The 55,094-nt window shown below is 67.2% G+C and carries 57 protein-coding genes (1 of these 57 running past the window's edge); 29 read left to right on the forward strand and 28 right to left on the reverse strand.

Annotation, left to right across the window (positions count from 1 at the left end; genetic code table 11):
• The 5 genes from AC1DFR_RS13080 to AC1DFR_RS13100 all read right to left on the reverse strand — a co-directional run.
• A partial coding sequence (locus AC1DFR_RS13080) for a DUF222 domain-containing protein (protein ID WP_476873543.1) occupies positions 1-896 on the reverse strand: 896 nt, incomplete at its 3' end.
• Positions 897-1,162: 266 nt separating this feature from the next.
• Entirely contained in the window at positions 1,163-1,852 is a 690-nt protein-coding gene (locus tag AC1DFR_RS13085) for a YqjF family protein (protein WP_476873627.1), read from the reverse strand.
• 172 nt (positions 1,853-2,024) lie between these two features.
• Positions 2,025-2,813 (reverse strand): isocitrate lyase/PEP mutase family protein, encoded by a 789-nt coding sequence (locus tag AC1DFR_RS13090; protein WP_476873544.1) that lies wholly within the window; start codon positions 2,811-2,813, stop codon positions 2,025-2,027.
• 40 nt (positions 2,814-2,853) lie between these two features.
• Positions 2,854-3,243, reverse strand: coding sequence for a DUF1622 domain-containing protein (locus tag AC1DFR_RS13095; RefSeq protein ID WP_476873545.1), 390 nt, complete (start codon positions 3,241-3,243; stop codon positions 2,854-2,856).
• Between the two features lie 37 nt (positions 3,244-3,280).
• Entirely contained in the window at positions 3,281-4,210 is a 930-nt protein-coding gene (locus AC1DFR_RS13100) for an SDR family oxidoreductase (RefSeq protein WP_476873546.1), read from the reverse strand.
• Positions 4,211-4,399: 189 nt separating this feature from the next.
• On the opposite strand from AC1DFR_RS13100, the gene AC1DFR_RS13105 reads away from it, so the two are divergent.
• The 3 genes from AC1DFR_RS13105 (at position 4,400) to AC1DFR_RS13115 (ending at position 6,226) form a co-directional block, all read left to right on the forward strand.
• On the forward strand, positions 4,400-5,026 hold the full coding sequence (locus tag AC1DFR_RS13105; RefSeq protein ID WP_476859725.1) for a TasA family protein: 627 nt from the start codon (positions 4,400-4,402) through the stop codon (positions 5,024-5,026).
• Between the two features lie 91 nt (positions 5,027-5,117).
• A complete protein-coding gene (locus AC1DFR_RS13110) occupies positions 5,118-5,873 on the forward strand; it encodes a signal peptidase I (protein ID WP_476873547.1) in 756 nt (251 codons plus the stop codon).
• Positions 5,870-6,226: a hypothetical protein gene (locus tag AC1DFR_RS13115; protein WP_476873548.1), complete on the forward strand. Its 357-nt coding sequence runs from the start codon at positions 5,870-5,872 to the stop codon at positions 6,224-6,226. The genes AC1DFR_RS13110 and AC1DFR_RS13115 overlap by 4 nt, the downstream gene beginning before the upstream one ends.
• A gap of 69 nt (positions 6,227-6,295) precedes the next feature.
• Here the strand turns inward: AC1DFR_RS13115 and AC1DFR_RS13120 are convergent, their stop codons facing one another.
• Both AC1DFR_RS13120 and AC1DFR_RS13125 read right to left on the reverse strand, forming a co-directional pair.
• Positions 6,296-7,507 (reverse strand): sensor histidine kinase, encoded by a 1,212-nt coding sequence (locus AC1DFR_RS13120; protein ID WP_476873549.1) that lies wholly within the window; start codon positions 7,505-7,507, stop codon positions 6,296-6,298.
• A gap of 42 nt (positions 7,508-7,549) precedes the next feature.
• Complete coding sequence (locus tag AC1DFR_RS13125; RefSeq protein WP_476873550.1) at positions 7,550-8,473, reverse strand: response regulator transcription factor; 924 nt, start codon at positions 8,471-8,473, stop codon at positions 7,550-7,552.
• 214 nt (positions 8,474-8,687) lie between these two features.
• On the opposite strand from AC1DFR_RS13125, the gene AC1DFR_RS13130 reads away from it, so the two are divergent.
• On the forward strand, positions 8,688-9,140 hold the full coding sequence (locus AC1DFR_RS13130; RefSeq protein WP_476873551.1) for a hypothetical protein: 453 nt from the start codon (positions 8,688-8,690) through the stop codon (positions 9,138-9,140).
• Between the two features lie 11 nt (positions 9,141-9,151).
• Here the strand turns inward: AC1DFR_RS13130 and AC1DFR_RS13135 are convergent, their stop codons facing one another.
• Positions 9,152-10,048 (reverse strand): MSMEG_6728 family protein, encoded by an 897-nt coding sequence (locus AC1DFR_RS13135; RefSeq protein ID WP_230008990.1) that lies wholly within the window; start codon positions 10,046-10,048, stop codon positions 9,152-9,154.
• Positions 10,049-10,353: 305 nt separating this feature from the next.
• Between AC1DFR_RS13135 and AC1DFR_RS13140 the strand changes: the two genes are divergently transcribed.
• The gene (locus AC1DFR_RS13140) at positions 10,354-10,881 is read left to right on the forward strand and encodes a hypothetical protein (protein WP_084476203.1); all 528 of its coding nucleotides are present in this window, start codon (positions 10,354-10,356) and stop codon (positions 10,879-10,881) included.
• Between the two features lie 119 nt (positions 10,882-11,000).
• Here the strand turns inward: AC1DFR_RS13140 and AC1DFR_RS13145 are convergent, their stop codons facing one another.
• A complete protein-coding gene (locus AC1DFR_RS13145) occupies positions 11,001-11,651 on the reverse strand; it encodes a transglycosylase family protein (RefSeq protein ID WP_476873552.1) in 651 nt (216 codons plus the stop codon).
• A gap of 332 nt (positions 11,652-11,983) precedes the next feature.
• Complete coding sequence (locus AC1DFR_RS13150) at positions 11,984-14,599, reverse strand: excinuclease ABC subunit UvrA (protein WP_476873553.1); 2,616 nt, start codon at positions 14,597-14,599, stop codon at positions 11,984-11,986.
• A 48-nt stretch (positions 14,600-14,647) separates the two neighbouring features.
• Here AC1DFR_RS13150 and AC1DFR_RS13155 point away from each other — a divergent pair, with 48 nt between their 5' ends.
• Positions 14,648-15,709 carry an adenosine deaminase gene (locus tag AC1DFR_RS13155; RefSeq protein WP_476873554.1) on the forward strand — a complete coding sequence of 354 codons (1,062 nt, stop codon included), beginning with the start codon at positions 14,648-14,650 and terminating at the stop codon, positions 15,707-15,709.
• 89 nt (positions 15,710-15,798) lie between these two features.
• Here AC1DFR_RS13155 and AC1DFR_RS13160 read toward each other — a convergent pair whose 3' ends face one another.
• Positions 15,799-16,773: an aldo/keto reductase gene (locus tag AC1DFR_RS13160; protein WP_476873555.1), complete on the reverse strand. Its 975-nt coding sequence runs from the start codon at positions 16,771-16,773 to the stop codon at positions 15,799-15,801.
• A gap of 303 nt (positions 16,774-17,076) precedes the next feature.
• Entirely contained in the window at positions 17,077-17,442 is a 366-nt protein-coding gene (trxA, locus tag AC1DFR_RS13165) for a thioredoxin (protein ID WP_230007315.1), read from the reverse strand.
• 235 nt (positions 17,443-17,677) lie between these two features.
• Between trxA and AC1DFR_RS13170 the strand changes: the two genes are divergently transcribed.
• The 4 genes from AC1DFR_RS13170 (at position 17,678) to AC1DFR_RS13185 (ending at position 20,489) form a co-directional block, all read left to right on the forward strand.
• Positions 17,678-17,980 (forward strand): rhodanese-like domain-containing protein, encoded by a 303-nt coding sequence (locus AC1DFR_RS13170; protein ID WP_230007322.1) that lies wholly within the window; start codon positions 17,678-17,680, stop codon positions 17,978-17,980.
• A gap of 156 nt (positions 17,981-18,136) precedes the next feature.
• Positions 18,137-18,745 carry a rhodanese-like domain-containing protein gene (locus AC1DFR_RS13175; RefSeq protein WP_476873556.1) on the forward strand — a complete coding sequence of 203 codons (609 nt, stop codon included), beginning with the start codon at positions 18,137-18,139 and terminating at the stop codon, positions 18,743-18,745.
• Entirely contained in the window at positions 18,742-19,506 is a 765-nt protein-coding gene (locus AC1DFR_RS13180; protein WP_476851644.1) for a sulfite exporter TauE/SafE family protein, read from the forward strand. The genes AC1DFR_RS13175 and AC1DFR_RS13180 overlap by 4 nt, the downstream gene beginning before the upstream one ends.
• Before the next feature lie 539 nt (positions 19,507-20,045).
• Complete coding sequence (locus AC1DFR_RS13185) at positions 20,046-20,489, forward strand: universal stress protein (RefSeq protein ID WP_476873557.1); 444 nt, start codon at positions 20,046-20,048, stop codon at positions 20,487-20,489.
• Here the strand turns inward: AC1DFR_RS13185 and AC1DFR_RS13190 are convergent.
• Positions 20,486-21,790, reverse strand: a complete 1,305-nt coding sequence (locus AC1DFR_RS13190) for an MFS transporter (RefSeq protein ID WP_476873558.1) — start codon at positions 21,788-21,790, stop codon at positions 20,486-20,488. The two genes, AC1DFR_RS13185 and AC1DFR_RS13190, sit on opposite strands and share 4 nt — an antisense overlap.
• A gap of 96 nt (positions 21,791-21,886) precedes the next feature.
• On the reverse strand, positions 21,887-23,296 hold the full coding sequence (locus AC1DFR_RS13195) for an MBL fold metallo-hydrolase (RefSeq protein ID WP_476873559.1): 1,410 nt from the start codon (positions 23,294-23,296) through the stop codon (positions 21,887-21,889).
• Between the two features lie 189 nt (positions 23,297-23,485).
• Between AC1DFR_RS13195 and AC1DFR_RS13200 the strand changes: the two genes are divergently transcribed.
• From AC1DFR_RS13200 to AC1DFR_RS13210, 3 genes are all read left to right on the forward strand, one after another.
• Positions 23,486-23,743 (forward strand): metal-sensitive transcriptional regulator, encoded by a 258-nt coding sequence (locus tag AC1DFR_RS13200; protein ID WP_476851641.1) that lies wholly within the window; start codon positions 23,486-23,488, stop codon positions 23,741-23,743.
• A gap of 28 nt (positions 23,744-23,771) precedes the next feature.
• The gene (locus AC1DFR_RS13205; RefSeq protein ID WP_476873560.1) at positions 23,772-24,197 is read left to right on the forward strand and encodes a DUF302 domain-containing protein; all 426 of its coding nucleotides are present in this window, start codon (positions 23,772-23,774) and stop codon (positions 24,195-24,197) included.
• 226 nt (positions 24,198-24,423) lie between these two features.
• Positions 24,424-26,154 (forward strand): SulP family inorganic anion transporter, encoded by a 1,731-nt coding sequence (locus AC1DFR_RS13210; protein ID WP_476851639.1) that lies wholly within the window; start codon positions 24,424-24,426, stop codon positions 26,152-26,154.
• A 27-nt stretch (positions 26,155-26,181) separates the two neighbouring features.
• Here the strand turns inward: AC1DFR_RS13210 and AC1DFR_RS13215 are convergent, their stop codons facing one another.
• The gene (locus tag AC1DFR_RS13215) at positions 26,182-27,009 is read right to left on the reverse strand and encodes a CPBP family glutamic-type intramembrane protease (protein WP_476873561.1); all 828 of its coding nucleotides are present in this window, start codon (positions 27,007-27,009) and stop codon (positions 26,182-26,184) included.
• Between the two features lie 345 nt (positions 27,010-27,354).
• Here AC1DFR_RS13215 and AC1DFR_RS13220 point away from each other — a divergent pair, with 345 nt between their 5' ends.
• Both AC1DFR_RS13220 and AC1DFR_RS13225 read left to right on the forward strand, forming a co-directional pair.
• Entirely contained in the window at positions 27,355-28,272 is a 918-nt protein-coding gene (locus tag AC1DFR_RS13220; protein ID WP_476857470.1) for a pullulanase X25 domain-containing protein, read from the forward strand.
• A 201-nt stretch (positions 28,273-28,473) separates the two neighbouring features.
• A complete protein-coding gene (locus tag AC1DFR_RS13225; RefSeq protein ID WP_476857469.1) occupies positions 28,474-29,271 on the forward strand; it encodes an alpha/beta fold hydrolase in 798 nt (265 codons plus the stop codon).
• 304 nt (positions 29,272-29,575) lie between these two features.
• Here the strand turns inward: AC1DFR_RS13225 and AC1DFR_RS13230 are convergent, their stop codons facing one another.
• Both AC1DFR_RS13230 and AC1DFR_RS13235 read right to left on the reverse strand, forming a co-directional pair.
• Complete coding sequence (locus AC1DFR_RS13230; protein ID WP_476873562.1) at positions 29,576-31,444, reverse strand: alpha-glucosidase; 1,869 nt, start codon at positions 31,442-31,444, stop codon at positions 29,576-29,578.
• 147 nt (positions 31,445-31,591) lie between these two features.
• Positions 31,592-32,839 (reverse strand): mechanosensitive ion channel family protein, encoded by a 1,248-nt coding sequence (locus tag AC1DFR_RS13235; RefSeq protein ID WP_476851634.1) that lies wholly within the window; start codon positions 32,837-32,839, stop codon positions 31,592-31,594.
• A 218-nt stretch (positions 32,840-33,057) separates the two neighbouring features.
• Between AC1DFR_RS13235 and AC1DFR_RS13240 the strand changes: the two genes are divergently transcribed.
• Positions 33,058-33,849 carry a hypothetical protein gene (locus AC1DFR_RS13240; protein WP_476851633.1) on the forward strand — a complete coding sequence of 264 codons (792 nt, stop codon included), beginning with the start codon at positions 33,058-33,060 and terminating at the stop codon, positions 33,847-33,849.
• Between the two features lie 15 nt (positions 33,850-33,864).
• Positions 33,865-34,803, forward strand: coding sequence for a hypothetical protein (locus AC1DFR_RS13245; protein ID WP_476873563.1), 939 nt, complete (start codon positions 33,865-33,867; stop codon positions 34,801-34,803).
• Positions 34,804-34,823: 20 nt separating this feature from the next.
• On the opposite strand, the gene AC1DFR_RS13250 is transcribed toward AC1DFR_RS13245, so the two are convergent.
• Positions 34,824-35,099: a YegP family protein gene (locus tag AC1DFR_RS13250; protein WP_476873564.1), complete on the reverse strand. Its 276-nt coding sequence runs from the start codon at positions 35,097-35,099 to the stop codon at positions 34,824-34,826.
• A gap of 230 nt (positions 35,100-35,329) precedes the next feature.
• Here AC1DFR_RS13250 and AC1DFR_RS13255 point away from each other — a divergent pair, with 230 nt between their 5' ends.
• The 3 genes from AC1DFR_RS13255 (at position 35,330) to AC1DFR_RS13265 (ending at position 37,516) form a co-directional block, all read left to right on the forward strand.
• Positions 35,330-35,647, forward strand: a complete 318-nt coding sequence (locus AC1DFR_RS13255; protein WP_476873565.1) for an acylphosphatase — start codon at positions 35,330-35,332, stop codon at positions 35,645-35,647.
• Positions 35,648-35,734: 87 nt separating this feature from the next.
• Positions 35,735-36,070 (forward strand): cupin domain-containing protein, encoded by a 336-nt coding sequence (locus AC1DFR_RS13260; RefSeq protein ID WP_026538519.1) that lies wholly within the window; start codon positions 35,735-35,737, stop codon positions 36,068-36,070.
• A 69-nt stretch (positions 36,071-36,139) separates the two neighbouring features.
• On the forward strand, positions 36,140-37,516 hold the full coding sequence (locus AC1DFR_RS13265; RefSeq protein WP_476873566.1) for a diacylglycerol/lipid kinase family protein: 1,377 nt from the start codon (positions 36,140-36,142) through the stop codon (positions 37,514-37,516).
• A 37-nt stretch (positions 37,517-37,553) separates the two neighbouring features.
• Here the strand turns inward: AC1DFR_RS13265 and AC1DFR_RS13270 are convergent, their stop codons facing one another.
• On the reverse strand, positions 37,554-39,182 hold the full coding sequence (locus AC1DFR_RS13270; protein WP_476873567.1) for a PucR family transcriptional regulator: 1,629 nt from the start codon (positions 39,180-39,182) through the stop codon (positions 37,554-37,556).
• A gap of 134 nt (positions 39,183-39,316) precedes the next feature.
• On the opposite strand from AC1DFR_RS13270, the gene AC1DFR_RS13275 reads away from it, so the two are divergent.
• The 5 genes from AC1DFR_RS13275 (at position 39,317) to AC1DFR_RS13295 (ending at position 44,048) form a co-directional block, all read left to right on the forward strand.
• On the forward strand, positions 39,317-40,591 hold the full coding sequence (locus AC1DFR_RS13275) for an alpha-hydroxy acid oxidase (RefSeq protein ID WP_476873568.1): 1,275 nt from the start codon (positions 39,317-39,319) through the stop codon (positions 40,589-40,591).
• 78 nt (positions 40,592-40,669) lie between these two features.
• Entirely contained in the window at positions 40,670-41,572 is a 903-nt protein-coding gene (locus AC1DFR_RS13280) for an ABC transporter substrate-binding protein (RefSeq protein WP_476859744.1), read from the forward strand.
• Between the two features lie 6 nt (positions 41,573-41,578).
• Entirely contained in the window at positions 41,579-42,598 is a 1,020-nt protein-coding gene (locus AC1DFR_RS13285; RefSeq protein ID WP_476873569.1) for an amino acid ABC transporter permease, read from the forward strand.
• Positions 42,595-43,362, forward strand: a complete 768-nt coding sequence (locus AC1DFR_RS13290) for an amino acid ABC transporter ATP-binding protein (protein WP_275959779.1) — start codon at positions 42,595-42,597, stop codon at positions 43,360-43,362. Before AC1DFR_RS13285 ends, AC1DFR_RS13290 begins: the two co-directional genes overlap by 4 nt.
• 83 nt (positions 43,363-43,445) lie before the next feature.
• A complete protein-coding gene (locus AC1DFR_RS13295; protein WP_476873570.1) occupies positions 43,446-44,048 on the forward strand; it encodes a class I SAM-dependent methyltransferase in 603 nt (200 codons plus the stop codon).
• 40 nt (positions 44,049-44,088) lie between these two features.
• On the opposite strand, the gene AC1DFR_RS13300 is transcribed toward AC1DFR_RS13295, so the two are convergent.
• The gene (locus AC1DFR_RS13300; protein ID WP_476873630.1) at positions 44,089-44,211 is read right to left on the reverse strand and encodes a hypothetical protein; all 123 of its coding nucleotides are present in this window, start codon (positions 44,209-44,211) and stop codon (positions 44,089-44,091) included.
• Between AC1DFR_RS13300 and AC1DFR_RS13305 the strand changes: the two genes are divergently transcribed.
• Together AC1DFR_RS13305 and AC1DFR_RS13310 are read left to right on the forward strand one after the other, a co-directional pair.
• Positions 44,164-44,937, forward strand: a complete 774-nt coding sequence (locus AC1DFR_RS13305) for an alpha/beta fold hydrolase (RefSeq protein ID WP_476873628.1) — start codon at positions 44,164-44,166, stop codon at positions 44,935-44,937. The genes AC1DFR_RS13300 and AC1DFR_RS13305 overlap by 48 nt on opposite strands.
• Before the next feature lie 88 nt (positions 44,938-45,025).
• Positions 45,026-46,387, forward strand: coding sequence for an MFS transporter (locus AC1DFR_RS13310; protein ID WP_476873571.1), 1,362 nt, complete (start codon positions 45,026-45,028; stop codon positions 46,385-46,387).
• Between the two features lie 25 nt (positions 46,388-46,412).
• On the opposite strand, the gene AC1DFR_RS13315 is transcribed toward AC1DFR_RS13310, so the two are convergent.
• Positions 46,413-47,477 (reverse strand): sigma-70 family RNA polymerase sigma factor, encoded by a 1,065-nt coding sequence (locus tag AC1DFR_RS13315; protein ID WP_476873572.1) that lies wholly within the window; start codon positions 47,475-47,477, stop codon positions 46,413-46,415.
• 265 nt (positions 47,478-47,742) lie between these two features.
• Here AC1DFR_RS13315 and AC1DFR_RS13320 point away from each other — a divergent pair, with 265 nt between their 5' ends.
• Positions 47,743-48,153, forward strand: a complete 411-nt coding sequence (locus AC1DFR_RS13320; RefSeq protein WP_476873573.1) for an ester cyclase — start codon at positions 47,743-47,745, stop codon at positions 48,151-48,153.
• A gap of 496 nt (positions 48,154-48,649) precedes the next feature.
• Positions 48,650-49,051, forward strand: coding sequence for an ester cyclase (locus AC1DFR_RS13325; RefSeq protein ID WP_476873574.1), 402 nt, complete (start codon positions 48,650-48,652; stop codon positions 49,049-49,051).
• A gap of 125 nt (positions 49,052-49,176) precedes the next feature.
• Here the strand turns inward: AC1DFR_RS13325 and AC1DFR_RS13330 are convergent, their stop codons facing one another.
• From AC1DFR_RS13330 to AC1DFR_RS13360, 7 genes are all read right to left on the reverse strand, one after another.
• Entirely contained in the window at positions 49,177-49,962 is a 786-nt protein-coding gene (locus AC1DFR_RS13330; protein WP_223915698.1) for a DeoR/GlpR family DNA-binding transcription regulator, read from the reverse strand.
• Between the two features lie 108 nt (positions 49,963-50,070).
• Positions 50,071-50,781, reverse strand: a complete 711-nt coding sequence (locus tag AC1DFR_RS13335; RefSeq protein ID WP_476873575.1) for an SDR family NAD(P)-dependent oxidoreductase — start codon at positions 50,779-50,781, stop codon at positions 50,071-50,073.
• 50 nt (positions 50,782-50,831) lie between these two features.
• A complete protein-coding gene (locus AC1DFR_RS13340; RefSeq protein ID WP_476873629.1) occupies positions 50,832-52,184 on the reverse strand; it encodes a sialidase family protein in 1,353 nt (450 codons plus the stop codon).
• 18 nt (positions 52,185-52,202) lie between these two features.
• The gene (locus AC1DFR_RS13345; protein WP_476873576.1) at positions 52,203-52,979 is read right to left on the reverse strand and encodes an HpcH/HpaI aldolase family protein; all 777 of its coding nucleotides are present in this window, start codon (positions 52,977-52,979) and stop codon (positions 52,203-52,205) included.
• Positions 52,980-53,045: 66 nt separating this feature from the next.
• Positions 53,046-54,035 carry an aldo/keto reductase gene (locus tag AC1DFR_RS13350; RefSeq protein WP_476873577.1) on the reverse strand — a complete coding sequence of 330 codons (990 nt, stop codon included), beginning with the start codon at positions 54,033-54,035 and terminating at the stop codon, positions 53,046-53,048.
• A gap of 75 nt (positions 54,036-54,110) precedes the next feature.
• Entirely contained in the window at positions 54,111-54,941 is an 831-nt protein-coding gene (locus AC1DFR_RS13355; protein ID WP_459384043.1) for an ATP-binding cassette domain-containing protein, read from the reverse strand.
• On the reverse strand, positions 54,934-55,094 hold the 3' portion of the coding sequence (locus AC1DFR_RS13360; protein ID WP_476873578.1) for an ABC transporter ATP-binding protein. It continues 715 nt past the right edge of the window; only the last 161 of its 876 coding nucleotides appear in the window; the start codon falls outside the window, past its right edge; the stop codon is at positions 54,934-54,936. The genes AC1DFR_RS13355 and AC1DFR_RS13360 overlap by 8 nt, the downstream gene beginning before the upstream one ends.

Raw genomic sequence — 55,094 nt, forward strand, 5'->3', positions numbered from 1 at the left:
GGGCCGGTGCGGGGGCCGGTGCGGGGGTTGGTGGCGGTGTTCATCACGGTGATCAGGTGTTCGAACTGGTCCGTGGTGGCGAAGATTTCCAGGTGCTGCAGGCCGTGCCGGGGTTTGCGGAGGAAAGCGCCCTGGAGCTGGCGGAGCAGTTCCTCGGAGGGCTCGGCGCCGTCCTGGTCCAGCGCCTCCGTCCACCGGCGGGCGATCCGGGCCAGGAAGTCGGCGTCGTTCTCGGCCGCGGTGCGGGTCAGGGCGTGCTCCATCGCCGCGACGGCCTCCGGGAGGCAGCTGTGCCGGACCCGGTCCAGGGCGAGCGTGATGACGGTCGCGGCGCGGGAGGCGACCTCGCCGGCCGCGACGGCGGCTCCGAGCTCCGGGTGCACGGGCGGGATGGGCCGGCCGGCGAGTCCCTGCCGGGGCAGCAGCGTGTCGGCGAGGCAGAGCCGGCGCCTGGCCTCCGCGGCGCTGATCCGCAGCCGCGCCCGCAGGAACTCCACCGTGTTCCGGTACCCGTCATCCAGCACCGATTCCGGCACCGCCGGCTCACCCGTTCCGGGGCTTCCGGCGGGAGCCGAGGACAAGGAGGTGCCGGCGGGAACCGCCCCAACAGACCTGCCGGAGGGAGCCAAGGACAAGGATGCGCCCGCGGGAGCCGAGGCCAGGGAGGCGCCGGCGGGTTCCGCGGTTCCGGGTGCGCCGGTCTGCCACCCGGCGGGGCTCTCACGCCAGCCGGTGGTCCACCCGGTGACCGCCCCCGCCGCGACCCCCGCGGCCGCGGCCGAGGACTGCTTCCTGGTCCGGTCCACGGCGGCCGCCGCGACGAGCTGCAGATACTCCACCGCGCGGGAGACTTCCTCCACGCTGCGGCGAAGTCCGACGCGGCCCGGAAGCCCCACGACCCCGCATCCTCCACCGCCGTCGAACCCACCGCCCGCAGCGCGGCCAGGGCGGCGTCCATACCGGATTGCCCGACCGGGGCTGCACCCCGCTCCGTGCCCTCCGCCTCGTCCCCGCAGGCGGTGAAATCCCTGATGAAATCCCTGACGGCTTCCATGGCTCGAGTCTATTTGAGGGCTCCGACAATTTTAGGAGGGCACCGTGCGTGATCACTCTCAGACCGCGGCGCCACCTGCCCACGGATCGACGGGCGATCAGGCAGGTTTCACATCGTGCTGTGCAGGACCCGTGGGCGGCCAAACTGCGTGTGAACTCCGGGCGAGAAAAGTACGGATTCGGGTGGCCCGGCCACTTCGATTCCCGCGGCGCGCACGAGTTGGTCCTCAAGGCCGAACAGCTGCGCGCGGTACAGCGGCCATGCACTGTGTGTGTTGGGCACATAGATGGTCCTGCCCCTGAACCGTGAATGCAGACCGAACCGCGCCGTGAGGTGGATCGACAGCGCGTCGGTGGCTGCGACGTCGGGCTCTGGGACGACCGAGAAACCGCTCCGGGTGCCGCCTCGAAAGCGTCGCACGGAATACCCAGCCGACGCCGATCCGGTAAATCCATCGGCACCCACGTAGCTCGCCCGCGACCACACATAGGGTATCCCGGCCGCCCGTGCGGCCAGTACCACCGCCAAGCGTGAAGCATCCAGGCTCCGGAAAACGACACCACGGGTGCCGTCCGGCTCGCGGGAGTAGAGGCGCACGTTGATCTCGTTGAAGCTTCCGAAATAGGGGATGCCGGGACGGCGACCAACTCCGGCACCCTGCATACGAAAGCCGATTAGCCCCACCCACGCGGACCCGTCGAACACATCCGGCGCGACGCCCGCTGGCATGAACCGCGCCGCCACTGCCTCAGGAATGCGCCAGTGCAGGAAGACGGCATCCAACCACCGCTGGTCCATGATGATTGGCGCCGGAAGCTCGGGTGCAGCCGGCCACGGATCAACGCCCAATCGGATCAGCTCCCTTCGGTCGGCAGGGTCTTCGGTCGGCAGGACACGAGCCGGTCGGCATCATGAGAATCGGACGGCAGCCGGGGTCACTTGGCATCGGCCAAGATCCGCGGAAGCAGGGTCAGTTCAATGCCCGGGTGCCTTCCGGAAGGGCTCCACCGGCCAATACTGCCGCCGTCGCATTGGCCAACGCTGTCAGCGCCACGCGCTGGGTCCACGGGCCGTAGGAAATGCGCGCCACGCCAAGTTCCTGCAATTTGGCCGGTGCCAGGGATCCGGGCACATTGATGACCGAGATCTTGTTCCACCCAATGCCTTCCACCAACGCGGTGACAGTCGGCTCGTCCAGCAGGCCCGGCACGAACACCGCGGTCGCACCGACGTCGAGGAAGGCCCGGCCGCGCTCAATGGCGTCCGCAAGCACCGCAGAAGGGTCCCGGTCCTTGCCCTTCAAGAAGGCGTCGGTGCGGGCGTTGAGGACGAAGTCGATGCCCTCGGCCTCGGCGGCGCGGATTACAGCGCTCATCTGTTCAACGGCGTCGGCGAGCGGGCGCATCTGGTCCTCGATGTTGGCTCCGACAGCGCCGACGCCAATCGCCTTGCGAACAGTTTCGCCGGGATTGCCGTAGCCCGCTTCGAGATCAGCACTGACGGGCAGCGACGTGGCGGCGGCAATCACCCCGACGGCGGCGATCATTTCGTCCACCGGAATGTTCTCGCCGTCTTCGTACCCGAGCGACGCAGCGATGGAGTGGCTGGCCGTGGCCAATGCCTTGGTCCCCGGAACGCCGGCAACCACCTTCGCGGTGATCGCGTCCCAGACGTTGACGAGTTGGAGAATTTCCGGTGCGTGGTGGAGACGGAGCAGCTCGGTGGCTTTGGAGGCACGGGAACGCGCGTGGTCTGTCATGCCGCGAGCCTAGCGGGGCACCGTGCCATCCGGAAGGGTTTCAGCCTGCCGCGGAAGAGTCAGGTGATCCCTCGCGCTGAGTCTGCCAGGGCCAGCGTCCGGTGATTTCCAGCTCGAGCGAGAAGCTCAGGAAGGTCCGGATGAGCACAATTATGGCCAGCACGCCGACGCCCTCGAAGGTCGGCGCGACGGCGACCGAACGGATGATGTCGGCCGCGACGAGCAGCTCGAGCCCGAGGAGGATCGAGCGGCCCAGCAGTTGCCGGTAGGAGCGGTACACGGAGAGCGGTGCAGAGCCCGCCGGCTGGCGTTCCGGCTGGAATCCGCGCAGCGCCAAGGGGATAGAGACGAGGGCGCCGACCACCATGACGGCCACACCGGCGAAGTCCATGAGGCCGCCGGCCGACTCGATAATGTGCTGAAAATCCATGGTTCCCCTCAGAGAAGTGGGCTGTGAGATTCAAACTTTAGGGGTGCCGGACGCCGATACCGGCGAGAACGGCTCGGTAGCCTTGCCGGAAACTGGGGTATTGAAACTCGAAACCGGTGCTGCGGAGCAGCCCGTTGCTGGCCCGCTTATTTCCGCCCCGGGAGGGTTCGCCGCCCGCCGCTTTGCCGCCCGACGCCGAAGCGTCGGTGGTGCCGGCCGCCGCCGCACCCGCGGTACCAGTGGACTCTGCCGCCGGCGCAGGGAGTCCCAGTTCCGCGGCCAGGAATTCCAGCACGTCGCCGAGTTCGGCCGGTTCATTATCCACGCCCAGATAGACCGCCGCCGGAACCGTGCCCATGGTGCACAGATGGACGATCGCGGCGGCGGCGTCGTCGCGGTGGATCCGGTTGGTGAAACGCGACGCGGCAGGAATGACCGCGGTTCCGCCGCGCACCTGGTCGATCAATCGCGTCCGGCCGGGGCCGTAGATTCCGCCGAGCCGCAGCACTACGGGGGTGATGCCGGTGCCGCGCAGGCGGCTGTGGAGGAGTTCCTCCGCTTCGCGGATGATGCGGCCCGAGAACCCGCCGGGTTCCGGCGTCGTGCCTTCATCAATCCAGCCGCCGCCGGCATCTCCGTAGACGGCGGTCGAGGACACAAACAGGACCCTGCGGACGTTTGCCCCGGAGGCGAGGACCGCGTCCAGGACGTTCGACAGCCCGTCCACGTAGGCGGCACGGTACGCCTCCTCAGTCGGGGAATCCGCGGCAATCGCGACGACGACGGCGGTGGTGTCCGCCGGGATGGGCGGCAGCTCAGCGGAGCCCAGGTCGGCGGCGACTCCCTCGATGGCGGCCGGGAGTTTCTCCGGCGAGCGACGCCACCCCACCACGCGGTGGCCAGCCGCCGCGAAACGCAGCCCGGCCTCGGTGCCAAGATCGCCGCAACCGGCCAGCAGAACAGTCATGAAGCCAGTCTGCCAGCCTTCGGGAAGCGCCGCGGACAGGCTTGAGGAAAACTTGAACTGATCTTGTCGCCCGCTGAAGCATTGCCTTGAGCTGGGCCGGGCATTGTTGTAAAGGTCAGCCAGGGGGCTGGCGGATGCTACATACGTCGCCCGGCCCGCCACGGCCGGCTCCACGAAACGGAATCTCCAATGGGTCTCAACCTCAACTCCACGTCCAGCAAGGTCCTGGCTTCCGCCGCCCTCCTCGCCGCAGCTGCCGGCGTGGCCGGGATGGGCACCTACGGTGGCTTCACGACCAGCACCTCGGCCTCCGCCGCTGTCAGTTCAGGCACGGTAAAGTTTGAGGTCGGAACCGCCGGCGCAGCCAACAACCGACTCACCATTCCGGCCTCAGGTGCAATTCCGGGCGACACCATCCAGCGTGCAGTGACATTGACCAACAGCGGTGACCAGGACCTGGCCGCAATTACTCTCACCACCACAGCCACACCGTCCTCTAAGCTGGACTCCGACACCACCAACGGCTTGCAGATCAAGGTTGATGCCTGCAAAGTGCCGTGGGCTGAAACCGGCACTTCGCCCTCGTTCACCTACACTTGCGCCCCCGCCAACACCACGGTTGTCATGTCGTCCCGGGCCGTGGTCGGGGCGAATATGCCGATGCTTGGCCTCGCCTCCCTGACTGCCAAGCAGGCCGACAACCTCCGCGTCACGCTCTCCGTTCCCAATGGTGCTGATAACACGTTCCAGGGACTGACCAGCACCATCAACTTCGTCTTCGACGCCGCACAGCGCGCCGGTGGCGCCAGCAAGTAGCGATTCTCGGGTGCTCAGTCCGGCCAGGTCTCGGCCCGACTGAGCACCCGGCTTTGCCCGCACTATCCACAGCGGCAGGAGGAACGGTCCCGTGAGTACAGCAATCAACGCAGGTCCCAGGGATTCCGTCGACCACCTGGTGGCGGACGGCACCGTTCCGGATAGTGCCGTCCAGGACCCTGTACCTCAGAGCCGCGGACGACGTCGGGCCGAACCGGCCCCCGCCCGCACCCGACGGCCGGCGTCCAAGGCTGGTGCCGTGGCCGGACGAGCTTTCTTTACGATCCTCCTCGTCGTCGCCGCATTGGTTTTCCTCTTTCTCGCCGTCGGGCCGCGCTTCCTGAGCTACCAGACGTCCACCATGCTCACCGGGAGCATGTCGCCGGGGATCAACCCGGGCGACGTCGTTGTCAGCGTGAAGACGCCGGTCTCCGAGTTAAAGGTTGGCGATGTCATCACCTACAGCATCCCCATTGACGATCACCGGATTGAGACCCACCGGGTGGCCAGCATCAAACGCGAAGCCGGCGCGACGTCAGTGACCACCAAGGGAGACGCGAACTCCGGGGCCGACCCGTGGGTTGCCGTGCTGTCCGAGGACTACGTCTACACGGAGGCGGGCGTCGTTCCCTACCTTGGCGACGTCATCAGGGCCTTGCGTCAGCCCCTGGTCCAGTCCGTGCTCCTCCACGGCGCGTCTGCCCTGCTCGTTGTCGTCGTGCTGACGGCGATCTGGAAGAAGCCCGCTGCAGTGGCCACCGAAACGCTGGCCACCGAGACACTGGCCGCCGATGCCCAAGCCACAGATGATGCCACCGCCGCCGGTTCTGAAGAGAGCAGGGGATGACCGGCTCCGGCGTCATCCTTGATACCCGGCGGATCGACAGGCTGGCTCTTGAACTGAATTCACGTTCCACCGCGGTCGGCTTCGTCGGCCGCTTCGTCCAACGCCTGCCGGACAGCCTGGCACGCATCCACCGCTGCCTTCTCGAGGGCAAGATCGAGGGTGCCTTAGCGGCGGTCCTAAGTGTGGCGACGTCGGCGGCGATGGCCGGGGCGGTTCAGCTTGAAGGACACAGCAGGACTGTGGAACAGAGCATCCGGGCCGGCGACTTGGGCGCGGCCCGGGCCGCCGCCGGGGTCCTCGACGCCAACGCAGCGGACTTCGCGCAGCATGCCAGCAAACTCTTGAGTTGTTGAAGGCCCGGTTGCGGGAGGACTCGATGCCCCCCACCCGGCATGGTCACCCGACGGGGCGACCCACCACCGTCACCCGGTAGGGTCCTCCGGGGCGGAAGCTCGGAGCAGGACGGACACCGTGGTTCCGCCGTCGGGACCTGAACTGATGGTCAGCCGTCCGCCATGGGCCTTCGCGATCCGGGCGCAGGTTGCCAGCCCCAATCCGGAACCGGGCGGGTCGTCGTCGCGGTGCAAACGGGCCAGTGGCTCTGTCACATGACCCCGCTTTTCCGGGGGAATGCCCTTGCCGTTGTCTGTCACCCGCACGGCTACACCGTCGGCAACAGCCTTGGCGCTGACCAGGATTCTCGGCGGGATGCCCGGGCGGCGGTAGGCCACGGAGTTGTGGATCAGGTTTTGCAGCAGCGCTCGCAACTGCCCGGCGTCGGCTTCAAGGACCGCGTCCGAAACCTCGACGTCCGCCCCGGCTTCCGACAGGTCGGCCGCAAGGTCTTCTTCGACGTCGTGGACTACAGCCGAGAGGGACACCGGGCGCCGTCGGAGCGCTCCACCGAGTCTGGAGAAGGACAGCAGATCGTCCACCATGGCCAGCATCCGGCGTGAGGTCCTGCCGATTATGCGGAATTCGTCTGCGTCTTCAGGCCTCTGCAGTTCGCCAAGTTCCGTGAATCCGATGACGCTGGTCAGCGGGTTGCGCAGGTCGTGGCTGATGCGGGCAGCAAATGATTCGAGCAGCTCGTTGCTCTTGCGGGCGTCCTCCAGGCTCCGGGCGAGCATCCGCGCATGGTGGTGCAGTTCGAGTACTTCCACCACTTGCGAGGCGATGATTTCCAGCACCGTCTGCTGACCGGGAGTAAGCTCCGCGGGAGACGGCGAAAAGAGACACAACGACCCCAGCACGAACCCCCCTGCCGTGACGAGAGGGACTGAAGCGTAAAACCGGACTGCGGCTGCCTGGCCCGTGACAAAGGGGTGGTGTTGGAAGCGAGTGTCCCGCGAAGCGTCGGGCACCACGGTGGTCCGGCCGCTGAGGAAGACCCGGCTGCACATCGAATCGTCGAGGGAACACACGCCTGGGTCAATCCCCACCGCGGCGATGTGGTGCTGCTGATCTGCAGTGATGATGTTGACCGCGCCGAACGGTATACCGGTAATTGTGGTCGCCAGGACCAACAGTTTCTGGAGTTGACCCTGCGTATCCGGAGTGCGGGTGCCCGTTGTGGCAGGGAGCGGCTCGAGGCGGGGCAGGCCATACTCCGCGAGTACCGATTGCCGGGCCATCCCGGACTCTGCGGCGATACGGGCTGACGGTGACGGGACCAGTTACGCCACCCCTTCTGCGGGCGCCATCCGGTAGCCCACGCCGCGTACCGTGCGGATGAACCGCGGGTCGCGGCCCTTGTCGCCGAGCTTCTTGCGCAGGTTGCCGATATGCACTTCCACGAGGTGCTCGTCCATGGGCCATTCGGTTCCCCACACTTTGGTCAGGAGGGCCTTCCTGGTCCAGACTCGCCGCGGCGCCCCCGCCAGGGCTTCCAGCAGGTCAAATTCCGTGCGCGTCAATTCCAGTTCGACGCCGTCGACGGAGGCCGCCCGGCTTTCGGCCTCCACAACCAGCGGGCCGTGCCGGACGACGCCGGCGTCGTCGTAACGACGGTCTTGTCCTGCTGCCACGGCTGGATAGTCGGAAGGGCTGCCGGGCGCTGCGTCGCCTGCCCGGCGGCGCGGTGGCGTGTGGAGGGCGGACACGGCATCGGTGACAGGCGCAACGTCGCTCGCCCGGCGGCGGGGACCGTCGTGGATCCCGGCCGTCGATGCGTCGGTTGCGCGGGGCATGAAGTCTGTAGCCCGACGCTGCGGGGTGGGGCGTTGCGGGGTTGGCCGGTGCCGGCGCAATACCGCTGTCACCCGGGCCTGGACGGTGCGGGGGCTGAAGGGCTTGCTGATAAAGTCGTCGGCGCCGGTTTCCAGACCCATCAATTCGTCTATCTCGTCCGCCCGGGCCGTGATCATGACGACGTAGGCCTCGGAGAATTTGCGCATCCGGCGGCAAACTTCGACGCCGTCGAGATCGGGAAGATTGAGGTCAAGAGTCACCAGGTCCGGGCCGTTTTCCTGGATGCTCACCAGCGCGTCGGACCCGCAGGCGGCCTCAAAAACGGCAAACCCCTGCATCTCGAGCGTTCGGCGCAGCAGCAGTCGAACGTCGGCGTCGTCATCAACAACCACAACTCGTAGTTGAGTCACGGAACCACCCAAACCCCAGTTTCTAGGACAATGAGACCTCTGTGCGGCACTGACCTCATGCGTCACAGTGTGTGACACCAACCCCAAGGGTCACAGTGGATTCAGGCTAACAGGTTTTCTTGAGCAAACGTTGAAGTTTTTCGCGGCGTTGGGTTGAAGCTGCACTGCCAGAGTAGGAGCTATTGGATCGCCAGCTCTAAAAGGAAGCGCAACTGTGAACGCCCCTCAGTCCGCACCGGAAGCCTCCCGGGTCAAGGCCGCCTGGCTGGTGCGTCTGCGCAGACTGCTGGCCGTCCCGGTAGCCGCGGCTCTGGTGCTGGGCGCTCCCGGGCTGGCATACGCGACCTTCACGGCCCGAGCCACCGCAGCCTTGAACGTGGGGACCTACAAGGTCCCGGCCCCGGCATCCGTCAACGGCACACTGCAGTGTACGAAGGCTGGAAAAGGCGCGACCATCACTTTCACGGGATTTGGTCTGGTGGACCGCGCCACGGGCTACGTGGCAACACTAACGCTGCCCGGCGAAACGCCGACTTTGACGCAGGTTACCGCCGGTCGCGAAGAATCCCTGACCAACTGGGGCGGCAAAGGGAACTACACCTTTACTCTGTCCGCGCAGGTTGGCCCATGGACCGGAGCCCCGCTGGAACGAACCATCACCTGCTGACCAGCGTGCTGCTACCTCGCCGGGATCGGGAAGAAGGCCCGTGGATCCTGCATCAGGGCAGGGTAATCGAAGGCGGAGCGGTCCACGATCTCGTCGACCTGGAAGTTGCGTGCGAATTGGCCATCAACCGTGATCGGGCGGCCCAGGACCTTGCCGACGGCGAAGGCGGCGCCGTCGTTGACCGGGATGGCAACCACGGAGTTGCCGGGCAGGGTGGTGAACGCCTCCTCCTGCTGCTGGCGCTTGCGGGTGGGCTTCTTGACGAGCTGCTTCGGGGGCAGCTTGCGCACCTTGCTGGGACGGCGCGAGCCTGAGTCGGCGTAAACGAACTGGTAGTCGTCGTCCGCGGGGACCTTGCTGCGGCCAACAGGCGGCAGGCTGACAGTCTTCAGCTGTGCGGGCTCGGTATCGCCGAGGGGCAGGCGCAGGACCCACATGCGGTCCCCGGCTGGATCCTCGGGCACCAGCTCGTGCTTCGGTTCGGGCCAGATGTACTCCAGGTCCGGGTCCGTGCCGGGGAATACCTCTGTGTAGAACCGCGGATCCTTGGCGATCAACCTGGACCGGTGGCTGAGGTGGAAATCCGCATTGCCAAGCCATGGCGGCATCGGGATCTTGGCGGCGTAGTCGGGGTGGGCCGCCTGCGGGGCGAACTCCATGATTTTCTCGCGCATGGTGTCCTCGCCGCCGCGGGCCGTCCATTCATCCACTATGGCCAGGCCGTACATGGTCAGCGCAGGAACGTACCCCATCCACATCCTGATCGCCGGGTGCGACTGCCAGCCGTACTCCGGGATCACCAGCGCACGCAGGATCTGCAGCGCTTCGACGCGCTGCTTGCCGAGCCGCACACGGTCCAAAACCGCGGCGCTCTGCTGGAAATCAGGGAAGGGGAGGAAAGTCTGCATCTCTCCAGTTTGAGGCCACGGACCAAATGCGCCAATTGCTGGCGCGCGGCGGTGAGGGTGCTCACATGACGGAACAGGGAAGACAGGCGTGCTGGGGAGCCGCTAAAATAACATGAACCACTCCCGCCGCCACGGAAGACACGCCCATGCCTTATCAAGCAGAGCCTTATCAAGCAGAGCCTTATTCAGCAGAACCATCTCTAGCAGAGCCTAAGTCAGCGGAGCCCATTACTGCGCTGCCCTTTACAGCAGAGCCACCAACAGTAAGGGTGGCACCGGCGCCGTTCGTGCCCAGGTACGGACAAATGCTCAGCCCCGACGCCCACGGGATAGTGGTGCTGGAGGAATTCACGCTGGATCCGGTTGCCGCCCGCGACGAGCAGCGCGGATTCCGCGCGGCTATGGCTGGCGTGGCCCTCACCATGCGGCGCCTGGTGGCCCTCCGCCTCTTCATCGCCGCGGTGGCGATCGCCAACCTGCCCCTGTTCCTGCTCTCGAGTGGCTGGGAGATCTACGTCATCTCACTGACCCTGGTGGTAGCCGTCCACGCCGCGGTGTCCTGGCTGAACCGCCACGAGCCCAGGATCAAGCAGCGCCGGATGCTGGAATTGCACCTTCACCGGGAGCGGAGCGCCAACTACCGCAAAGTCCGCGACGCCGTGAAGTACGTCATTGACGCCCCGGCCCGGATGAACGAAAGCCTTTACCTTGAGCTCCTCGCCGCGAAACGGGTAGCGCTGCATCTGGCCATGGGCACGGTGGCCCTGCTGGACACGAGCGACGACGCCGCCTGGAAAGTGCGGATTATCCGCGAAATCCCACAGGCCGCCTGAGCCCGCACGGCTGAGCCAGCACGGCCCACTGAAGCACCACGACGCCGGAGCGTCCCCTTTGCGGGATCGCTCCGGCGTCGTGCTGTGTGTCGTGCTGTACGCCAAGTGCTGTAACCGCCCTATGCGGGCAGCCGCAGCACTTGGCCCGGGAACACCAGATGGGGGTTGCTGATGGTCGCCGTGTTGGCGTCGGCCAGCGCGTGCCAGCCTCCGGCGATGTTGAGCTTCCCGGCGATCGTGCTCAGGGTTTCGCCGCTCCGGATGGTGTAGGTCTGGCCGCTTACGGCTACCGGTGCAACGTGGCGGGGTGCCGGCACGGCTGCCTTAGGGGCGTATCTGGCGGGGGCCTTGGCTGCGACGGGAGTCGCGGCGGGCCGCTGCGCTGTGGCTGCACTCTGCGGAGCCGCGGCGCCGCCGCGCAGTCCCAGCTTGGCCGCGCAGGCTGGCCACGCGCCCCAGCCCTGGCTGGCCTGCACTTTCTCGGCGACGGCGATCTGTTGCGCACGGCTGGCATTGGCCGGAGATCCCGTGCCGCCATGGGCCGCCCACGTGCTGGCGCTGAATTGCAGCCCGCCCGCGTATCCGTTTCCTGTGTTGGTGGCCCAATTCCCGCCACTTTCGCATTGGGCCAGCGAGTCCCACGTGGAGGCAGGGGCTGTGGTCGGTACGGCCGCGTTCGCGGCCGAGGCGGACAGGGCGACGCCTGCAATTGAGACGGCCGCAAAAGTGACGCCGCGGCGCGCGGCAGTGCCATAGATTGATTTCTTCATGGTTTAGATGCTCCTGAGGCCCACCAGCGCTCGGTCCGTCCCCGGACGTTTTTACGCCACTGCCCGCCCCTGACAATAGAGGTCATAGCGGTGTCTACCGGTCGGGCAGTATCTGGTGGTGGTAGCACCGGGCATGCAATACCCGGTTGCCGGGCATGGACACTAGGCTAAGTCAGCCCCACGCCGTTATCAAGACGTTACTTTCCCTGCTTCTGCCGTTATCATCCGGCGCGCGTTGACGCCGACGCCCGCGCCCCGCCGGCCGCGTTGACGCCGCCCCCGCGTCCCCAGGGCCCGCCGGCCCCGACGCCGACGCCCGCGCCCCGCGTGGATCAGCTTCCGAGCATTGCGGCCAGGTACGGAGCCGTCCGGCTCTCCGTGGAGCCCGCGACGGCGGTCGGGGTCCCGATCGCCACGATCTCGCCGCCCGCGTCGCCACCGGCCGGGCCGAGGTCGATCACCCAGTCCGCTGCGGCCACCACATCCATGTCGTGTTCCACCACGATGACGGTGTTGCCGGCGTCCACGAGCCGGTGCAGTTGGGCCATGAGGAGCTGGACATCGGCCGGGTGCAGGCCGGTGGTGGGCTCGTCCAGCAGGTAGAGGGAGTGGCCGCGCTGGGCACGCTGCAGTTCGGTGGCGAGTTTGATGCGCTGGGCCTCGCCGCCGGAGAGCTCGGTTGCCGGCTGGCCGAGGCGGAGATAGCCCAGGCCCACCTCGCGCAGTGTTTGCAGGCTGCGCGCCGCTGCCGGTACCCCTTCGAGGAACTCTGCGGCGGCATTGACCGTCAGGCCCAGCACCTCCGCCACGTTTTTGCCCTTGTACGTCACTTCAAGGGTTTCCGGGTTATAGCGCGAGCCATGGCACTCGGGGCAGGGGCCGTAGCTGCCGGGCAGGAACAGCAGTTCGACGGCGACGAAGCCCTCGCCCTGGCAGGTCTCGCAGCGGCCGCCTGCAACGTTGAAGGAGAAGCGGCCGGCACCAAAGCCCCGCGCCCTGGCCTCGTCCGTGGCCGCGAACTCCTTGCGGACCGCATCGAAGAGGCCGGTGTAAGTGGCGAGGTTGGAGCGCGGAGTGCGGCCGATCGGTTTCTGGTCCACCTTGACGAGCCGGTCCAGCTGGTCGAGGCCTGAGACCGGTCCGACACTGAGCGGCCCGGTGGACTTACCGGCGTCGGCCTCCAGGTCCTCGGGGGTCTTGGCAGCGTCTGGCTCCGGGTGCAGCCTGGCGCCGACCACCTCGGCCAGGACCTGGCTGACCAGGGTGGATTTGCCGGAGCCGGAGACGCCCGTGACCGCGGTCAGCACCCCGAGTGGGAAGTCGGCGTCGAGTTCGCGCAGGTTGTGGCGGCTGATGTCGCGCAGTTCCAGCCAACCGGCCGCCTCCCGCCGGGTACCGCTGGCGGAGGAACGGGCGCCGTCGTCCGCGCTGTGGCGGACGCCGCCGTCGTCCGAACCCGCCGAACCGTCCGGGAACAGGAACGGCCGGGTCACGGACGCGTCCACCTCGGCGAGGCCGGCCACGGGGCCGCTGTAGAGCACCTCGCCGCCGCCTTCACCGGCGCGGGGACCGACATCCACCAGCCAGTCGGCGCGGCGGACGATGTCCATGTTGTGCTCCACCACGAACACCGAGTTGCCGGAGGACTTGAGCTGGTCCAGGACTGCGAGGAGGGGCTCGGCGTCGGCGGGGTGCAGTCCGGCGGAGGGCTCGTCCAGCACGTAGATCACGCCGAACAGCCCGGAGCGGAGCTGGGTGGCGATCCGGAGCCGTTGCATTTCCCCGGGGGAGAGCGTGGGCGTGGACCGGCCCAGCGCCAGGTAGCCCAGGCCGAGGTCCAGCAGCACGGTGACGCGCTGCAGGAGGTCGCGGGTGATGGCGACGGCCACCTCGTTGCCCTCGCCGGATGACTGCTTCCGGGAGGCGGTGCCGGCCTCAGTGAGTTCGGTGGTGGGGCGGATGATGTCCGCCAGTTCGGTCATGGGGACGGCGTTGAGCTCGGCGATGGTGTGCCCGGCGAAGGTGACGGCGAGCGCGGCCGGGGTCAGGCCGCTGCCGCTGCAGACCGGGCACGGGCCGGTTTCCATGAAGCGCAGCACCTTCTCGCGCATTGTGGTGCTCTTGGAATCGGCGAGCGTATGCAGCACATAGCTCCTGGCGCTCCAGAACCGGCCCTTGTACGGCTTGGCCACGCGGTCGCGCTGGGGCGTCACCTCCACCACGGGTTGTTCCTCGGTGAACAGGATCCAGTCGCGGTCCTTTTTGGGCAGCTTCCGCCAGGGGGTGTCGACGTCGTGGCCCAGGTGGGTGAGGATGTCGCGCAGGTTCTTGCCCTGCCAGGCCCCGGGCCAGGCGGCGATGGCGCCGTCGCGGATGCTCAGCGAAGTGTCCGGGACCAGCGAGGACTCGGTGACGGTGTGCGCGATGCCGAGGCCGTGGCACTCCGGGCACGCGCCGGCGGCCGTGTTCGGGGAAAAAGCGTCCGAGTCCAGCGGGGCGGCGCCGTCGGGGTAGCTGCCGGCGCGGGAGAAGAGCATGCGCAAAGAGTTGGACAGCGTGGTGAGGGTGCCCACCGTGGAGCGCGAACTCGGCGTCCCGCGGCGCTGCTGGAGCGCGACGGCGGGCGGCAGCCCGGTGATCATTTCCACCTTGGGGTTGTGGCCCTGCTGGATGAGCCGGCGGGCGTAGGGGGCCACGGATTCGAAGTAGCGGCGCTGCGCCTCGGCATAGATGGTGCCGAACGCGAGGGAGGACTTGCCCGAGCCGGAGACGCCGGTGAAGGCGACAATTGCGTCGCGGGGCACGTCCACGTCCACGTTGCGCAGGTTGTTCTCACGGGCGCCGCGCACCCGGACAAAACCGTCCGTCGGATTGCCTGGAGCGAGATCAGGAATTAGGTCCCGGCCGGCCGGGCGCGGCAAATGGGAAGCATGCTGTTTACTTTGCATTGGTTCGACTCTATCCGCTCCGGGGAGCGCCGGGCATATCCTTACCGGATGGAAACACACGACGGCGATGCCCAGTTGACAGCGGAACAGCCGGAAGAACCGGAAGAGCCGGAGGCGGGCGAACCGCTCCCGCTCCCGGTCGCCGAGCTGCACCTGCATATCGAGGGAACGCTGGAACCGGAGCTGATCTTCGCGCTGGCGGAACGCAACGGGATCGCACTGCCCTATGCGGACCTGGACGAGTTGCGTTCGCGCTACGAATTCACTGACCTGCAGTCCTTTTTGGACCTGTACTACGCCAACATGGCCGTGCTGCAGACGGAGCAGGACTTCGCCGACATGACCCGCGCCTACCTGGCCCGGGCGGCGCTCGCCGGGGTCCGGCACGCCGAGATCATGCTGGACCCGCAGGCCCACCTGTCACGCGGGATACCGCTGGCGACGTGCGTCAACGGCGTGGCCTCGGTGCTGGCCGGATCCCGCGAAGAGTTCGGCATCTCCACCCTCCTGATCGCGGCCTTCCTGCGCGACCTCACCGAGGACTCAGCTCTCGAGGTGCTGGAGCAGCTGCTCGCCATGGGCGCCCCGATCGCCGGCATCGGGCTCGATTCCGCCGAGTTGGGCAACCCGCCGGCCAAATTCGAGCGGCTCTTCGCCCGGGCCAAGGACGCCGGGCTGCACCGGATCGCGCACGCCGGCGAGGAGGGCCCGCCGTCGTACATCATCGACGCGCTGGACCTCCTCGACGTGGAGCGGATCGATCACGGCATCCGCTGCATGGAGGACCCGGAGCTCGTGGAACGGCTGGTGGACGAGCTCATGCCGCTGACCGTGTGCCCGCTGTCCAACGTCAGGCTCCGCGCGGTGGACGCCCTGGCCGGGCACCCGCTGCCGGCGATGCTCGCAGCGGGGCTGAACGTCTGCGTGAACTCGGACGACCCGGCGTATTTCGGCGGGTACGTGGACGACAACTTCGCGCAGCTGAAATCGGTGATCGGCCTGTCCGAGTTCGACTGCGTCCGGATGGCCGCGAACTCGATCCGGTCCTCCTTCGCGAGCGAGGAGCGCAAGGCCGAGTTGCTGGCCGAGCTCGCCGCGTCGGGACACTAACCACAAAAGCAACGCGGGGTCACTACGCGCCCATCCGGAGGCCCCGGACGGGCCGTAAGTGACCCCGCGTTGGCTGTCGAACGGCCGGCTTAGACGTCGATCGAGTCCATGTGCGGGTACCGCGCTCCGGCTGCCACCCCGGCCGGAGCCAGTTCGTCCAGGCGGGCCAGGTCCTCGGCGGAGAGTTCGACGTCGGCGGCGCCCAGGTTCTCCCGCAGCCGGTTGACCTTCTTGGTGCCGGGGATGGGAACGATGTGCTCGCCCTGGGCCAGCAGCCAGGCCAGTGCCAGTTGCCCCGGGGTGCAGCCCTTCGCGTCCGCCAACTCCTTGACCCGGTCCACGAGTTGCAGGTTGCGGTCAAAGTTCTCGCCCTGGAAGCGCGGGGAGTGCCGGCGGAAATCGTCTGCGGCAAAGTCCTCGGGGCTGCGGAACTGGCCGGTCAGGAATCCACGGCCCAGCGGGCTGTAGGGCACAAAGCCAATGCCGAGCTCGGCGAGGACCGGGAAGACCTTGGTCTCCGGCTCGCGCTCCCACAGCGAGTATTCGGTCTGCAGGGCGGTGATGGGGTGCACCGCGTGGGCCCGGCGCACGGTGTCGGCGCTGGCCTCGGACAGGCCAAGGTGCCGGACTTTGCCGGCCTGGACCAGCTCAGCCATGGCCCCGACGGTTTCCTCGATCGGGACGGTCTTGTCCACCCGGTGCTGGTAGTACAGGTCGATGTGGTCCACGCCCAGCCGCTGCAGGCTTGCATCGCAAGCGGCCCGCACGTAATCGGGGGAGCCGTTGATGCCCACCCAGGATCCGTCGGGCCGCCGTTCGTTGCCGAATTTGGTGGCCAGGACGACGTCGTCGCGCCGGCTTGCGATGGCCCGGCCCACAAGCTCCTCATTGGTGAACGGGCCGTACATGTCCGCGGTGTCGAGCAGGCTTCCGCCGGCGTCGAGAAACGCCTGGATGGTGGCGACGGACTCGTTATCCTCGCCGTGGCCGTAGAACTCGCTCATGCCCATGCAGCCCAACCCCAGGGCCGAGACGGTGAGTGTACCGAGCGTGCGGGTTTCCATAGATATCTCCTCAACGGGAACGGTTGGACGCCCTCTCCGGCACCTGATCCGGCGCATGTTCAGCGGCGGGACGGCGCGCGGTGGGCAGACCGCAACTCTAGGCCCATCGGGCCGGGGACACAACGGGAGGTCTGCTTTGGCTCGGTGCTCCCTGGCTCGCGTAATGCCGGTCCGGCCCGGGAGCGAAAACGGCGTATGCCATCGGACCCAGCCAGAACGGCTGCAGACCTCCAGACCCGCGGATCGTCAGTACGAGCATGCGAGGGCGATCGCCCAGGCAATGGCTGGGGGGCCGCTTGATCCCTACGACGCCGGGGCGGCTGCCATTTTCGCCCGGACCTCGTCCATGTCCAGGTCCTTGATGGCGGTGATGAGCTGTTCCAGCCCGGCCGCGTTCATTGCCCCGGGCTGTGAGAAGACGAGGATCCCGTCCCTAAAGGCCATCAGGGTGGGGATGGAGGTGATGCGGGCGGCGGCGGAGAGGCCGGGCTCGGCCTCCGTGTCCACCTTCGCGAAGACGACGTCCGTGTGGTTGTCGGACGCCTTGCTGAACGTGGGGGCGAACATCCGGCACGGGCCGCACCAGGCTGCCCAAAAGTCCACCAGCACGATGCCGTTGCCGGTGATGGTGTCGTTGAAGGTTTTCTCGGAAATGTCGATGGTTGCCATGGCAAAATATTATACCCCCGGGGGTATATCAGCAAGCGTGGCACCGGGTTTGCATTTATACCCCAGGGGGTATCATGATGGAGAGGGAAAGATGCCCGCCCTGGAGGATATCCGCACACTTTTCCTGCGCCTGACCTACGCCGGCGCGGGTCTTTCCCGGGCAACCCCTGGTCCCGTATTCTGCCGCTCAACATTTTTCCGCTCAACAGGCCAGTCCTACCGAAAGGTCCAGCACATGGAAATCACCCCGCAGCAGCTCGCGGAACAGCTCAAGGCCGGCAGCGATGCCCAGATCGTGGATGTGCGCGAACCGGCTGAAATCGCCGAAGGCATGATCCCCGGTGCCACGCACATTGCCTTGGGCGAACTGGCCGGCCGCCTCAGCGACCTGGACAAGTCCCGTCCGGTCATCGCCGTGTGCCGCAGCGGACGCCGCAGTGCGGCAGCGGCTGACCAGCTGGCGGCCGCAGGCTACACGGCTTACACCGTGCCCGGCGGAATGCTTGATTGGACTGCCGCGGGATTCCCGACCGCCTGACCCCACCAGACTGCCCGGGCGGCACGCCCCCAAGCGCCGCCCGGGCTTCCATTTGCCCGGACCGTGTCCCTGATGTGGCGAACCGGGCGGTGGAGGGCGGCCTCGCCCAGTAGCGGGCCGCCACAAGAAATGCTCCAAGAAATACCGAAAGAGATCATGAATTCCTTGAATACGACCACTCCTGTTCACAGCGCTCCCAAGTCCATCGATGCCTCGACCCTGAAGGCCTGGGAGGATAACCACGACGATCTCATGGTCATTGATGTGCGCAGCGGCGCAGAGTTCGATGCCATGCACATCAATGGCTCGTACCATGTGCCGCTGTCCATGCTCAGCGAACACGCGGAAGAATTCGCGGCAAAAATGGGTACCCGCGTGGTCCTCGTCTGCCAATCCGGTAACCGGGCCGAGCAGGCCCGCAAGCACCTGGACGCCGTAGGCCTTGCCAGTGCCAGCGTTCTGTCTGGCGGGGTCCCCGCCTACGCGGCCGCCGGCGGGAACGTCATCCGCGGCCGTGGCACCTGGGCCATGGAACGCCAGGTCCGGATGACCGCCGGCTCCCTTGTCCTTGCCGGCATGCTCGGCAGCAAGTTCATCTCGCCCAAACTGGGCCTGATTGCCGGCGGCATCGGTGCCGGCCTGACGTTCTCCGCAGCCACTAACAGCTGTGCCATGGGTCAGGTGCTCTCCAAGATGCCGTGGAACCGCTCCGCGAACGAGCCCACCGCGCACCAGGCCCTAAAGAGCCTGGACGCGAAGGCATGATCATTTCCGCGGCGGCGTTCGGGCTGATCGTCGGTGGCCTGCTGGGCCTGGTCGGAGGCGGCGGATCCATCCTCGCCGTGCCCGCCCTGGTCTATGGCGTGGGGCTGCCGCTTGCGGCGGCGATCCCGACGTCGCTGGTCGTCGTCGGCGCATCCTCCGCCGTCGCGGTGCTGCCCCGGCTGCGGAATGGGGTGAACTGGAGACTGGCGCTGATCATCGGCGCCGCAGGCACCGTGACGGCCTACCTCGGCGCGATGGTCAATAGGTTGCTGGACCCGAAGGTCCTGCTGCTGGCTTTTGCCGCGATCATGGTCTTCGCCGGCATCCGGATGCTGATGCCGTCGACATCCGTCGGCGGCGCCTGCGCGCTGCCCGGCGGCGGCGTCAACTGGCGCAGCTGCCTGCCCAAGGCGATCGCCACCGGCGCCGTCGTCGGGTTCCTGACCGGTCTACTCGGCGTCGGGGGCGGCTTCCTGATCGTCCCGGCACTCACCCTGGCTCTAGGACTCCCGATGGCGCTGACTGTTGGAACTTCCCTCGTGATCATCGTGATCAACTCGGCCGCCGGCTTCGCCGCCCACCTGGGTGATCTGCAGATCGACTGGGCCGTCACGGCGGCCTTCGCCGTCACCGCGATGGCCGCCTCACTCGCGGCAGGGCGGATCGGCACCGGCATCCCGGACAGGGTCCTCAAGCGTGGCTTTGGAATCCTGGTGCTGGTGATCGCCGCCTACGTCGCTGTGCAGGCGCTCCTGTCCTGAGGGGCGCCAGGGAACGTGAAAAAAGGCGCCGGAGGACATGTCCTCCGGCGCTTTCCCTTCCTCAACGCCTGTGCTTGGGCGCCGGCAGGGTCCACCTACCGCCCGAACAGCTTCGCGAAGAAGCCCTTGCCGGTCGACTTTTCCTGCTCGTGCCCGCGGCAACGCTGGGAGCTCGGAACCCCGCGCATGACCTGGTCGACGTGCTGGCCGCAGCCTGCCCATGTGGTCTTCTGGCATTTCTTACATGTCACCGCACGGCACATCTGGTTGCTCCCTTGCATAAGTGGATAGTCTCATCAGTATACCCCCTAGGGTATTTATGGGGATGAAGACTTCACCGCGAGATAGGGCGGCAGCCCCGCGGGCCGGCGCCAAGGCAGCCTTCGAGGGAGTGTTTTGAGGCCGCCAACGGTCTGGGCGCAGCATCGCCACCGCGTCCGGCTCCAGCCGAGTTGTCCCCTTGATTCCACTGCGCAGCGGGAGGATCGTGGGCCGTGCGGCACGACGTTGTGCCAGGCAGACGCGTAGCGGGAGGCTCGATGGCGGCAGAGGCGGTCTTCCGGGTTGTTGTTGGGGTCGACGGGTCGGACTCGTCACTGGCAGCTCTGGAATGGGCCCTTCAGGAAGTCCGGCTGAGAGCCGGGCAGGTTCACGTTGTCACAGCATGGCACTACCCCCTCCTCGGGGATGCCGCTGGCAAGGCTGAGGACCATGAAGCCTTCGGCGACAACGCCCGGAATGTGCACGCTGATGCGCTGCGGCGGGCATCCGGGTCCGGTGTTGCGGTCACCGGTGAAGTGAAGGAGGGGCATACCGCGGAGATGCTCCTGAAGGCTGCGGCCGGGGCCGATCTCCTGGTGGTCGGATCGCGGGGTCGTGGCGGCTTCGCCGAAATGCGACTGGGGTCGGTATCGAGCCATGCGGTGCACCATGCCCATTGTCCTGTGCTGGTGGTCCGTACCGGTGCCAGGGCGGTTCCTTAGATTGCAGGTTTGTGGTCGGTGCCGCGCATCCGGACGGCCACGAGGATTCCCGACAACGCGGTGAGCGCCGCGACGACGGCTACGGCAGCGGGGATGCCGTAGGCGTCCGCGAGAATGCCGGAGAGCAGGGCGCCGACGGCGAAGCCGCCGTCGCGCCAGAGCCGGTAGATTCCCACCGAGCGTGCGCGCCACTGCGGATGGGCGACGTCGCCGATGGCGGCGAGCAGGGTGGGGTAGACCATGGCTGTTCCGAGACCGAGGAGAGCGGCGGCGGCGAACCAGACCCCGAAGCCGGTGCCGAGGGCAACGATGCCGAGCGCTACGGCCTGGACTAGCATGCCCCCGACGATCAGCCTTTTACGGCCGTATTTGTCCGACATGGCTCCGGTGACGAGCTGCGCGGCGCCCCAGACGGCAGGGTAGACGGCGGCCAGGATGCCGATCTTCTCGATGCTCAGCCCGGCGGCGGCAAAAAGGAGCGGAAACAGGCCCCAGGCGAGGCCGTCGTTGAGGTTGTTGACCATGCCGGCCTGGCTGACCGAGGACAGGGACTTGTCCCGGAAGCTGGTGAGGGTAAAGATCTCCCGGTTGCTTAGTTCCCCGTGGGCGGCCGCGTGGGCGGCCGTGTGGTTGACGGCCTCCACTCTGGCGTAGCCCTGGGTTTCCTTCACGGCCAGAACGGACAGGCCCAGTCCCAGGGCGATGTAGGCGGCGCCGAGCAGGAACGGCCCAGGGCGGAGCCGGTAGTTGGTGGCGATGTAGCCGGTGGCCAGAGCGGTCCCGGCGACGCCGAGGTAGCCGGCAGCCTCGTTCAGGCCCATCGCCAGGCCGCGCCGGGAGGGTCCGACGAGGTCCATCTTCATGACCACAGTGGTGGACCAGGTGAGGCCCTGGCTGATGCCGAGGATCACGTTGGCGGCAACGATCCAGCCCCAGGAGGTTCCGAAGATCAGCAGTAGCGGCACGGGGATGGCGATGAGCCAGCCGGTCACAAGGACGGGTTTTCGGCCGTAACGGTCCGAGAGCGTGCCGGCGAAGTAATTGGTGCCGGCCTTGGCGAGTCCGAAGGCCACGATATAGGTCAGGGCGGACGTGTAGAGGTCAAGGTGGAAGACCTGGTCCGCCAGCAGCGGCAGCACGGTGCGTTCCTGGCCGAGGGTGCCGCCGACTAGGGCATTGACGGCGACCAGGAGTATGAACTGGGCCAGGTTCTGACGCAGGCCCAGGGTGATGCCGGTGCGCTGTGGGCGTTCCCGCCGGACTGCGCGGCCTTGCGGTGACGGGGTGTTGCCGGGCGTCATCTCTGAACTCCAGTTGTCCGGGACATGCGTCGACGGCGGCCGGGTGTCCCGGCCGCCGCCAACGCTGTCAATTAATTACTTCGGGTCGTGCCGCGATCAGTTGCTGGAAACAGATTCCCGAGCCTGCTGCCAGGCGGCCCATCCGGCGTAGCTGCCGTCGAGTTCGACGACGTCGTAGCCGGCCCGGCGCAGGGCGCTGGCCGCGACGGAGTTCCGGACCCCGCTCTGGCAGTAGGACGCGATGGTGCCTTCGGAGGGGAGCTGGTCCAGGTTCCACATCACGCGGCCGCCGCTGAGCTGGTGGGAGCCGGGGATGTGTCCTGCGGCGTGTTCGGTGCGGTTGCGGACGTCCAGGACCATCGCGGCCTCAAAGCCATCCAGTTCTTCAGGCTGGATGAGCTTGGGGGTGCTGGCGGGGAGGCCTTCGAGGCCTGTGACGTAGCCGGCGACGTCGTCGATGCCGACGCGGACCAGGTGGTCCCACATTTCCTGCGCGGCGGCCTGGCTGGGGGCCAGGAGTACGAGCGGGTTCTTGTCGGTTTCGGGGTTGACCACCCAGGCGCCGAAACTGGCGGTGGACTTGCCGAAGGGGATGTTCAGGGAGCCGGTGACGGTGCCTTCGTGGACTTCGGCGTTCGAGCGGGTGTCCACGAACGTGATGGCGTCAGCGGCGAGGCCCTGGGCAACAGTTTCGGTGGCGAGTTCGCTCAGGGGGGCGCGTTCGCCCATCACTGCTGGGCCCTCCCGGTTCTCGCGCTTCATCCGGCCGAAGTAGGCGTGCGCGTCGGGCTGGCCGTCGAGGAGCTCGGCGATGAAGCCCTCCTCGTCGTTGGCGGCCAGGTAGGGGCCCCACCAGGCGTAGAGCCGTTCGTAGCCGACCGTGCTGGAGGGGATGGCGCCGAGGGCCTTGCCGCAGGCGCTGCCGGCCCCGTGGCCGGGGTGCACCTGGACGTGGTCGGGCAGGGTCAGGAACTTATCGCGCAGGCTGGCGAACAGCTGCTTGGCGCCGGCGAAGCGGGTGTCGATGCCGCCCGCGGCCTCGTCCAGCAGGTCCGGGCGCCCCAGGTCCCCGGAGAAGACAAAGTCACCGGAGAGCAGATAGCCGGGGGTGTCGGCGAACGCGCCGTCGGTGATCAGAAAGGACAGGTGTTCCGGGGTGTGGCCCGGAGTGTGCAGGGCCTTGACGGTGATGTTGCCCAGGGTGATCACGTCGTCGTCGTTGAGGCGTTCGGCCTGGAAGCCGTACTGCCAGTCGTCCCCGCCCTCGCCGGAGACGTAGGCGGTGGCGCCGGTCGCGGCGGCGAGTTCGCGGGTGCCGGACAGGAAGTCCGCGTGGATGTGGGTCTCGGTGACGGCCACGATCTTCATCCCGTTGGCCGCGGCCAGGGAGCGGTACACGGCGATGTCGCGGCGCGGGTCAACAACGACCGCCTCACCCTTGGCCTGGCAGCCGATGAAATAGCTGGCCTGGGCGAGGTCTTCGTCGTAAATACGCTCGATAAGCATGGGGCTCTCTTTCGCTGGGCGGGGGAGTTTCCGGGAGGGGATTCTCCGTCGGTCTACCCACAACGATAATACCCCTGGGGGTATCTTGCAACCGGCATGCGGCAGGCTGGCTGCCGGCTTCCCACTGCTGGCCGTTATACCCGCCGGGGTATACAATTGGCAAAGTACCGCCCACCTTTGGAGCCCGCCATGGAACTTGATTCGACCGAACTCACCCCGATCATCAACCGGCTCAAGCGCGCCCAGGGACAGCTCGCCGGCGTCACGCGCATGCTCGAGGAGGGGAAGGACTGCAAGGACATCGTCACCCAGCTCGCCGCTGTCTCGAAGGCTTTGGACCGGGCAGGCTTCGCCATCATCGCGACCGGCCTCGAGCAGTGCCTTCTCCGCGGGGACACGAGCATGGATACCAAGGATCTGGAAAAGCTCTTCCTGTCCCTTGCCTGATGCCGCCACTATTACCGCAGGAGCAGCCATGAGCTATACGAATACCGTCACGGTCCCGCTGACCTGGGAAGAGGCTGTGCAGCGCACCCGTGAGGCCCTCGCCGGACAAGGCTTCGGCATTCTCTCGGAGATCGACGTCCGAGCCACGTTTGAGGCCAAACTCGGCGCCGGTGCCGCCGAGGAGCTCGGCGACTACATGATCCTGGGCGCCTGCAACCCGGCCCTGGCCAGTCGGGCACTCTCCGCAGAACCGGACATGGGCGCGCTGCTGCCCTGCAACGTCGTCGTCCGCCGGGGCAAGGACGCCGCCGAGACCACCATCCAGGCCATCGACCCGCAAACCATGGTGAAGCTCAGCAACAGCCCCGCCGTCCGCGACGTCGCCAACGACGCCGACACCCGGCTCCGCGCCGCCCTGCACACACTCAGCGGCGCAGAAATCCCGGGGAACTGAAGCACCCGACGCCTCGACGGCATCAAGATGCCCGGCCGGGCCGCCGGCCGGTGCTGAGGCATCAACACTACCGTTTGGATGTCAGCCTCTGGAGTTGTTCCGGGGGATCCGAGGGTAGATGAGTTGTGCGTGCACGCCCGCGTTGTCAGTAGACGCCGCCACGGCTGGCCCCGGCTCACCCTTGCCGGGGGATGCGCGGGGCGGGGGCGGGCGGCAGAGTGCAGATATGACGAAGACCCGCGAGCGCAAGGGCTGGCTGCGCCAGGCGGCGCCCGGACTCAATGCCGTGGCTACGTACCATAAGGACTGGTTCGGCAAGGACATCGTCGCCGGGGTTGTCCTGACGACGTTGCTCGTTCCGCAGGGCATGGCCTATGCCGAGTTGGCGGGGCTGCCGCCGATCACCGGGCTGTACACGAGCATCCTCTGCCTGCTCGCCTACGCGGTCTTCGGCCCGTCCCGCATTCTGGTCCTGGGGCCCGACTCTGCACTCGGGCCCATGATCGCCGCGACGGTCCTGCCCCTTGTCGCGTCCGACGGCGACCCGCAGAAGGCGATCGCGCTCGCGTCGATGCTTGCCCTCATGGTCGGCGCCATCATGGTCTTGGCGTCCGTGGCCAAGCTCGGCTTCATCGCCGACCTCATCTCCAAGCCGACGATGATCGGCTACATGAATGGTCTCGCGATCACCATCCTGGTGGGCCAGCTCCCGAAGCTCTTCGGGTTCAAGATCGAAAGCGAAAACTTCATTGGCGACCTGGTCGGATTCGTCGAGGGCGTGGCCAATGGCGAGACGGTGGTCGCCGCAGCGGCGGTCGGCATCGGCGGGATTGTGCTGATACTGGTTCTGCAGCGGTGGCTGCCCAAGGTGCCGGCGGTGCTCGTCATGGTGGTCGCCGCGATCGCGGCCACGGCGGTCTTCGACCTGGCGGCCAAGGGCGTCTCGCTGGTCGGGGAACTCCCGCGGGGCTTCCCGCCGTTCACCATTCCCCAGGTGGACTTCGCGGACCTCGGGCTGATGTTCGCCGGGGCCCTCGGTATTGCGCTGGTGTCCTTGACGGACACGATCTCGACGTCGACGGCGTTCGCCGCACGCACCGGGCAGGAAATCCGCGGCAACCAGGAGATGATCGGGATCGGTGCCGCGAACCTGGCCGCGGGCCTCTTCCAAGGCTTCCCGGTCAGCACCAGCGGATCCCGGACCGCCGTCGCTGAACGTTCCGGCTCGAAGTCGCAGCTCACGGGCGTGACGGGCGCCGTGCTGATTCTCCTCATGCTGGTGTTTTTGCCGGGGCTGTTCCGGAACCTGCCACAGCCGGCACTGGCGGCCGTGGTGATGACGGCGTCGATCTCCCTCGCCGACATTCCCGGAACGGTTCGGCTCTGGCACCAGAGGCGCACCGAGTTCTACCTGTGCATGGCCGCCTTCCTTGGGGTCGCGTTCCTGGGCGTCCTGCCCGGCATCGGCATTGCGGTGGGGCTGTCCATCCTGAACATCTTCCGCCGGGCGTGGTGGCCGTACGAGACCGTGATCGGGCGGGTGCCCGGCTATGAGGGGTTTCACGACATCCGCGTCCACCCGGATGCGAAGCACCTGCCCGGCCTGGTGATCTACCGGTGGGACGCCCCGTTGTTCTTCGCCAACGTCCGGCCGTTCCGCGACAACATCCGGCACCTGGCCCGGACGGAACCCAAACCGCGGTGGATCGTCATCGCGGCCGAGCCGATCACGGACGTGGACACCACCGCCGCGGACGTCTTGCTCGATCTGGATGTCGAACTGAACGCGCAGGGTATCTCCCTGGTGTTCGCCGAGGTCAAGCACAGGACCCGGGAGAAGATCGAAAAGTACGGATTGACCCGCGAAATCGAGCCGGAGCATTTCTATCCCACCACCGAAGCAGCGGTCGCCGCCTACATGGCCCAGACCGGCGCCCAATGGAGCGCCGAGGAGTAACGGCAGGGGAGCAGACGTGGTTCCTCCTTAGCGGTGAATACGATCTGACCCGGAAGTGAGCAGCACGGAGTCGACGGCGGAGGCAGGCGCCGCACGCCATGCACCCCGGTCCAGGACCACTGTGGTCAGGACTGCCAGAACCACGACGGCGAAGTAGATCAGTTCCGCCCGGCCAGCCTCGGCACCGGAGAAACCGAAGGAACCCACCGTAAACGTGCCCTGGGCGTCGTGGAAGAGGTATGTGAGCAGCACGCTTCCGCCGGTGCGGTTGAACAGCCACACGTAGAGGAAGGTGATGGCGAAGGTGGTGGGCAGCCCGATCAGGCTGAGCTGCCCGAACACGACCAGTGGAACGTGCCAGAGGGCCACCACAACGCCCAGGAGTGCCGCGGACCGCAGCGGCGCCCACCTCGCCTGGAGCAGCGGCAGGGCATACCCGCGGAAACCGGGTTCCTCTCCCAGAGGTCCGTCCAGCGGATTGACCAGGCGCACGGCAAAAACGGCCAGGAGCCCGGACCACGTCACCTGGGCCAGCCCCGGTGCAGGGGCGCCGAGTGCCATGTTCGCGAATCCGGTGACCAAGGCCATCAACGGCGGGAGGAAGAGGGCCACGGCGTACCAGACCCAGCCCACCCGCCACCGGATGAGCCGCCGGCCCCACGCCCGGAAGCCGGCCCTGCCCTCGGCGAGCCCAATGACCATCAGGGCCGCAGCCAGCGGACCGATCGGCAGGAATTCGAACTGCGGCATCAGCCCGGCCGCATAGAGCGGCCAGGAGCACCAGGAGATCGCGAACGCCAGGACAAAGAACGCCGGGAGGCGGTGACGCTGCAGCCAGACCTTGAAACGCGGCATGACGGCTCCTGGGGAGCAGGGACGGATACGGCTCATTGTCCGCCCGCGGGCGCCCCCGAATCCAGCAATGCCGAAACGGGCACCCTCCGCGGACCGCAGCCGGCGTTCCGCTGGCATCACGAGAACAACGCGGGGTCACTTACGGCCGGTCCGGGGCGCTTCGATGGGCCGTAAGTGACCCCGCGTTGTTTTTCTACTCGCGGGTAGGGCCGCGTTGGTCCCTCGCGACCCCCGCCCGGCCCTGTCATAGTGGGTCACGACACACAGAGTTAACCGGATCCGCTCGCAAAAACTAACATTTCCTTGGCAAAATGCAGGTGGATCAATTGCTTCTAAAGGAGACCCATGGGCGCGAACACCGCGGAAAACACCAACCTTCGGCTAAAGGCCGTGCTGGATGTCCTGGCAGAGGAGGTATGGACCGGCGAGAAGCCGAACGCCGGAGCCGTACTGGGCGAGGCAATCGCACGGGTGCCCCTCAACGACCACGAACGCGAACTCCTCAGTGGCGGCATTCCCCGCGGCCACAAGACCCTGACCACCGCCACGGCCAAGCTGGTCAAGGCCGGCTGGCTGGTCAAGGGCCGCTCCGGCTGGTCCATCACCGACGACGGCCAGCGCGCCACGGTGGCTTTCGCCGAGCCTGCCGCCTTCGCTGCAGCGCTCGACGCCGGCACTCCCGTTCCGGCGGGCACGCCGCTTCCGACTGCTCCCGCGGCAAAGCCGGCGAAGCCGGAGAAGGCAGCAAAGGCAGAAGCGGCGCCGACCGCCGCGGCCGGGGAAGCGCCGTCGACCACTTCCAAGGTTGCCGGCAAGGCTGCCAAGCTCATCGAGGAGGCCGTGGCCCCCGTGGCCAAGGCGGTGCGCAAGCGCAAGCCCGCAGCGAAGGCCGCACAGCCTGCGGCAGCAGCGTCGGCAGAAGCCCCGGCGGCGGCGGCCTCTGCTGTCAGCGTCGACACCATCGAACAGCCGGACGCCGTCGCGGTTGCCGGCGACTTCAGCATTCTGCTGGGCGCGCCCGCCAACTGGGCGCCGCAGTACGACGAAGTCCAGATGGAACTGGACCAGGTGGATCAGCTCTGGAAGATTGCCGCGGACATTCCTGCCGGCTTCTACTCCTTCAAGATCGCCCTGAACCGCTCCTGGGACGAAAACTACGGAGCGTTTGGCGTCTTCGACGGACCCAACCACGAAGTCCACCACGGCGGCGGCCTCCTGGTCATCCAGTACGATCACCGCACCCGGGACATCGTCCTCCCGTAGCACCGACGCGCAACCGTCCTGCCGACGCGCAAATGACCCTGCGACACCCGAAATCGGGTGTTCGCAGGGTCATTTGCGCGCCGCGGGCGGGTTTGCGCGTCCTGAGCCTGCCCCGCCTGACCCTGCCCCCTGAGTCCGCCAAGCCTGGGTCTGCCCCGCCTGACCCTGCCGAGCGGCGGCGCGCCGCCCTAGCATTGCCTCATGGAGACCGTCGAGGTTGCGGGCCTGCGCATCCGGTACCGGCGCGCGGGCCAGGGTCCGCCGCTGGTCCTGCTGCACGGCGCCTACGAAGACAGCCGCATCTGGCGGCGGCAGCTCGAGGATTTGTCGGCTGACTTCACGGTTTTCGCCTGGGATGCACCCGGGTGCGGCGGCTCGGACGATCCGCCGCCGGACTTCACCGGACAGGACTTGGGCGACGCCCTGGCAGGTTTTCTGCGGGAAGCGGTTCCCGGTCGGCCGCACGTCCTCGGGCTGTCCATGGGCTCCGGCATTGCACTGGAGCTCTACCGGGCACACCCGTCAGTGCCCGCGTCGCTGCTGCTGGTCTCGGCGTACGCCGGTTGGGCGGGATCTTTGCCGCCCGAGGAAGTCGAGCGCCGCTATGCGCAGGTGCTCGCCGAACTCGATCAGCCGGCGGAACAATTCATCCCCGTATGGCTGCCCACGCTGTTCACGGAACACGCTGATCCGGCGGCGGTGCAGGAAACCAGCGCCATCATGGCCGACTTCCACCCGGGCGGCATGCGGGCACTGCTGAACGCGAACGCCCACGCCGACTACCGCGACGTGCTGCCCACCATCGCGGTGCCTACCCTGCTGCTGTACGGCACGGACGACGTCCGCTCGCCGCAGAGCGTGGCCCGCGAGATGAACCGGCGGATCCCTGGCTCGACGCTGGTGATGATTCCCGACGTCGGGCACATGGCGGCCGTCGAAGCGCCGGCTGCCTTCAACGCGGAGGTGCGCCGGTTCCTGCACGGACTCTCCGCGCGGTGACGCCCGCTAGAACCGGGTCGGGTCCGGCCGCGGCGGCACCGGGCCGGGATCCGGAATCGGGAGGGGGCCGGGCGGCGTCGGGAACGGACCCGGTTCCGGTGACGGGGTGGGCGCGGGACCGGGTACGGGCTCGGGCCCCGGAACCGGCGGTGGCGTGACCGGACCGGGTTCCGGCGGAAATGGGTCTCCGGGCTCCGGCGGCGGCGTCGTGGGGCCGGGTTCTGGCGGAAACGGATCGGGGCCGGGAGTTGGTGGAATAGTCATGTGTGGCTTCCTTTCGTGGGCTGGCGTTCAGGATCGTCGATCAGGCGCCGCGGCGCCGGCGCAACACCTGCAGTTCCCAGGGCCGCAGGCGCACCGCGCCCGCGGAAAGGCCCTCCCGCACCGCACCCGCGGCGGAACCCGCGGCAGAGCCGCCGTCGGAGGCGTCGGCGTCGGACGGATAGTTGCCCAGGACCAGCTCCGCGTCAGCCCAGGCCTCGTCCCCGAGGTCCGCGTCGCGCACCTCGCCGGAGAAGTTGCCCAGCACCAGCAGCTCCGGAATCCCGGCGCCGTCCGTGGGACCGTCTGCGCCGGAAGAAACGGCTGAACCGGGCCCAGTCAGGGCCCGGGTGAACGCATAGGCGTGCGGGTCATCCGGCAGCAGCATGGTGAAGTTCCCGTGCGAGACCACCGGTTCCGCATGCCGCAGCGCTATCACCTGGCGGTAGAAGCTGTAGACCGAATCCGGATCATCCACCTGGGCGGCGGCGTTGATGTGGTTGGCATTCGGGTTCACCGCGATCCAGGGTGCCCCGGTGGTGAAGCCGGCATGCCGGGAGGCGTCCCACTGGACCGGGGTCCGCGCGTTGTCCCGGTTCAGCGGCGCGAGGGCGGCGAGGACCTCGGCGTCGGTGTGGCCCAGGTGCGTGGTGGCTTCGCGGTGGTGGTTGAGGACCTCGATGTCGCGGTAATCGCTGATCGCGCCGAACGTCATGTTGGTCATGCCCAGTTCTTCACCCTGGTAGACGTAGGGCGTGCCGCGGTGCAGGTGCAGGATGCCGGCCAGCATTTTGGCGGACAGCTCCCGGTATCGGGGGCTGTCGTCGCCGAAGCGGGACACGGCCCGGGCCTGGTCGTGGTTGCCCCAGTACAGGCTGTTCCAGCCGGTTTCGGCCAGCCCGTACTGCCAGCGGCCCAGGGTCTGCTTCAGCTCGGTGAGCAGGAGCTTTTTGGGCCGCCACTTGTCGCCTTCCTCCTGGTCCAGCGCCACGTGCTCGAACTGGAACACCATGTCCACCTCGGCCCGGGCGGGGTCGGTGTACAGGATGGCGTCGTCCACGGTCACGCCGGGCATTTCGCCGACGGTGAGCAGTTCGCCGGTGCGGTTCGCGAAGACTTCCCGGTGCATCTCCTGCAGGAACTCGTGCATGCGGGGGCCGTCGATGTAGAACGGGGAGCCGTCACCAAAGAGCTTGCCGTCGGCCACCGGGCCGTCCGGGAGCGAGGTGTCCTTGGAGATGAAGTTGATGACGTCCATCCGGAACCCGTCCACGCCCCGGTCCAGCCACCAGTTCATCATCTCGTAGACCGCGGCGCGGACCTCCGGATTCTCCCAGTTCAGGTCCGGCTGCTTCTTCGAAAAGATGTGCAGGTAGTACTCCCCGGTGGCCTGGTCGAACTCCCACGCGGGCCCGGAGAACGCCGAGCCCCAGTTGGTCGGCTCCGCCGCCGTGCGCCGTGGGGCGGCCCCGGCGTCCCGCGGCGGCCGCCACCAGTACCAGTCGCGCTTCGGGTTCTCCTTCGAGGACCGGGATTCCACGAACCACGGGTGCTCGTCCGAGGTGTGGTTGACCACCAGGTCCATCACCAGCTTCATGCCGCGCGCGTGCAGCCCGTCGGTCAGTTCCCGGAGCTCCTGGAGGGTACCGAACAGCGGGTCCACGTTCCGGTAGTCGCTGATGTCGTAGCCGTTGTCGTCCTGCGGGGAGGTGTAGATCGGGGAGAGCCAGACGACGTCGACCCCCAGCCGCTGGAGGTAGTCCAGCCTGCTGATGATTCCGCGGAGGTCGCCGATGCCGTCGCCGTTGGAGTCGGCAAAGCTGCGCGGATAGATCTGATAGACGACGGCGCGTTGGAACCAGTCGCCGGCAGTCGCCTTGGGTGTTTCCGTGGGGGCTTCTTCGACCGTCATGGGGACTCCTCAGCTGGTCCGGCAGACAAGGGGGCAGCGCGTTGCTGACCCGCCAACGTCTGATTATTGACCAGTTGGCGGGGGCTGGGAAGACCTGCCCGGTCCGGCTGTGCTGTCGTGCTGTCCAGGCGCGGCCGCCCGGCCCGGCTAGTTCTGCGAGGCGATGGCGTTGTCGCGGTCCTCGAAGACGTCCTCGCCCGGTCCGGAGAAGGCCTTGGAGCGCTGGATCGCCTCGATGGATCCGGTGAACAGCTGGGAGTCGTGGGGATCCGGGTGCCGGTGGTGCTCGGCCGTAGCCTTGCCGGGGCGCTTGGAGCCCGTGACGGCGTCGGACGCGTTGCCGGAAGTGGACGCCGCCAGTGCCGACGGCAGCGATTCGAGGCGGACGTGGGGGAGCGCCGTCGGGTGGTCCTGCTGCAGGAACAGCACCAGTTCCTCGCGGATCAGGCAGCGGAGGTCGAACAGGGAGGCGCTGTCCGCGGCGCTGACCAGGATGCGCACGCGGACAAAGCCGGCGGTGGCGTCCGTGATCTGCAGGATCCCCACACGCTTGTCCCACAACGGCGTATCGGCCAGGACCTTCTTCAGCTCGCCGCGCATTGCCTCGACGGGAGCGCGCCAGTCGAGGTCGAACTCCACGGTGCCCATAACCTCGGACTGCCGCCGGGTCCAGTTCTCGAAGGGGGTGGTGGTGAAGTACGTCGAGGGCAGGATCAGCCGGCGGTCGTCCCAGATGTGGACCACCACGTAGGTCAGGGTGATCTCCTCGATCCGGCCCCATTCCTTCTGGACCACCACCACGTCGTCCACCCGGATCGCGTCCGTGAAGGCGAGTTGGATGCCGGCGAAGACGTTGACCAGCGAGGTCTGCGCGGCGAGGCCCGCGACAATCGAGATCACGCCTGCGGAAGCCAGGAGCCCGGCGCCGAGCGCCTGGATCGCGGGGAACGTCAGCATCATGCTGCCCAGGGCCACCACCGCAATCAGTGCGACGCCGATCCGCCGGGCCAGGATCACCTGGGTGCGCAGCCGCCGGGCGCGCCGGTTGTCCGCGACATCCACCCGGTACCGGGTCAGCACCATGGCCTCGATGATGAGCAGCATGGCGATGGCCAGCCAGGCCAGCGAACCGATGAGCGCAATCAGCAGCAAATGGTCCAGGCCGTGGCGCCATTCAAGATCCCCGCCGCTCGTGGCGAGCGCGATCCGGACGGCGATCAGGCACAGCGACAAGCGCAACGGCAGCCGGGCCACGCGGGAGGTCTCGCGCAGTTCGGGCTTGCTGCGGTTGAGCCGGAGCACAATCTTGCGCACCAGCCAGGACAGGACGAGCCCGGCAACCACGGCGAGGGCCATGGCCAGGAACGGCATTGCTTGGGTGAGGAACTCTTGCATTACTTAAGCTCTAGCAAGCTTCCACGGGCAACTGAAATCGCCGGGATGTCAACGTGGGTCTCCTCACGCCGCTGCAGGAGCCGGCGGGCACGGCAAGTCTTCGGCAGGTTCCGGCGCGGACCATCGCAGTCCAGCGCAGTCCGGCCGCGGGCCCGGACAGGGTTCGGCCCGCCACTCCGGGACTTTTGCCTCTTGATTTTGCCGACGGACGCTCCAGAATGGTCGAACCACTTGAATCCCAGGGGGAGGGTGACATGCGTCGACTCGCGGCGTTCGGCACGGCAGCGTCGGCCGGCTTCTTGGTTGCGGCGCTGCTGGGCGCCTGCGGTGCGCCCGCGGGCCCGGGGCCGACGTCGCCGTCGATGCCCACCGTGCCCCCACTGACGTCCGCGCCGGCCAGTAGCGGCGCCGTCGATGTCCCGCCGACCGAGCCGCCGTCGGCGCCGGGCACTCCGGCGCCGACGGCGGCGGATTGGCAGAGCCTCAAGACCCCGGACGGGAAGCTCGAGTTCGATCACCCCGCCGAGTGGACCGTCAAGGACCGCGGCGCCGAGGCGGCACCCGGCGGCGTGTTCCTGGAGGTCCTGAACGCGGGCGGCAAGTCGCTGGCCACCTTGAAGACCAACGTCGCCCCGGGTGCGGAATGCACGCAGCGGATCCCCTACCAGGTGCTCGATCTGGTGCAGGTTCCGGCCCTGGCCCAGCAGGGCGTCACGCCGCACTTCATCTTTGAGTTGCGGCTGTATCCGGCCGAGAAGGACCCAGCGAAGGCCAACGTCATGGCCTACGGCATCAGCTCCGCGCCCAAGCCGTCCGGCCCCGATGCCTGCCCGATTTTCCAGTTCTTCACCTGGCCGCCCAGCGGAGCGTCGTTCGGGGGCGTCTATAACCCCTTCGACACCACCCCGGGCAACGAGCCCTTTGTCGACACCCCGGAGGCCTATCTGGAGACCTCCGAATACCAGGACATCAGGAAGATGATCACCTCGCTGCGCCCGGCGGGGCAGTAGGGCCGGCCCGGGCTCATGGTGAGGCGACGGCTCGCAGCGGCTGCGGTTCCGGCTCCGTTTGTTTCGGCGCTGGTGCTCGCGGCCCTGCTGCTGGCCGGCTGCGGCTCACCGGCGGCGCCCCCTGCGACATCCGGCGCTGCGCCGGAGGCAACGTCCGCAGGTCCGCCTGCCGGAGGCACCCAACCGGGAAATGACCAGCCGGGAAACACCCAGTCGGGAGACTCTTCGCAGGGGACACAGGGAACCACGCCGTCGGAGTCAGCCACGGACACAGCATCGGGAACGGCTCCGGGGAGCACCGCGGCGGCAACCCCGACGACGTCGGCCCTCCCGCCGTCGTCGTCCGGCTGGAAGACGTTCACGACGTCGGACGGGACGCTGAGTTTCGACTACCCCGCCGCGTGGGAGATCCGGGACCCTGCAGGGGAGGCGCCGCTGGGCGGTGAGTTCGTGGACGTCGTGAACGCCGCCGGGAAGCAGATGGCCGCGCTGCGCACGAACATCGTCACGGGCGCCGAATGCGGCGATCAACAGCCCTACTTGCTCATCGACTCTCAGCCGATGCAGGCGCTCGCCGAACCCGGTGCGGCGGACCAGAGCCCGCCGCGCTACGTCTTCGAGGCCCGGGGCGACTTCGGGGCGGCGGAGGCTTCGCCGCCCACCTACGCGTCGTACGGCATCACCATGATGCCGGAGGAGACCGGGCCCACGTCGTGTCCGATGTTCCAGCTCTTCCTCTGGCCGCCCAGCGGCGCGCTGTTCGGGCAGGCGTATGACCCCGGGAAAAACACGACGCCGGGGGACCCCGGGCTGCCGTACCTGGAGAAGGCGAAGCTCTACGCCAGCACGGCGGAGTACCAGGACGTCCGGAAGATGATCACGTCATTGCGTCCGGCGGGCAACGGCGCGGCCACGGGCACGGGGACTGGCGCCGTGACGGAACCGGCGAAGTAGCTGCGTTAGACGACGCTGGGTTAGACAGCGGGCAGGTGCCGGTGGCGGTGACGGTCTTCCCGGACCGCAGGTGTCGGCGAGGCGTTCCTGCTGCCGCGCTGCCCGGTCCACGGGTTGCTGCTGACCTCCCGGATCAGCCCGGTGCCGGCGCACTCGCGCACGGCCATGATGCCGTCCGCCGCCTGGCGCTTGTCGTCGAATGCTGTGGAAATCGCCAACACGGTCCCGTCGGCGGCAAGGAGCCGGAACCGTACATTGGATTCCGCGTCGGTGAAGATTTCGAACTGTCCAGCCATTGTCTTGTCCTTGTCTAGCGGTGGTGACCGCCGGTGGAGGGTAAGAGCACTTCTTTGTGCTGTTGCCGGGTCTTCGACAAATCGCTGCAGTGCCGGTAGCCACCCTTTCGTGGACGGCGTCCCCGGGAAAGAGGCAAAGGTCCCTTGGTGTCTGGCGGATGAGACTGGGCCGGCAGTACCAAACCCTGTGTGCCGAAACCGGGCGCCCGGATGGGCGCTACATTGGGAACATGGCGGGCAAACATCCTGTGCAGTTTCCGGCGGATTCCGGCGAGCCGGTGCGGCTGAACGCGCGGGTGTCCGGTGTGGTCCAGGCGGTCGGCTTCCGCTACTGGACGGTCCGGAAGGCCGAGGAACTGGGGCTCAGCGGCACGGTCCGGAACAACACCGACGGCTCCGTGGGCATCGTGGCCGAGGGGCCGCAGTCCGTGGTGCTGGAACTGCGGCGCTGGCTGCGCTCGCCGGAGGCGCCCGGCCGGGTGGAGGACGTCGACGAATCGGTCTCGGCCGCGACGGGGGAGTTCGGCGGATTCGACGTGGCTTACTAGGGCTGCAGCTTTCCGGCGGCCGGCATCGTGGCCGGTCCGGGGCGAAGGACCCTCGGCAGGGGTCCGGTTTCTGAGTAGGGTGGCCCCATGCAGAAGATATCGCTCGATGCCCTTGCCCGGCAGCAGCTGGCTGCCGCGGTTGCGGCACCCAGCGGACGGGCTGCGGACACTGCGTTTGGCGGGCATGAGAAAGTCTTGCGCCAGACCGTCATGGCGTTCAGGGCGGGGACGCAGCTGAGCGAGCACCAGAACCCCGGCGAGGCGACCGTGTTTGTGCTCCGCGGCTGTGTGCGCCTGCGGGCCGGCAACGAATCGTGGCAGGGCAAGACCGGCGATCTGCTGATCGTGCCCGAGGGGCTGCACAGCCTGGAGGCCGAGGAAGATTCGGCGATCCTCATGACCGTGGCGAAAATCAAGACCTGACGGCCCAGCCGCAGGCGGCGAGACCGGTCGAAGCCACTCCAGGGGCCGGATTACCGCAAGGAGCAGGACATGACTGTCATCCCTTTCGACGAGGTCCCAAAGACCCGGCGGTGGTGGGCCAGGGGGGCCTTCGCCGCAGTTGTCCTCGCGGTGGCTGTCCCGTTGGTGGCGGCGGGTTTGGCAGGCACTATTGCGCTGGTCACGACCGGCCTGGGCGCCGTGTTGGTGGCCGTGGCAGCGATCTACTGGTTCCTCATCAGCCGGGGTCTTCTGCGCTGGTTTGCGCTGGCGCTGGCGGTACTCGCACCCCTTGTGGTCGTGGCCCTCTACATCCAGGGGAGCCTCCTCCGGGAGGTGGCTATTGCCGTTGCGCTGGCATTCGTTGCCTTGGTCTGTGCCCGCGCCGCGCTCCGGGAAAGGAGTGAGGGCAAAGCCATGCCCGAGCACCCCGCCCCTGCCTGGCAGCATGCTTTCCTGGTGATGAATCCGCGTTCCGGCGGGGGCAAGGTGGTGAAGTTCGACCTCCAGCGGAAGGCGGAAGAACTCGGCGCCGAGGTGGCGCTTCTTGAGGGACCGGGGCCGGTGGACGTCGACGCGTTGGCCCGGCAGGCCGTGGAGCGCGGGGCCGATCTGCTCGGCGTCGCCGGTGGGGACGGAACCCAGGCGCTGGTGGCCGGCATTGCGGCCGAGCACAACCTTCCGTTCCTGGTGATCAGCGCCGGCACGCGCAACCATTTCGCCCTGGATCTCGGGCTGGACCGCGAGGACCCGACAGGCTGCCTCGATGCCCTCCGGGACGGGGTGGAGCTTCACGTCGACCTCGGCAAGATCAACGGCCGCACCTTCGTCAACAACGCATCCTTCGGGGTGTACGCCGAGGTGGTGCAGAGCCCTGCGTACCGGGACGACAAGGCCGGTACCGTGCTGGAGATGCTTCCGGACCTGATCAGGGGCGATAAGGGTGCGCGGCTGCGGGCGCAGGCTGACGGGGAGACGGTGGAGGGCCCGCAGGCGGTGCTGGTGAGCAACGGTCCGTACGGCAGCAATGACCTCGCCGGCCTGGGCCGCCGAACCCGGCTGGACCGCGGCGTGCTCGGCGCGGTGGCGATTTCCGCCGCCAACACCCGGGAAGCGGTTGGCCTGCTGCGCCGTGCCACGAAGCGCGGCCTGATCCAACGCACCGCGGCGGAGGTGGTGGTCGACGCCGACGTGCCCGATATCCCCGTCGGAGTGGACGGTGAGGCTCTGCTGATGAGCACACCGGTACGGTGCACCATCGAACCCCGCGCACTGCGGGTACTGGTTCCGCGGAACCGTCCGGGCGTCCCGCCGGCCCAACCGGCGCTGGATCTGGTCCGGCTCCGCGAGCTGGCGTGGGGCCGGCACGTATCTGCGCCGTCTGCGCCGTCGTCCGCCGTTCCTCCGCACGCCGGCGGGGGATCGTAGCCTCGGCAGATCTGGCCTGGACCGTGTACGACGGCGACTAGTTGTGCCGTGCCCACAACTGCAGCCACACGAGCAGGCGCGTTTCGGCGTCGTCGAGGTCTATGCCGAAGAGCGGCTCCACCCGGGACAATCGGTACCGGACCGTGTTGACGTGCACATCCAGCGACTTGGCGGCGTCGATCGCGTTTCCGCCGCAGCTGAGGTAGGCGTAGATGGTGTCCTCGAAGGACTTCCTATGCTGTTCGTCGTACGCCGCGATGCTCAGCGCGTGCGCCCCGGGCAGTTGGCCGGCGGCCGTCAGCGCCGAGACGAACTGACGCAGCAGCAGGCGCGAGCCGAGGGAGTCGTCGTCGGCCACGATGTCATCAGAATCGGCGGCGATGCGCCCCTCCGCGACGTTGCGCACAAGTTCGGACAAGACCAGTTCCGCGTTGACCCTGGAGTCCTCGAGCCGGTCGATCGTCGCCGCGGCGCCGAGCGCGGCCAGGACCGGGCGTGCGAGCAGCCGCCGCGCATTCTGCACAATCTTCAGAAGCGCGGTGCGCTGGAATTGGCGTGAGGTTTCGGTGGTTTGCGGCAGGACGATGTACACGATGTTGTCCGAGAGCCCGCAGACGGCCGAGGGCAGCCGGATGGCGCAGGCGGTCCGGATGGTGTCGAAGAGCCGGAGGCGGGACTGCAGCGTTTCGGCCGCGATGGCCTCGGACGGCCAGACGCCCAGGGCCGCAACCCGGATCGACGGCGCCGAGATCCCGAGCCTGATGGCGGCCAGTTCGGCGCGTTTCGGATCGAACAGCAGCGGCTGGACGAGATCGATCTGGCGGGTCAGGTTCGAGACGTAGGTGGTCCGTTTGTGCAGGATGTGGAGCGCGGCCACGTTGGCGGCTTCGCGCAGGATCCGGTTGGCGTCCTCGTTGTGGTGGTCCGCCAGTTCAAGGAGCCAGAGCGAGCCCAGCACGGAGTCGCCGGCCCGGATCGCTATGGCCGTGCGCCGGAGCGAGGGATCCTGCGTGGCCACATCCAGCGCATCGGTGGCGGCATGGACACGGCGGTAATCGTTGTCCGTTTCCACCGAATGCGGCACCTGCAGGCTCAGGATGGAGCTCCGGCGCGTCTCGTCAATGGGCTGGTCCGGGAGGGTGGAATACGCCAGGATCGTCTGCTCGGGGTCGGCGATCGCGATGGCACCGCCGGCCTGGGCCGCCACCGTGTTGGCGAGGTCGAACAGGTCTCCGGGCCGGATGTCCACCAGGGTCCGGCCCGATTGCCGGTGCGGGACCACTGCCGCGTCCATGATCTCCGCGAGCTGGTTCCAGGGCACCGAGTCGGAGGCCCGGAACAGCGCCATCCCATTGTCCCGGGCGGCTGCCCGCAGGACTTCGTCCGAGGTGCCGTTGGATTTGTAGACGATCGCCACGTACCCGGCGTCGCTGAGTTCCCGCACTTTCGCGCCCAGACGCTTCCCGGAAAGGGACAAACCAATGGCCAGGGCAACGGCACCCGGGAACTTGGCGGGCCGCGCCGTCGAGTCGTAGAGAACCGAGCCGGCGACAATCTGCCGGTCATCTGACGGCATTTCCACGAGGCTGAGAATTTCCGAGCCCGCCGAGCGGGCGACGTCGGCCAGGGTAGGCAGCGCGTGCGTCTTCACCTCCGGTGCCGTCACCGGGACGCCCAAGAAGCTGTTTGGTATTCGCTACTAATGATTGGCCCCTCAATTTGTCGATAACTCCATGGTGATGCGGAGCTTCATTTCCTACGCTGAACCATAACGCAGCACAGTTCAACGGAAGGCCGTCATTGAAAATCAGCGAAGCCAGGCAACTCGTCCAGGTGAAGGCCCCCGTCCTGTCCCGCCAACGGCGCGTGCTGGCGGGCGCCTACAACGTCGAGGAATTCCGGAAAGCGGCACGCAAGGTCCTGCCTGCCGGGATTTTCGACTATCTCGACGGCGGATCCGAAGACGAAGTGACGCTCCGCCGCAACCGGGCCGTCTTCGACGCCTGGGCCCTCATGCCCAGCTGGGGCCCGGTGTCCGGACCCGACACGACGACGACCCTGCTCGGAGAAGAAAGCGCGCTGCCGCTGACCTTGACCCCCACCGGGGCGACCCGGCTGTTCCATCCCGAGGGCGAACTGGCCGTCGCGGCCGCCGCGGACCGGGCCCGCATCCCCTATGGGCTGGCCGGGCTGAGCACCGTGCCCATGGAAACCATCGCAGAGCACCACCCGTCCCTTGACCGCTGGTTCAACTTTGGCCTCACCTCCGACGCCCAGGCGATGAAGAACAAACTGGCCCGCTGCAAGGCAGCCGGATTCAACACCCTGATTGTCGGCGTCGACACGCGGGCACTGGGCTCCAGGGAACGCGACCTCCACAACGGATTCACCGCCCCTCCCGCGCTCACGCTGTCAACCATCGCGGACATCGCCCGGCGCCCTTCGTGGTGGATCAACTTTTTGAAGTCGGACGGCATCAGCTTCCCGAACCTGGATCCGCAGAGCCCCGCCGCCTCCTCCGTGGTGACCCCGACCATGTGGCAGCACATCCTGGGCCACTCGGATGCCAGCAGCGGCTGGAAGGAACTTGAGGCCCTGCGGCAGGCCTGGCACGGCAAAATCGTGCTCAAGGGCTGCGTCAACCCGGACGACGTCGCGAAGGCCTCCCGGCTTGGCCTGGACGCCGTCCAGTTGAGTAATCATGGCGGCCGCCAGCTCGATCACATGCTGAGCCCCATGGACGTCCTCCAGGAATCGCGGCAACGGGTGGGCGATTCGATCGAGATCTACGTGGACTCGGGCATCCGCCGGGGGAGCGACATCCTCAAGGCGCTGGCGCTGGGGGCCGATGCCTGTTCGATCGGCCGGGCCTACCTGTACGGATTGGTGGCGGCCGGCTCACCGGGCGTCGGACGCATCATCGACATCTTCGGGGATGAACTGCGGCGTACGATGACGTTAGTGGGCGTCTCCAGTATTTCCGAGTTGAAGGCCCGGGGCGGGGAAATTCTTCGGGATATTCGTCATTCCGGAGAACTTCTTGAGACAAGAGCGTCGGAAAACACAAATTCTTGAGTTTTGAATAAGCAGTCATGCAGTGCCCTCCCGCAGCGTTGCGGGAGCCTAGAGAATCCCTGAACAGCTAAGGAAGCCATGCGCACCCGATACCTTCTTCCCGTTCTGACCATAGCCACGGCGCTCTCGCTCTCGGGCTGTGTCAACAACAGCGAACCCGCCGCCACCGGCTCGGCATCCGGTAGCGCTGACGCCATCGACGTGCAAAAGAATGACTCCATTGCTGCCTCGCTCCCGGAAAAAATGAAGAGCTCCGGCGTGCTCAACGTCGGCATGGCCAACAACTACCCGCCCAACGAGTTCAAGGACGATAACGGCGAACCGGCAGGCTGGTCCGTGGACCTCACCAATGCCCTGGGCAAGGTTATGGGGTTGAAGGTCAACTTCGACATCGGCACCTTCGATAACATTCTGCCGGCGGTGAAGGCAGGGAAGGATGACATGGGAATGTCGTCCTTCTCCGACACGCTGGAACGCGAAAAGCAGGTGGATTTCGTGAACTACTACTCGGCCGGCATCCAGTGGGCGTCGCCCAAGGGCAAGAATGTGGACCCGAACAACGCCTGCGGGCTTAAGGTCGCCGTCCAGGCCACCACCTATGAGGACACGCATGAGGTGCCGGCCAAGTCGAAGGCCTGCACGGATGCCGGCAAGCCGGCGATCACCATTTTCAAGTACGACGCGCAGGACCAGGCAACCAACGCCCTCGTGGTGGGACAGGTCGATGCAATGAGCGCCGATTCGCCCGTAACTCTGTACGCGATCTCCAAGACCAAGGACAAGCTGCAGACCGCCGGCGACGCCTTTGAGGTGGCGCCGTACGGGATGCCCGTGGCCAAGGGCAGCGAATTTACCCCGGTCCTGCAGAAGGCGCTGCAGGCGCTGATCGACGACGGAACGTACAACAAGATCCTGTCCAAGTGGGGCGTCGAATCCGGTGGCGTCAAGACAGCAACTCTCAACGTGGCAGCCAAAGGGTGATAGCAAATGAGCGAGCCGGAATCCGACAGGATGATTGAGTCGGAACCTGACAGGAAGCTCCAGGGCCGGAGTGGACAGGACACGGACAACTCGCCGGCGGAGGCGATCGTGGCGATCCCGCTGCGGCACCCGTGGCGGATCGTGATTGCCGTGGTCCTCCTGCTCGGGTTGGCGGTCTTTGTCCTGGACGCCGCACAGCGCCCGGACTACGGCTGGCCGGATGTGGGCAAGTACATTTTTGACCGCCGGATCAGCCAGGCCGCGTGGGTGACGTTGTGGCTGACCATCTACTCGATGATCGGCGCGATCGTCATCGGCCTGCTGCTGGCCATCATGCGGCTCTCACCAAACCCGGTGCTCAAGAGCATTGCCTGGCTGTACATCTGGATCTTCCGCGGAACCCCTGTCTACGTGCAGTTGGTGTTCTGGGGCATCGTGGCCCTGATCTACCCGGTGTTCACGCTCGGGATTCCGTTCACGCCGCCGTGGGTCACCGTCCCGAACGAGATCTTCACAAACCTGTTCATTACCGCCGTGATCGGGCTGGCCTTGAACGAGGCCGCCTACATGTCTGAAATCGTGCGTGCCGGCCTGTTGTCCGTGGACGAGGGCCAGGCGGAGGCCTCCACGGCGCTGGCCATGTCCTGGGGGCAGACCATGCGGTATGTCGTGGTTCCGCAGGCCATGAAAATCATCATTCCGCCTACCGGCAACGAAGTGATTTCAATGCTCAAGACCACCTCCCTGGTGGCCGCGATCCCATTGAGCATTGACCTGTACGGGGTGTCCCGCGGCATTTCGGCCGTGACGTTCACCCCGGTCCCGCTGCTGATTGTGGCTTCGCTCTGGTACCTCCTCTTCACCTCGGTCCTGATGGTCGGCCAGCACTTCATCGAAAAGCGGTTCTCCCGCGGAACCGGGCGGGCCAAGACAGACAAGGCGCCCACCGCGCCCGTACCCGCGCCGACGGCCGGACCCGGCGCGCCGGGTGCACCGCTCGGTACAGACTTTGGAGGTAAGGGATGACGGGCGTGCCAATGGTTCTTGCGGAGAAGGTTTCCAAGAATTTCGGATCCAACAGGGTCCTGCGTGGGATCAGCCTGGAGGTCGACCCCGGGGAAGTTCTCTGCATCGTGGGGCCTAGCGGTTCCGGTAAGTCGACCTTCCTGCGGTGTATCAACCACTTGGAAGTGGTTGACGGCGGCCGGCTTTCGGTCGACGGACAGCTGGTCGGCTACCGCCAAAAAGGCGAGAAGCTCTACGAACTCAAGCTCAAGGAAGCTGCTTTCCAGCGCCAGGAAATCGGAATGGTGTTCCAGCGGTTCAACCTGTTCCCGCACCTGACCGCGGTGGAGAACATCATTCTTGCTCCCATGCGGGTGAAGAAGATTTCCAAGGCCGCTGCCACGGCAAGGGCCATGGAATTGCTGGAGCGTGTGGGGCTGGGGGACAAGGGCGATGCCTATCCGGCGCACCTCTCTGGCGGCCAGCAGCAACGGGTGGCCATTGCCCGTGCCTTGGCCATGGACCCCAAGCTGATGCTCTTCGACGAACCGACCAGTGCCTTGGACCCGGAGCTGGTGGGCGAGGTCCTCGATGTCATGAAAGGACTGGCCAAGAGCGGCATGACCATGATTGTGGTGACCCACGAGATGGGGTTCGCCCGCGAGGTGGCCGACACCCTGGTCTTCATGGACGACGGCGTGGTGGTGGAGGCCGGGGCTCCCCGCCAGATCCTGAGCGATCCCCAGCACGACCGGACCAAGGCGTTCCTCTCCAAGGTGCTGTGACGCCGAGGGTTGACGGCGCGGCGGTGAGCCCTGGCCTCTCTGGCGCGGTGGCATCACCGCCGCGCCAGTGCAACACTGAATCCGTGGACAGCCCCGCGGACAGCAAGATCTGGGCGGACTACAACGCCGCCCAGGCAACCCGCGGGGTGCGCACGCTGTGCCTCGACGCCATGGCCTTCGCCGGCCCGGGGAACGGCCGCCGCGCCATAGATCTGGGCTGCGGCGCGGGCAAGGAAACACTGGCGATGCTCGACGGCGGCTGGCGGGTCCTCGCCGTCGATTCACAGCCGGACACCCGGGACAAGCTGCTCGCAACTGCGCCCGCGGCGCTCGCCGAACAGCTGGACGTCGAGCTAAGCCCGTTCGAGGACCTTCCGCCGCTCCCGGAGGCGGGGCTCATCCTGGCCAGCTATTCGCTGCCCTTCGTCCACCCCCAAAACTTCGCCCGCCTTTGGCGGATGCTGCTGGGGGCGCTGGGCCCTTCCGGCGTCATTGCCGTGAATCTGTTCGGCGAGCGGGACTCCTGGGCCGCCATTCCCGAATGGAACTTCCACACCGAAGCGGAGGCCAGGGGCTTGTTCGAGGGACTGGATATCCTCACGTTCGAGATCTACGACGCCGACGGCCAATCCTTCCGCGGTCCCAAGCACTGGCACATTTTCGACGTCATCGCCCGGAAACCCTGACGCCGGGCAAGACCCTTATCCGGCAGGACTTCCGCCCGACCTAATCGACCGAAGAGGTCTCCGAGAGGAGCAGTACGTTATGGGTGATGCCTTCAACGCCGTGGATGGTGTCCGAATTTCCTTTCAGGAGCAGGGCGTCGGCCCCACTATCGTTCTGGTGCACGGTTCAGGGCTCTCCCGTGCCATTTGGCGGGGACTGGGCTACACGAAGGCCTTGCAGGAGCGCTTTCACGTGGTGACTCTGGATCTGCGAGGACACGGCCGCAGCGACAAGCCGCAGCACGAAGATGCCTACAGCATGGACCTGCTCGTCGGGGATGTTGTGGCAGTCCTGGACGCCGCCGGCGCGCAGGCAGCCCATTACGTGGGGTATTCTGCCGGCTCGCGAGTCGGATTCTCACTGCTGGCCAGCAGCCCCGAGCGTGTCAAGACATTTACGGCTGCGGGCGGCACGTACCGCTCCCCGGCCGGGCAAATCGAATCGATCTTCTTCCCTGGATATGACCAGGCCCTGGACCGGGGCGGCATGCCGGAATTTCTGCGCCAGTGGAGTATCGCCACGGGCCGTGACCTTGATCCGCAGACGGCCGCCGCGCTGCTGGCCAACGACCCCGCGGCCTTGCGCGCCTACTTCCGGCGGAGTGAGGACGAGCCCGGAATCCCGGAGGCCGTTCTTCGGACAATGGACACCCCCACCTTGCTGCTCGCCGGCACGGAAGACCCGCTTCGGTATGCGGACTCGGAACGGGCGGCCCAGCTCATGCCCAGGGCCCAATTTCAGGCACTGCCTGGCCGCAACCACGGGCAGACCTTGGTTCCCGCCGGCCCGGTCCTCAGCATGGTCACGTCATTCATCACCTCGGCGGTCAGCGCGGGGAACAACGGCTAGACATGGAGGGCTGGCGCCAGATCGACGACGACGGCGGCATGCGTCGTCCGGTTCGATTTCGGCCGGCGTCGTAGGACAGACTGTTGCCGTGAGCAACTCTCCCCGTGCAGGCCTGGCCGTCGCCGGCCTCAGCCTCGGCACGTCGCTGAACCCGTTGAATTCGTCGATGATCGCTGTCGCCCTGGTGGTGCTGCGCGAGGACTTCGGGCTCGACGTCGCCACGGTCACCTGGGTGATCACGGCGTTCTACCTCACCTCCGCGGCCGGCCAGCCGCTGATGGGCCGGCTGGCGGACCGCTTCGGCCCGCGGCGTCTGTTCCTGCTGGGCATGGCCCTGGTGGCAGTGACCTGCGCGCTCGCGCCTTTTGCGCCCAACTTCGCGCTGCTCTGCGTAGCGCGGGCGTTCATGGCCCTCGGCACCGCGACGGCGTACCCGAGCGCCGTCGTCATGGTCGCCGCGCTGGCGCGGGAGGCGAACGTGAAGTCCACCCGGCCGCTGGGCCGGATCCAGATGGCGAACACGTCGGCGGCCGCCGTCGGGCCCGTGGTGGGAGGCCTGCTGGTGAGCCTGGTGGGCTGGCAGGCGTTGTTCCTGATCAACGTCCCGCTCTCGCTGCTGGCGATCCTTGTGGTCCGGCGCTTTGCCCCGGCCGACGGTGCCCGGGAACGCGGCCGGGTGTCGGAACTGGTGCGCGACTCTGACCTGCCCGGGATTGGGGCCTTCATCGGTGCCCTGGTGCTGGTGATGATGGCGATGCTGAATGTGCTGCCCGACTACCGGTGGTGGCTGCTGGGCGGCGGGCTGGCCCTTGCGGCGCTGTTCGCGTGGCGGGAGCTGCGGTTCAGCCCGCCCTTCCTTGACCTGCGGCTGCTGGGCCGCAACCGGCCGCTGCTGCTGGTCTACCTGGGTTTTGCGCTGTTCAACGGCGTCTACTACTTCGCGTTCTTCGGGCTGCCGCAGCTGCTGCAGACCGCGGGCGGCTACAATCCCGGCGTCGTGGGCCTGCTGATGCTGCCGCTCGCCGCGATCTCCGTGGTCGGGACGCCGTTCGCGGTCCGCGCGATCGACCGGTTCGGCGTGCGGCGGGTGCTGATCGCCGGCGTCGTGCTGCTCCTCGTCGCGTCTGCGGCGATGTGGCTGCTGACGGTGTCCCTCGCAGCCCCGCTGGTGCTCGCGCTGACCGCCCTGCTGGGTGTGCCGTACTGCGTGGTCGCCATTTCCTCGAGCCAGGGCATGTACGTGTCCACCCGGCCGGAGGAGCGGGGGGTGGCCGCCGGGATCTTCCAGACCTGCCGCTACCTCGGCGCCATCACGGCCACCGTGCTGATCGGCATCTTCTATGGGAGCGGCGTGACGCAGGCGAACTGGGGGCTGATGGTGTTCGTGATGCTGGGGCTGGGCTCGGTGGTGCTTGTCGTGTCGCTGCAGTGGCGGGAGCGGCGGCCCTGAGGTCCGGCGCTGCGCGAGCCGACGTCTACTCCCTGCCGGATATGCCCTGACTCTCAATCCGATACTGCCGCAGGGCGTCGGACCGGGACGGGTGCCTGAGCTTCTCCATCGCGGTGACCTCGATCTGGCGGATGCGTTCTCGGGTCATGCCGTAGGTTTCCGCTACCGCGGCTAAGGTTTTCGCTCCGCCGCCCGTGATGCCGAAGCGCATCGCAATGACCTGGGCTTCCCGGACCTCGAGCGTGCTGAGTACGGCATGTACCTGTGTATTCATCTGTTGATGGAAGAGCGCATCGGTTGCGTCGTGGTCGGAGGAAACCAACAGCTGTTCGGCGAGGGCTTCGGTCCCGCCCCGGCCGTCGGGCACCCACGAGTCCAAGGAACAGGCCGGCCGGTCCACGGAAAGCAGACACTCAACCTTTCCGATTGGAATTCCGGTCAGTTGGCTGAGATCTTCCTTGTTGCAGACGGTCCCTGTCATGGCGGCCGTCCGTTGCGCTGACCGTATCTTCTGCAGCTGGTCGACGACGTTGCCCGGCAGCCGGATCAGGCGTGCCTGTTCAGTCAGCGCCTTGAGGATGCCGCCGCGGATGCAGAATGTGGCGTGGGTGGAGAATCTGAAACCCTTGGTGAAGTCGAACTTGCAGACAGCCGTGTGGAGTCCCAGGTTTCCTTCCTGGATCAAGTCCTCAAAGTCGAGGCCCCGGTGGGTGTAGTGCTTGGCGATCGACACGACGAGCCGGAGGTTGGCGTGGAACAACGTGTCGGCGGCACGCTGGCCCAGAAGGATGATGGTCCGAAGGTCGGCTGTATCCTGGCCGGGCCGCGATGTGCCATCCACCAAGAGCCGTTCCGCGAATAGTCCCGCCTCGATTTCTTGCGCCAGTTCCACTTCCTGCTCGGCGGTGAGCAAATCGTATTGGCCCAGGCGGCGCAGGTAGTCAGCGACGGCGTCATCGGTCAACCCGCCACCGGCTTGCAGATGTTGCGCCCGGCCAGCGTCATCCGAATCGAACGCTTCAGGGACCCAAGCACCTGCCGCGGGCAGGGACGGTGCCCTGCCGATTACCCCGTGGATTGGGTCAGCCATGTCATCCCCTGCCGGACGGTTCATGCTCGTGAAGGCAGACTACGTGGCCGGTGTGACAATATTCGGCGGGGCTGGGGCGGGCACAACAAACGGGGGTAATCAGCGCATCTTGACACCCTTGAAGCCTCGGAATATCTTCTGCCTTAACGAGGCAATTCGCCCCGTTCCCATCAATTTCAGCGCTCAGCCCGGGCGCATCTGCCGGGGCCAATGGATAGTGCCGGCGGACAGCCACAACGGTCTCTTGCACCTGAAGGAGCCCAGAATGTCCAGCACGTTGATCAATCGCTTCTACTCGGAAGTTCTCGCCGGCGGCAACCTCGCCCTCGTCGATGAAATGATCACGGACGACTTCATCGACCATGAACCGGCGTTTCCCGGACAGCCGTCCGGCAAAGAGGGCGCACGGTTCTTCGCCAGTGCCATCCGAAACGCATTCCCCGACATCTCGGTCAAGGAAGCCGAGCCGACTCTCTCCGATGGAAACCTTGAGGCTGCCCATGTTGTGATGACCGGCACCCACAAGGGCGACCTGATGGGTATTGCGGCGACCGGCAAAACGGTCGAATTCGGCGGGACCGACATCGTCCGCGTCCAGGACGGTAAGATCGCCGAGCACTGGGGTAGCACGGACACCATGAGCCTCATGCAGCAGATCGGAGCCCTGCCGGAATAACAGCCGGCGCCATGTTCTCGCTGGCCCGGGACGATTAGGTGTCGAGTATTTTCCGGGCGTACGCATAAAACGGGAAGGTGCAACGGATGGTTGGAACGTGGCGTGCGGCGCCTGCTGCCTTCCAACAGCAACACGGGGTCACTTACGGCCCATCCCGGCAGCTGGGATGGGCGCAAAGTGACCCCGCGTTGCTCTTGGGTGACGGCGTCGGCAGGGCTGGGAGCGGCGCCGGCCAAGGCATCTTGACAGCCCCGAAGCACCGGAATATCTTCTGCCTTAACGAGGCGTTTCGCCCGTTCTTCACTCGCTTTTTCACACTGTTGCTCGGCGCTCTAAGCGGATCGCTGATGCCTGCCTGCGGAGCCACACCTGCCTGCTGAGTCAAAACGGGGGGTCCCTCCGGGGTGGTCTGCGCATACTGCCGGGGCACTGCGCTGGGGGGATCAAAATTCGGTCTCGAGCCCACAAGGAGTCGGAAAAGTCTGAAGGTGTTGGATTGATTGAGCGGTTTTACAGAGACGTCATTGAGAGCGGAAACCTCGCCCTCGTTGATGAGTTGGCCGCGGACAGCTATGTGGATCACGAAGAGGCCCTGCCCGGGCAACCGCCGGGCAAGGACGGCGTCAAGTTCTTCGTGAACACGATGCGGTCGGCTTTCCCGGACATCAAGGTCAAAGAGATCGAGCCCAAGGTGATGGCTGGAAACCTGGAGGCATGCCATGTGATTCTCACGGGTACGCATCGCGGGGAACTGGCCGGCATCCCGGCAACGGGCAAGAGCGTCGAGTTCGATTGCACTGACATCATCCGTGTCGAGGACGGAAAAGTGGCCGAGCACTGGGGCACGACGGACAACCTGGGCCTCATGCAGCAGATTGGTGCCGTGGCCGTTGCGTGAACCAGGCGACAAACAACAGGGCCGGCGCGATCACGGCCGGAACACGCAATATCAGCACGCAATAAATAGGCTGTCCACGTTCCCCACAGGGAAACGCGGACAGCCGTTCGACGTCGATCGTCAGCTCAGGCGGCCTGCGCCGGCGCCATGTCGACGAGTTGGACCGTCACACCGGATTGCCTGAAGAGTTCAACCTGCTCCGGGTCCGCGCGGTTGTCCGTGACGAGGATCCAGGGGGCGGGGAGCCGCACCCAGGCGTGGAAGGGTCGTTTGCCGAGCTTGGTGGAATCCGCCAGAACGTAGACGGTATTGCCGCGGCGAGCCATCAGTTCTTTGAGGCGCGTCTGCGCCTGGTCGGCCTCGCACAGGCCGGCGTCCACAGTGACGGCGTCCGCGCCGAGGAACACCCGGTCGAAGCTCATCCGCTCCAGGGCTGCCTCGGCAATGGGACCCACGAAGGTCTGGCTGAGCCCGCGGAGCCGTCCGCCCAGGCAGTCCACCTGGATGCCCGGGGAGTCGGCGAGTTCCTGGAGCGTGTTGATGCCCGGCGTGGTGACGGAAAGGTTCTCCCTGTCCCGGAGGGCATGCGCCATCGCCCCGACGGTCGAGCCGCCGTCGAGCAGGATGCTTTCGCCCTCCTTGACCTCGGCGGCCGCCCAGGCGGCGATGGCCTGTTTCTGTTCGAAGGCCTCGCCGGTCCGCTGGCGCAGGGACGGTTCGGGGTGCGCGCCCAGCGCCACGGCGCCGCCATAGGTCCGGGCGAGTTTTCCCTGCTCGTTCAGCTGGGCCAAGTCCCGCCGGATTGTGGAGGCGGTCACGGCGAAGTGCCGCGACAGTTCTTCCACGGACGCCAGGCCCGTGGTCACGGCGAGGTGGTAGATCTCTTCGCGCCTGGCTTTCGCGGTAGTCATCGTTGGCTCTCCTTCACCGGCTGCTGCTGCATCCGTAGCTGTACCGAGCGGTACGTTGCTGTCCTCATGCTATGCAATCCTGACCGCATTCGCTCACCGCCCATGCCTTCATAGGGACGCGCCGCCGCAGATCACATAGTTCTGTCCCGTGATGGATTTCCCGTGGCGCCCCAGCAGGAATCCGGCCAGTGCGGCCACGTCTTCCGGGTCCACGAGCCGTCCCAGGGCGGGCAGGACCGGCGGCGTGGCAGACCGGCCCGGATCGGCGAGCATCGGCGTGTCCGTGGGCCCGGGGGACAGCACGTTCACCGTGATCCCGCGGGGTGCCAGCTCCTGCGCCCAGGTCCGGCCCAGGCCAAGCAGCGCGGCCTTGGTGGCCGCGTACTGGCTCTTGCCGGGGGAACCGGTAGAGGTCCGGCTGCCCACCAGCAGCACCCGGCCGCCGTCCGGCATCCGCGGAACCAGGGCGTTGGCCAGGCTGCTCGCGGCCGCCACATGGACGGTGAACATCCCGGCCAGCGCCTCAGGGTCCAGTTCACCCAGGACGGCGGTCCGCTGGAAGCCGGCGGCGTGGACCAGGGCATTCACCGGGGCCAGACCCCCGACGCACCCGGCCAGGGACGCCGGGTCCGAGAGGTCCGCCTGCCGCCACTGGAAGCCCGGCCCCAGCGCGGGCTCGCTCCGGCTGAGCCCGGTCACGTGCCAGCCGTCCGCCAGCAGCCGGACGGCAATGGCCTTGCCGATGCCCGAGCTGCAGCCGGTCACGACGGCGTGCGGCGCCGCCGTCGTCAGCCCAGCGGCCGCTGTTGCTTCGGTCATGACTGCGCCCCCTCCTTTACTGCTCTCCATCCTTTGCTGCTCTCCATCTTTTACTGCTTGGCGTCGCCTGCCCGGCCGGCTAATTCTGCAGCCGTTTCGCCGGGCGTGCCCGTGCCGTCGTAGGCCCACTGGGGATCCACGCGGACGTACTTGATGGCCTGCCGGAAGTACGTGTAGGCGATGTTGAGCGCGCCGTCCGGGCCCTGGTGGATGGAGGGATAGGAGTATTCGCGGTTCAGGCCGTCGCGGGAGTTGTTGGACAGGCAGTAGCCGTCGCCGACGTCCAGGTTGCGCCGGATGGGCCAGCTGCGGCCGGAGTCCTCGGAGATCGCGAGCGTCATCGGGGATCGTGGGGTGCCCCAGAAGGCCTTCCGTTCGCCGCCGTTGACTGGAACTGAACCGCCGGCAGCAGAGTCGGTGACCGGCCCTGTGGTGACCACCTGCTCGGTGATCTGCCCCTGTTCCTCGGCCAGGCCGTCGTCGTCGATCTCGTCGTAAAGCGAGAGCCGCCGCTCGGTGGAGGCCTCGGCCCGGCTGTGGTTGTAGACCAGCGCGAGCCGGCCGTCGGCCAGGGCCACGAACTGGATGGAGGAGTTGTTGTTCGGCAGCTCGGTGGGGACGGGCTCACTCCAGGTGGTGCCGCCGTCGGTGGACCGGGATTCGTAGATCGAGTCGGCCCAGCGGCTCCGGAACAGGGCCAGCAGGGACCCGTCCGCCACCGGCTGGATGTTCATGTGCACGCAGCCCAGGCTGCCCGGGAGGACATGCTCACTCCACGTGGTGCCGGCATCGTCGGAGATCATGACGGCGCTGTCGTCGCTGTTGCCCACCCACTTCTCGCCCGGGGTGGTGATGCAGCGGAAGATCGGGATGATCCAGCGGCCGGACGGCAGCACCACCGGCAATTGCCGGACGAACACGCCGCCGGTGGCGTTGGCGGCGACCAGGGTCTCCACCGGGCCCCAGGTGCGGCCGCTGTCCGTGGAGATGCGGCGGCGGACCTCGGCGGTGTCCTGGTTGCCCGCCTTCTGCGCGGTGTACAGCAGCCACAGCCGGTTATCCGGGGCGGCGAACAGGATGGGGTTCTGTTCCGAGCGGGCGGAGTCGTCGGAGAGCTGCGCGGCCGGCGACCACTGGCGGCTGCCCGGTTCCAGGGCGGAGAACCAGATCGAGATGTCCGGCACGCCTTCCTGGGTTCCGCCGAACCACACGCAGCCGAGCCGGCCGTCCGGAAGTGTCAGGAGGTTCGCGGCGTGGCTCTGCACGGTAGGCGCCGGCAGGTACGCGTACAGGCTGCCGCCGGCTTCCTTGACCTGGCCGTCGGGCGTGATGGTGCTGTAGCCGGCGGTCCCGGGAGCCTGAGTGCCGGCAGTCTGAGCGAGGGGCGAGTCGGTTGCTGTCACATCTGTTGAAGACACAGGTCAGTCCTTTGCGGTCGCGGCAGCCAGGTGGGCCTTGGCGGCCAGCTCCAGGTGGGTCAGGTCGGAGGCGATCGTGGTGAACGTGTAGCCCTGGCGCAGCCGGAGCGCGGCGACGTCGCCGGCCGGCGTGTGGATGCCCGCGGCCACGCCCGCGGCGGCTGCCGCGTCCGCGATCGTCTCCAGCGCGGCGTTGAATTCCGTTTCGACGGCGGGATCGCCCGGGAAGGCGCCGCCGACGGCGATGGCGAGGTCCGAGGGCCCCACGTAGATGCCGTCCAGTCCGGGCGTCTGGCAGATTTCCTTAACATTGGCCAGCCCCTCGGGGGTCTCGATCATGGCGAAGACCAGGGTGGCCGCGTTGGCGTCGGCGGGAACCGGGCCGATCCGCAGGGCAGAGCGCATAGGTCCGTAGGACCGGCCGCCCATCGGCGGATACTTGGCTGCGGCGACCGCTGCGGCGGCATCGGCCGCGCTGTTCACGAGCGGGACGATCACGCCGACGGCGCCGGCGTCCAGCGCCTTGCCGATCGCGGTGAAGTTGTTGTCCTCCACCCGCACCATGCCGACGGCGGTGTGCCCGGCGTCGATCGCCATGAGCCCGTTCAGCACGCCCGAGTAGCCGAGCAGTCCGTGTTGCGCGTCCAGCGCCACGTAGTCATAGCCGAGCCGGCTGATCCGCTCGGTGGCGACGGGCGCGTCCAGGACCGCCCAGTAGCCGACGGCCTGTTCGCGGGCGCGGATCTTGCGGGCGAATTCGGTAGCGAGTTCGGATGTCATGTCGTGTCTTCTGCCTTCAGTCAGGGAATTCAGTCAGGGAGTTCAGTCGGGGAGTGGTTTCGTATGTCAGCGGTTGTAGGCGGGCATGGGGCCGCGGAGGCCGGAGCCGACGGCGTCGCACGCCTCGGAGACGTCTTCCGGCAGCGGGCCCTTGGCCACGGCGGCGATGTTGGCCTGCAGCTGCTCCACCTTGGACCCGCCGAGCAGCATCGAGCCGACGCCCTTGCGGTAGGCGAGCCAGCGCAGGGAAAGTTCGGCCAGGCTGATGCCAAGCTCCTGCGCAATGAGGGACAGTTCGTTGACGGCCTCGAAGAGCTGCTTGTCCCAGTACCGCTGGGTGTACATGGCGGCCAACTTGGAGTCGCCATAGCGTCCCTCGGTCGGCTTGGCGTCGAAGCTGTGCTTGCCGGTCAGCAGGCCGCCGCCCAAGGGGTTGTAGACCATGGTGTGCACTTGGTGCGTGGCGGCGAATTCGAGGTATTCCTCCTCCACCCGGCGGGCCACGAGGTTGTAGAGCTGCTGCGCGACCACCGGACGCGGTGCGCCCACTTCGCGGGCCACGTGGATGACGTCGGCGATCTGCCAGGCCGCGAAGTTGGACACGCCCAGGGCACCGATTTTGCCTTCGGCGGCGAGCTCGGCCACGGTGCCCAGGGTTTCCTGCAGCGGCGTGGCCCGGTCCGGCTGGTGCAGGTAGAAGAGGTCGATGCTGTCCACGCCGAGCCGGCGGAGGCTGCCCTCCACACTGTTGCGCAAGCCCTCCCTGGACAGCGGGGCGTGCTGGCCGTGGTCCGGGTGCGGCATGCCCGCCTTGGAGGCGAGGACGACGTCGGCCCGGCGGTCCTTCAGGAGGCGTGACAGCATCTCCTCGGTTGCTCCGCCGACGTAGGCGTTGGCGGTGTCGATGGTGGTGATGCCGGCGGCGAGCGCCTCCTCCACCATCCGTCCCGCGGTGGCCTCATCGGCGGTGTCGCCGAAGGTCATGGTGCCCAGGACGAGCCTGGAGATCGGTAGCTTCAGGCCGTCCACTGGGGTGCCTTCGGGCTGGATGCTCATTGGTTGATTCCTCGCGGTTGCGTTGACGGAGTTGCGTTGACGGGTGGGTGGCTTACGGTTGGATGCCCAGCGTGCTCAGGCGCTGGTCTTCAGCGCCAGCGACGAGACCAGGTGCCGCGGCTTCAGCCCGCTCATGGTGGACGGATCGAGGGCGGCCCGGCGAAGCCGGCGGGTGTAGTCCTCGGCCGGCGCGGTCAGCACCTGCGCCGTCGTTCCGTGCTCCACAAGCTTGCCGCGCTGCATGACCATCACGGTATCGCTGATCTCCTGCACCACGCCGAGGTTGTGGGAAATGAAGACGTAGGTGATGCCGGTTTCGTCCTGGATGGATTTCAGCAGCCGGAGCACCTGGGCCTGCACCGAGACGTCGAGCGCACTCGTGGCCTCGTCGCAGACCAGCAGTTCCGGCTTGGACGCCAGCGCCCGGGCAATCCCGATCCGCTGCCGCTGCCCGCCGGAGAACTCTGACGGGTGCTTGTCCAGGGATGCGACCGGCAGGCCCACCTGGTCGATGAGGCTGGCCGCCGCCTTGTGCCGCTCCTTCCGCGACCGGACACCCTGGAGCTTCAGCGGCTCGGCCACGATTTCCTGCGCCGTGAGGTGCGGGTCCAGGGAACCGTAGGGGTCCTGGAAGACCATCTGGAACTTCGAGCGCAGGGGCCGGAGCTTGGCTTCGCTGAGCGGCGCCAGGTCCGTTCCGTCCAGCTCGATCCGGCCGCTGGTCGGCGTGACCAGACGCATAAGCGCTTTGGCGATGGTGGACTTTCCGCAGCCGGATTCCCCGACGACGGCGATCGTCTTGCCCTTCTCCACCGAGAAGGAGACGTCGTCCACGGCCCGGAAGGTTCCGCCGGAGACGTGGTAGTCCACCACGAGGTTTTCGACGGAAAGGAACGGCTTATTCATGGCGGGCTCCGGTCATGGTCAGGGCGGTGCTGGCGGCCGGCGTTTCGTCCCATGCACCCAGGACGGGGATGGCGGCGAGCAGCTTGCGGGTGTATTCGGTGGCGGGGTTGTCCACGATCTGCTGGACCTCGCCGGACTCGACGAACGCGCCGT

This window comes from Arthrobacter sp. 05T410 (assembly GCF_056396505.1).

Coding starts and splice junctions, on each gene's coding strand:
- AC1DFR_RS13290 (WP_275959779.1), top strand. CDS start 42,595: ATGACGGGCGTGCCAATGGTTCTTGCGGAGAAGGTTTCCAAGAATTTC.
- AC1DFR_RS13255 (WP_476873565.1), top strand. CDS start 35,330: ATGGCGGGCAAACATCCTGTGCAGTTTCCGGCGGATTCCGGCGAGCCG.
- AC1DFR_RS13160 (WP_476873555.1), bottom strand. CDS start 16,773: ATGGAAACCCGCACGCTCGGTACACTCACCGTCTCGGCCCTGGGGTTG.
- AC1DFR_RS13250 (WP_476873564.1), bottom strand. CDS start 35,099: ATGGCTGGACAGTTCGAAATCTTCACCGACGCGGAATCCAATGTACGG.
- AC1DFR_RS13320 (WP_476873573.1), top strand. CDS start 47,743: ATGTCCAGCACGTTGATCAATCGCTTCTACTCGGAAGTTCTCGCCGGC.
- AC1DFR_RS13185 (WP_476873557.1), top strand. CDS start 20,046: ATGGCGGCAGAGGCGGTCTTCCGGGTTGTTGTTGGGGTCGACGGGTCG.
- AC1DFR_RS13145 (WP_476873552.1), bottom strand. CDS start 11,651: ATGAAGAAATCAATCTATGGCACTGCCGCGCGCCGCGGCGTCACTTTT.
- AC1DFR_RS13315 (WP_476873572.1), bottom strand. CDS start 47,477: ATGGCTGACCCAATCCACGGGGTAATCGGCAGGGCACCGTCCCTGCCC.
- AC1DFR_RS13100 (WP_476873546.1), bottom strand. CDS start 4,210: ATGACTGTTCTGCTGGCCGGTTGCGGCGATCTTGGCACCGAGGCCGGG.
- AC1DFR_RS13280 (WP_476859744.1), top strand. CDS start 40,670: ATGCGCACCCGATACCTTCTTCCCGTTCTGACCATAGCCACGGCGCTC.
- AC1DFR_RS13330 (WP_223915698.1), bottom strand. CDS start 49,962: ATGACTACCGCGAAAGCCAGGCGCGAAGAGATCTACCACCTCGCCGTG.
- AC1DFR_RS13095 (WP_476873545.1), bottom strand. CDS start 3,243: ATGGATTTTCAGCACATTATCGAGTCGGCCGGCGGCCTCATGGACTTC.
- AC1DFR_RS13210 (WP_476851639.1), top strand. CDS start 24,424: ATGACGAAGACCCGCGAGCGCAAGGGCTGGCTGCGCCAGGCGGCGCCC.
- AC1DFR_RS13225 (WP_476857469.1), top strand. CDS start 28,474: ATGGAGACCGTCGAGGTTGCGGGCCTGCGCATCCGGTACCGGCGCGCG.
- AC1DFR_RS13140 (WP_084476203.1), top strand. CDS start 10,354: ATGCTCAGCCCCGACGCCCACGGGATAGTGGTGCTGGAGGAATTCACG.
- AC1DFR_RS13285 (WP_476873569.1), top strand. CDS start 41,579: ATGAGCGAGCCGGAATCCGACAGGATGATTGAGTCGGAACCTGACAGG.
- AC1DFR_RS13090 (WP_476873544.1), bottom strand. CDS start 2,813: ATGACAGACCACGCGCGTTCCCGTGCCTCCAAAGCCACCGAGCTGCTC.
- trxA (WP_230007315.1), bottom strand. CDS start 17,442: ATGGCAACCATCGACATTTCCGAGAAAACCTTCAACGACACCATCACC.
- AC1DFR_RS13200 (WP_476851641.1), top strand. CDS start 23,486: ATGGAACTTGATTCGACCGAACTCACCCCGATCATCAACCGGCTCAAG.
- AC1DFR_RS13220 (WP_476857470.1), top strand. CDS start 27,355: ATGGGCGCGAACACCGCGGAAAACACCAACCTTCGGCTAAAGGCCGTG.
- AC1DFR_RS13205 (WP_476873560.1), top strand. CDS start 23,772: ATGAGCTATACGAATACCGTCACGGTCCCGCTGACCTGGGAAGAGGCT.
- AC1DFR_RS13265 (WP_476873566.1), top strand. CDS start 36,140: ATGACTGTCATCCCTTTCGACGAGGTCCCAAAGACCCGGCGGTGGTGG.
- AC1DFR_RS13335 (WP_476873575.1), bottom strand. CDS start 50,781: ATGACCGAAGCAACAGCGGCCGCTGGGCTGACGACGGCGGCGCCGCAC.
- AC1DFR_RS13240 (WP_476851633.1), top strand. CDS start 33,058: ATGGTCGAACCACTTGAATCCCAGGGGGAGGGTGACATGCGTCGACTC.
- AC1DFR_RS13135 (WP_230008990.1), bottom strand. CDS start 10,048: ATGCAGACTTTCCTCCCCTTCCCTGATTTCCAGCAGAGCGCCGCGGTT.
- AC1DFR_RS13115 (WP_476873548.1), top strand. CDS start 5,870: ATGACCGGCTCCGGCGTCATCCTTGATACCCGGCGGATCGACAGGCTG.
- AC1DFR_RS13120 (WP_476873549.1), bottom strand. CDS start 7,507: ATGGCCCGGCAATCGGTACTCGCGGAGTATGGCCTGCCCCGCCTCGAG.
- AC1DFR_RS13345 (WP_476873576.1), bottom strand. CDS start 52,979: ATGACATCCGAACTCGCTACCGAATTCGCCCGCAAGATCCGCGCCCGC.
- AC1DFR_RS13175 (WP_476873556.1), top strand. CDS start 18,137: ATGAATTCCTTGAATACGACCACTCCTGTTCACAGCGCTCCCAAGTCC.
- AC1DFR_RS13190 (WP_476873558.1), bottom strand. CDS start 21,790: ATGACGCCCGGCAACACCCCGTCACCGCAAGGCCGCGCAGTCCGGCGG.
- AC1DFR_RS13170 (WP_230007322.1), top strand. CDS start 17,678: ATGGAAATCACCCCGCAGCAGCTCGCGGAACAGCTCAAGGCCGGCAGC.
- AC1DFR_RS13105 (WP_476859725.1), top strand. CDS start 4,400: ATGGGTCTCAACCTCAACTCCACGTCCAGCAAGGTCCTGGCTTCCGCC.
- AC1DFR_RS13215 (WP_476873561.1), bottom strand. CDS start 27,009: ATGCCGCGTTTCAAGGTCTGGCTGCAGCGTCACCGCCTCCCGGCGTTC.
- AC1DFR_RS13180 (WP_476851644.1), top strand. CDS start 18,742: ATGATCATTTCCGCGGCGGCGTTCGGGCTGATCGTCGGTGGCCTGCTG.
- AC1DFR_RS13150 (WP_476873553.1), bottom strand. CDS start 14,599: ATGCAAAGTAAACAGCATGCTTCCCATTTGCCGCGCCCGGCCGGCCGG.
- AC1DFR_RS13350 (WP_476873577.1), bottom strand. CDS start 54,035: ATGAGCATCCAGCCCGAAGGCACCCCAGTGGACGGCCTGAAGCTACCG.
- AC1DFR_RS13195 (WP_476873559.1), bottom strand. CDS start 23,296: ATGCTTATCGAGCGTATTTACGACGAAGACCTCGCCCAGGCCAGCTAT.
- AC1DFR_RS13260 (WP_026538519.1), top strand. CDS start 35,735: ATGCAGAAGATATCGCTCGATGCCCTTGCCCGGCAGCAGCTGGCTGCC.
- AC1DFR_RS13155 (WP_476873554.1), top strand. CDS start 14,648: ATGGAAACACACGACGGCGATGCCCAGTTGACAGCGGAACAGCCGGAA.
- AC1DFR_RS13235 (WP_476851634.1), bottom strand. CDS start 32,839: ATGCAAGAGTTCCTCACCCAAGCAATGCCGTTCCTGGCCATGGCCCTC.
- AC1DFR_RS13230 (WP_476873562.1), bottom strand. CDS start 31,444: ATGACGGTCGAAGAAGCCCCCACGGAAACACCCAAGGCGACTGCCGGC.
- AC1DFR_RS13245 (WP_476873563.1), top strand. CDS start 33,865: ATGGTGAGGCGACGGCTCGCAGCGGCTGCGGTTCCGGCTCCGTTTGTT.
- AC1DFR_RS13085 (WP_476873627.1), bottom strand. CDS start 1,852: ATGGACCAGCGGTGGTTGGATGCCGTCTTCCTGCACTGGCGCATTCCT.
- AC1DFR_RS13355 (WP_459384043.1), bottom strand. CDS start 54,941: ATGAATAAGCCGTTCCTTTCCGTCGAAAACCTCGTGGTGGACTACCAC.